Annotated in this window: 50 protein-coding genes (1 of these 50 running past the window's edge); 22 read left to right on the top strand and 28 right to left on the bottom strand. The window is 69.1% G+C overall.

Annotated elements, in window-relative coordinates; translation table 11 throughout:
• The first annotated feature begins 116 nt into the window (after positions 1-116).
• Positions 117-548 (top strand): type II toxin-antitoxin system Rv0910 family toxin, encoded by a 432-nt coding sequence (locus tag MLGJGCBP_RS21290; RefSeq protein WP_160097905.1) that lies wholly within the window; start codon positions 117-119, stop codon positions 546-548.
• On the opposite strand, the gene MLGJGCBP_RS21295 is transcribed toward MLGJGCBP_RS21290, so the two are convergent.
• Positions 549-1463, bottom strand: coding sequence for an ABC transporter substrate-binding protein (locus MLGJGCBP_RS21295; RefSeq protein ID WP_160097906.1), 915 nt, complete (start codon positions 1461-1463; stop codon positions 549-551).
• Positions 1464-1551: 88 nt separating this feature from the next.
• Between MLGJGCBP_RS21295 and MLGJGCBP_RS21300 the strand changes: the two genes are divergently transcribed.
• Positions 1552-3825 (top strand): multifunctional non-homologous end joining DNA repair protein LigD, encoded by a 2274-nt coding sequence (locus MLGJGCBP_RS21300; RefSeq protein WP_442972114.1) that lies wholly within the window; start codon positions 1552-1554, stop codon positions 3823-3825.
• On the opposite strand, the gene MLGJGCBP_RS21305 is transcribed toward MLGJGCBP_RS21300, so the two are convergent.
• Together MLGJGCBP_RS21305 and MLGJGCBP_RS21310 are read right to left on the bottom strand one after the other, a co-directional pair.
• On the bottom strand, positions 3822-4091 hold the full coding sequence (locus MLGJGCBP_RS21305) for a hypothetical protein (protein ID WP_160097908.1): 270 nt from the start codon (positions 4089-4091) through the stop codon (positions 3822-3824). The two genes, MLGJGCBP_RS21300 and MLGJGCBP_RS21305, sit on opposite strands and share 4 nt — an antisense overlap.
• 21 nt (positions 4092-4112) lie before the next feature.
• Positions 4113-4778 carry a hypothetical protein gene (locus MLGJGCBP_RS21310; RefSeq protein WP_236581239.1) on the bottom strand — a complete coding sequence of 222 codons (666 nt, stop codon included), beginning with the start codon at positions 4776-4778 and terminating at the stop codon, positions 4113-4115.
• Positions 4779-4916: 138 nt separating this feature from the next.
• On the opposite strand from MLGJGCBP_RS21310, the gene MLGJGCBP_RS21315 reads away from it, so the two are divergent.
• From MLGJGCBP_RS21315 to MLGJGCBP_RS21325, 3 genes are all read left to right on the top strand, one after another.
• On the top strand, positions 4917-5603 hold the full coding sequence (locus MLGJGCBP_RS21315; protein WP_160097909.1) for a response regulator transcription factor: 687 nt from the start codon (positions 4917-4919) through the stop codon (positions 5601-5603).
• 23 nt (positions 5604-5626) lie between these two features.
• Positions 5627-6595: a HAMP domain-containing sensor histidine kinase gene (locus tag MLGJGCBP_RS21320; RefSeq protein WP_201453150.1), complete on the top strand. Its 969-nt coding sequence runs from the start codon at positions 5627-5629 to the stop codon at positions 6593-6595.
• Between the two features lie 78 nt (positions 6596-6673).
• Positions 6674-8014, top strand: coding sequence for a DUF4153 domain-containing protein (locus MLGJGCBP_RS21325; RefSeq protein WP_160097911.1), 1341 nt, complete (start codon positions 6674-6676; stop codon positions 8012-8014).
• Positions 8015-8121: 107 nt separating this feature from the next.
• Here MLGJGCBP_RS21325 and MLGJGCBP_RS21330 read toward each other — a convergent pair whose 3' ends face one another.
• On the bottom strand, positions 8122-8928 hold the full coding sequence (locus MLGJGCBP_RS21330) for an ABC transporter ATP-binding protein (RefSeq protein WP_160097912.1): 807 nt from the start codon (positions 8926-8928) through the stop codon (positions 8122-8124).
• Positions 8925-9617 carry a FadR/GntR family transcriptional regulator gene (locus MLGJGCBP_RS21335; protein ID WP_160097913.1) on the bottom strand — a complete coding sequence of 231 codons (693 nt, stop codon included), beginning with the start codon at positions 9615-9617 and terminating at the stop codon, positions 8925-8927. Before MLGJGCBP_RS21335 ends, MLGJGCBP_RS21330 begins: the two co-directional genes overlap by 4 nt.
• A 95-nt stretch (positions 9618-9712) precedes the next feature.
• Here MLGJGCBP_RS21335 and MLGJGCBP_RS21340 point away from each other — a divergent pair, with 95 nt between their 5' ends.
• Positions 9713-10174, top strand: coding sequence for a PPOX class F420-dependent oxidoreductase (locus MLGJGCBP_RS21340; RefSeq protein WP_087556862.1), 462 nt, complete (start codon positions 9713-9715; stop codon positions 10172-10174).
• Between the two features lie 12 nt (positions 10175-10186).
• Here the strand turns inward: MLGJGCBP_RS21340 and MLGJGCBP_RS21345 are convergent, their stop codons facing one another.
• From MLGJGCBP_RS21345 to MLGJGCBP_RS21370, 6 genes are read right to left on the bottom strand one after another with little or no spacing between them, the layout of a single operon-like run.
• The gene (locus tag MLGJGCBP_RS21345) at positions 10187-11329 is read right to left on the bottom strand and encodes a CaiB/BaiF CoA transferase family protein (RefSeq protein WP_160097914.1); all 1143 of its coding nucleotides are present in this window, start codon (positions 11327-11329) and stop codon (positions 10187-10189) included.
• The gene (locus tag MLGJGCBP_RS21350; protein ID WP_160097915.1) at positions 11326-13539 is read right to left on the bottom strand and encodes an acyl-CoA dehydrogenase; all 2214 of its coding nucleotides are present in this window, start codon (positions 13537-13539) and stop codon (positions 11326-11328) included. Before MLGJGCBP_RS21350 ends, MLGJGCBP_RS21345 begins: the two co-directional genes overlap by 4 nt.
• A gap of 11 nt (positions 13540-13550) precedes the next feature.
• Positions 13551-14420, bottom strand: coding sequence for an SDR family oxidoreductase (locus tag MLGJGCBP_RS21355; protein WP_160097916.1), 870 nt, complete (start codon positions 14418-14420; stop codon positions 13551-13553).
• A 10-nt stretch (positions 14421-14430) separates the two neighbouring features.
• A complete protein-coding gene (locus MLGJGCBP_RS21360) occupies positions 14431-15306 on the bottom strand; it encodes a MaoC/PaaZ C-terminal domain-containing protein (RefSeq protein ID WP_160097917.1) in 876 nt (291 codons plus the stop codon).
• 7 nt (positions 15307-15313) lie between these two features.
• On the bottom strand, positions 15314-15745 hold the full coding sequence (locus MLGJGCBP_RS21365) for a type II toxin-antitoxin system Rv0910 family toxin (RefSeq protein WP_087556858.1): 432 nt from the start codon (positions 15743-15745) through the stop codon (positions 15314-15316).
• Positions 15746-15792: 47 nt separating this feature from the next.
• Positions 15793-16977, bottom strand: a complete 1185-nt coding sequence (locus MLGJGCBP_RS21370) for a lipid-transfer protein (protein WP_160097918.1) — start codon at positions 16975-16977, stop codon at positions 15793-15795.
• 103 nt (positions 16978-17080) lie between these two features.
• On the opposite strand from MLGJGCBP_RS21370, the gene MLGJGCBP_RS21375 reads away from it, so the two are divergent.
• Together MLGJGCBP_RS21375 and MLGJGCBP_RS21380 are read left to right on the top strand one after the other, a co-directional pair.
• Complete coding sequence (locus MLGJGCBP_RS21375; RefSeq protein WP_087556856.1) at positions 17081-17776, top strand: TetR/AcrR family transcriptional regulator; 696 nt, start codon at positions 17081-17083, stop codon at positions 17774-17776.
• Positions 17777-17853: 77 nt separating this feature from the next.
• The gene (locus MLGJGCBP_RS21380; RefSeq protein WP_160097919.1) at positions 17854-20109 is read left to right on the top strand and encodes a serine/threonine-protein kinase; all 2256 of its coding nucleotides are present in this window, start codon (positions 17854-17856) and stop codon (positions 20107-20109) included.
• Here MLGJGCBP_RS21380 and MLGJGCBP_RS21385 read toward each other — a convergent pair.
• Positions 20099-21355 carry an Nramp family divalent metal transporter gene (locus MLGJGCBP_RS21385; protein ID WP_160097920.1) on the bottom strand — a complete coding sequence of 419 codons (1257 nt, stop codon included), beginning with the start codon at positions 21353-21355 and terminating at the stop codon, positions 20099-20101. The genes MLGJGCBP_RS21380 and MLGJGCBP_RS21385 overlap by 11 nt on opposite strands.
• Positions 21356-21537: 182 nt before the next feature.
• On the opposite strand from MLGJGCBP_RS21385, the gene MLGJGCBP_RS21390 reads away from it, so the two are divergent.
• Positions 21538-22716: an acyl-CoA dehydrogenase family protein gene (locus MLGJGCBP_RS21390; protein ID WP_160097921.1), complete on the top strand. Its 1179-nt coding sequence runs from the start codon at positions 21538-21540 to the stop codon at positions 22714-22716.
• A gap of 38 nt (positions 22717-22754) precedes the next feature.
• Here the strand turns inward: MLGJGCBP_RS21390 and MLGJGCBP_RS21395 are convergent, their stop codons facing one another.
• The 3 genes from MLGJGCBP_RS21395 to pdxR all read right to left on the bottom strand — a co-directional run bounded on the left by MLGJGCBP_RS21395 (position 22755) and on the right by pdxR (position 26266).
• Entirely contained in the window at positions 22755-24056 is a 1302-nt protein-coding gene (locus MLGJGCBP_RS21395; protein WP_160097922.1) for a bifunctional o-acetylhomoserine/o-acetylserine sulfhydrylase, read from the bottom strand.
• 40 nt (positions 24057-24096) lie between these two features.
• Positions 24097-24624, bottom strand: coding sequence for an OsmC family protein (locus MLGJGCBP_RS21400; RefSeq protein ID WP_087556852.1), 528 nt, complete (start codon positions 24622-24624; stop codon positions 24097-24099).
• 232 nt (positions 24625-24856) lie between these two features.
• The gene (pdxR, locus tag MLGJGCBP_RS21405; RefSeq protein WP_160097923.1) at positions 24857-26266 is read right to left on the bottom strand and encodes a MocR-like pyridoxine biosynthesis transcription factor PdxR; all 1410 of its coding nucleotides are present in this window, start codon (positions 26264-26266) and stop codon (positions 24857-24859) included.
• Between the two features lie 64 nt (positions 26267-26330).
• Here pdxR and MLGJGCBP_RS21410 point away from each other — a divergent pair, with 64 nt between their 5' ends.
• Positions 26331-26789 (top strand): carboxymuconolactone decarboxylase family protein, encoded by a 459-nt coding sequence (locus tag MLGJGCBP_RS21410; protein WP_160097945.1) that lies wholly within the window; start codon positions 26331-26333, stop codon positions 26787-26789.
• Between the two features lie 21 nt (positions 26790-26810).
• On the opposite strand, the gene MLGJGCBP_RS21415 is transcribed toward MLGJGCBP_RS21410, so the two are convergent.
• Complete coding sequence (locus MLGJGCBP_RS21415; protein ID WP_160097924.1) at positions 26811-27353, bottom strand: gamma carbonic anhydrase family protein; 543 nt, start codon at positions 27351-27353, stop codon at positions 26811-26813.
• Between the two features lie 397 nt (positions 27354-27750).
• Between MLGJGCBP_RS21415 and MLGJGCBP_RS21420 the strand changes: the two genes are divergently transcribed.
• Complete coding sequence (locus MLGJGCBP_RS21420) at positions 27751-30027, top strand: SulP family inorganic anion transporter (RefSeq protein WP_160097925.1); 2277 nt, start codon at positions 27751-27753, stop codon at positions 30025-30027.
• 1 nt (position 30028) lies between these two features.
• On the opposite strand, the gene MLGJGCBP_RS21425 is transcribed toward MLGJGCBP_RS21420, so the two are convergent.
• Positions 30029-30925, bottom strand: a complete 897-nt coding sequence (locus tag MLGJGCBP_RS21425) for an AurF N-oxygenase family protein (RefSeq protein ID WP_087556847.1) — start codon at positions 30923-30925, stop codon at positions 30029-30031.
• A gap of 99 nt (positions 30926-31024) precedes the next feature.
• Positions 31025-32530 (bottom strand): MFS transporter, encoded by a 1506-nt coding sequence (locus MLGJGCBP_RS21430; protein WP_236581240.1) that lies wholly within the window; start codon positions 32528-32530, stop codon positions 31025-31027.
• A 164-nt stretch (positions 32531-32694) separates the two neighbouring features.
• Between MLGJGCBP_RS21430 and MLGJGCBP_RS21435 the strand changes: the two genes are divergently transcribed.
• A complete protein-coding gene (locus tag MLGJGCBP_RS21435; protein WP_087556845.1) occupies positions 32695-33366 on the top strand; it encodes a TetR/AcrR family transcriptional regulator in 672 nt (223 codons plus the stop codon).
• 203 nt (positions 33367-33569) lie between these two features.
• Here the strand turns inward: MLGJGCBP_RS21435 and MLGJGCBP_RS21440 are convergent, their stop codons facing one another.
• Entirely contained in the window at positions 33570-34625 is a 1056-nt protein-coding gene (locus MLGJGCBP_RS21440; RefSeq protein ID WP_160097927.1) for an adenylate/guanylate cyclase domain-containing protein, read from the bottom strand.
• 101 nt (positions 34626-34726) lie between these two features.
• Here MLGJGCBP_RS21440 and MLGJGCBP_RS21445 point away from each other — a divergent pair, with 101 nt between their 5' ends.
• Both MLGJGCBP_RS21445 and MLGJGCBP_RS21450 read left to right on the top strand, forming a co-directional pair.
• A complete protein-coding gene (locus tag MLGJGCBP_RS21445; protein ID WP_160097928.1) occupies positions 34727-35443 on the top strand; it encodes a DUF6319 family protein in 717 nt (238 codons plus the stop codon).
• A 123-nt stretch (positions 35444-35566) separates the two neighbouring features.
• Complete coding sequence (locus MLGJGCBP_RS21450) at positions 35567-36220, top strand: S1 family peptidase (protein ID WP_087556842.1); 654 nt, start codon at positions 35567-35569, stop codon at positions 36218-36220.
• A gap of 66 nt (positions 36221-36286) precedes the next feature.
• Here the strand turns inward: MLGJGCBP_RS21450 and ilvD are convergent, their stop codons facing one another.
• Both ilvD and MLGJGCBP_RS21460 read right to left on the bottom strand, forming a co-directional pair.
• The gene (gene ilvD / locus MLGJGCBP_RS21455; protein ID WP_160097929.1) at positions 36287-37981 is read right to left on the bottom strand and encodes a dihydroxy-acid dehydratase; all 1695 of its coding nucleotides are present in this window, start codon (positions 37979-37981) and stop codon (positions 36287-36289) included.
• A 37-nt stretch (positions 37982-38018) separates the two neighbouring features.
• Positions 38019-38585, bottom strand: a complete 567-nt coding sequence (locus MLGJGCBP_RS21460) for a TIGR03086 family metal-binding protein (protein WP_160097930.1) — start codon at positions 38583-38585, stop codon at positions 38019-38021.
• Between the two features lie 84 nt (positions 38586-38669).
• On the opposite strand from MLGJGCBP_RS21460, the gene MLGJGCBP_RS21465 reads away from it, so the two are divergent.
• The 4 genes from MLGJGCBP_RS21465 (at position 38670) to MLGJGCBP_RS21480 (ending at position 43565) form a co-directional block, all read left to right on the top strand.
• Complete coding sequence (locus MLGJGCBP_RS21465; protein WP_160097931.1) at positions 38670-39668, top strand: aldo/keto reductase; 999 nt, start codon at positions 38670-38672, stop codon at positions 39666-39668.
• 45 nt (positions 39669-39713) lie between these two features.
• A complete protein-coding gene (locus MLGJGCBP_RS21470) occupies positions 39714-40991 on the top strand; it encodes an MFS transporter (RefSeq protein WP_160097932.1) in 1278 nt (425 codons plus the stop codon).
• Between the two features lie 82 nt (positions 40992-41073).
• Positions 41074-42654 carry an FAD-binding oxidoreductase gene (locus MLGJGCBP_RS21475; protein ID WP_160097946.1) on the top strand — a complete coding sequence of 527 codons (1581 nt, stop codon included), beginning with the start codon at positions 41074-41076 and terminating at the stop codon, positions 42652-42654.
• Positions 42651-43565 (top strand): diacylglycerol kinase, encoded by a 915-nt coding sequence (locus MLGJGCBP_RS21480; RefSeq protein WP_160097933.1) that lies wholly within the window; start codon positions 42651-42653, stop codon positions 43563-43565. Before MLGJGCBP_RS21475 ends, MLGJGCBP_RS21480 begins: the two co-directional genes overlap by 4 nt.
• Positions 43566-43569: 4 nt before the next feature.
• Here MLGJGCBP_RS21480 and MLGJGCBP_RS21485 read toward each other — a convergent pair whose 3' ends face one another.
• Together MLGJGCBP_RS21485 and MLGJGCBP_RS21490 are read right to left on the bottom strand one after the other, a co-directional pair.
• The gene (locus MLGJGCBP_RS21485; RefSeq protein ID WP_160097934.1) at positions 43570-43953 is read right to left on the bottom strand and encodes an RNA-binding S4 domain-containing protein; all 384 of its coding nucleotides are present in this window, start codon (positions 43951-43953) and stop codon (positions 43570-43572) included.
• Between the two features lie 34 nt (positions 43954-43987).
• Positions 43988-45487 (bottom strand): MFS transporter, encoded by a 1500-nt coding sequence (locus MLGJGCBP_RS21490; protein WP_160097935.1) that lies wholly within the window; start codon positions 45485-45487, stop codon positions 43988-43990.
• A 6-nt stretch (positions 45488-45493) separates the two neighbouring features.
• Between MLGJGCBP_RS21490 and MLGJGCBP_RS21495 the strand changes: the two genes are divergently transcribed.
• Positions 45494-45631, top strand: a complete 138-nt coding sequence (locus MLGJGCBP_RS21495) for a hypothetical protein (protein ID WP_160097936.1) — start codon at positions 45494-45496, stop codon at positions 45629-45631.
• A gap of 53 nt (positions 45632-45684) precedes the next feature.
• Positions 45685-46095 carry a hypothetical protein gene (locus MLGJGCBP_RS21500; protein ID WP_160097937.1) on the top strand — a complete coding sequence of 137 codons (411 nt, stop codon included), beginning with the start codon at positions 45685-45687 and terminating at the stop codon, positions 46093-46095.
• A gap of 12 nt (positions 46096-46107) precedes the next feature.
• On the opposite strand, the gene MLGJGCBP_RS21505 is transcribed toward MLGJGCBP_RS21500, so the two are convergent.
• Together MLGJGCBP_RS21505 and MLGJGCBP_RS21510 are read right to left on the bottom strand one after the other, a co-directional pair.
• Positions 46108-47553, bottom strand: a complete 1446-nt coding sequence (locus MLGJGCBP_RS21505) for an MFS transporter (RefSeq protein WP_160097938.1) — start codon at positions 47551-47553, stop codon at positions 46108-46110.
• A gap of 86 nt (positions 47554-47639) precedes the next feature.
• Entirely contained in the window at positions 47640-48773 is a 1134-nt protein-coding gene (locus MLGJGCBP_RS21510; protein ID WP_160097939.1) for a hypothetical protein, read from the bottom strand.
• 91 nt (positions 48774-48864) lie between these two features.
• On the opposite strand from MLGJGCBP_RS21510, the gene ubiG reads away from it, so the two are divergent.
• Positions 48865-49704, top strand: coding sequence for a bifunctional 2-polyprenyl-6-hydroxyphenol methylase/3-demethylubiquinol 3-O-methyltransferase UbiG (gene ubiG / locus MLGJGCBP_RS21515; protein WP_160097947.1), 840 nt, complete (start codon positions 48865-48867; stop codon positions 49702-49704).
• On the opposite strand, the gene MLGJGCBP_RS21520 is transcribed toward ubiG, so the two are convergent.
• From MLGJGCBP_RS21520 to MLGJGCBP_RS21530, 3 genes are all read right to left on the bottom strand, one after another.
• Positions 49695-50543 carry a 3-hydroxybutyryl-CoA dehydrogenase gene (locus tag MLGJGCBP_RS21520; RefSeq protein WP_087556830.1) on the bottom strand — a complete coding sequence of 283 codons (849 nt, stop codon included), beginning with the start codon at positions 50541-50543 and terminating at the stop codon, positions 49695-49697. The two genes, ubiG and MLGJGCBP_RS21520, sit on opposite strands and share 10 nt — an antisense overlap.
• 74 nt (positions 50544-50617) lie before the next feature.
• The gene (locus MLGJGCBP_RS21525) at positions 50618-51778 is read right to left on the bottom strand and encodes an acyl-CoA dehydrogenase (RefSeq protein WP_160097940.1); all 1161 of its coding nucleotides are present in this window, start codon (positions 51776-51778) and stop codon (positions 50618-50620) included.
• 174 nt (positions 51779-51952) lie between these two features.
• On the bottom strand, positions 51953-52651 hold the full coding sequence (locus MLGJGCBP_RS21530; protein WP_160097941.1) for a TetR family transcriptional regulator: 699 nt from the start codon (positions 52649-52651) through the stop codon (positions 51953-51955).
• Between the two features lie 118 nt (positions 52652-52769).
• Between MLGJGCBP_RS21530 and MLGJGCBP_RS21535 the strand changes: the two genes are divergently transcribed.
• Positions 52770-57056, top strand: the 5' portion of a protein-coding gene (locus tag MLGJGCBP_RS21535; RefSeq protein ID WP_160097942.1) for a non-ribosomal peptide synthase/polyketide synthase. Its footprint extends 22401 nt past the window's final position; the window shows 4287 of its 26688 coding nt (coding positions 1-4287); the start codon lies at positions 52770-52772; its stop codon lies beyond the right edge, outside the window.

Below are 57056 nucleotides of genomic sequence, written 5' to 3' on the forward strand. Positions count from 1 at the left end.
GGTCTGACACCCCCAGCGTCCGCTGGGAACCATGAGGAGCGGGAGCCCCCCGCCCCTTTTCCATCACATCAACCGCCCGCGGTTAACAAGTACTCACGGGCCGTTAGGCTGCCCCAATGGCGAAACTCACGGTCAAGACCGACGTTCCCCTCAGCCCCCAGGACACCTGGGACAAGGCCTCGAATCTGCGGGACTTCGACAAATGGTTCGTGGTTCACGACGGCTGGCGGGGCGAACTACCCGAGACTCTCACTGCCGGAACCGAGCTCAGTTCCGTCGTCACGGTGAAGGGCCTCCGGAACCGCGTGAAGTGGACGATCAAGGAGTACGACGCCCCGAACCGCATCGTCCTCGAGGGCGACGGCAAGGGTGGAGTGAAGCTTGGACTGGTGCTCGACGTCAAGGCGAAGGGCGACGCCTCCGAGGTGGTGTTCACCATCGAACTGGGTGGCGCACCCCTGTTCGGGCCCATCGGGTCGGGTGTCGCGAAGGCGCTGAAGGGCGACATCGAGAAGTCCCTGCAGACGTTCGTCGAGCTGTATTCGTAATCAATCGAGGACGTGCGCGCCGCCGGTGTCGGTGATCCACTCGGCGGCAAGGGCGTCCAGCGTTCCGTCGGCGTAGAGGGAATCGACGGCCGCGGAAACGCACGCGGTGAGCGGGCTGTTCTTCTCCAGCACGAGACCGAAGAATTCGGTGACGGCGTTCGGGCGCGGGAACTGCCCGACGAGGACGCTGTCCTTGACCTCGTTGGCGGTGATCTGAAACCCGGTCGGGATGTCCACCACCAGCGCGTCGATGTCGCCCGCGGCCAGGGCGGCCTTGGCGTCGTCGGTGGTGGCGAAACTGACCGGTGCCTGACGGGGTTGCACGGTCTGCGCGATGGCGTCGAAACTCGTGGACCCCACCTGCGCCCCGAGGCGGAACGGCGCGAGGTCGGCCAGCGACTTGGCTCTCGCGGCGGGTGAGTTCTTCAGCGCCAGCACCGACTGCGTGACGGCGTAATACGGCGAACTGAAATCGACCGTCTCACGGCGGGTGTCGACGATCGTGAACTGGTCGATGGCGAAGTCGAAATCCTTCTCGCCCGCCGCCAGCGCGGCGTTGAAGTCGACGGTCTCGAACTGCACCTGGTTCGGGCTGTATCCCAGCTTCTCGACCACTTCCCGCGCCACGGCGCCCTCGTAGCCCTTGCCGTTGGACGGGTCGCCGTCGACGAACCACGGCCGGTACGACGGGCTGTCGGTGGCGATGGTGATCACGCCGTCCTGCGCGGTGACGCCGCTGCCGGGGGCGCAGTCGCCGACGGCCCGGGTGGACGGAAGTTTGGTGAACGCTTCGGGAATCGTCGACGCCTCGGCCTGGGTGTCGACCTGCGACGTGGTGTCGGTGGAGCAGGATCCGGCGAGCAATGTCAGTGCAGCGGATATGGCGGCGGCGGCTGTCTTGGGACCTCGGTGCACCCCGCCATCTTGCCTGGCGGGTAGCGATCCGGCCAGCGAAGCGGCCGCGCGGCGCACAATATGTATGTATTGGCGGAGGGAGGTGCGCGTGGCCACAGCGGGAACTCGGCAACTGACGATCGACGGGCATCGCCTGTCCCTGACCAACCTCGGCAAGGTCCTCTACCCGGAGTCGGGTACCACGAAGGGCGAGGTGATCGACTACTACGCGCGGATCGCGCCGGCGATGCTTCCGCACGTCGTGGACCGTCCCGCCACCCGAAAACGCTGGCCCAACGGGGTGGACAGCGAGCCGTTCTTCGAGAAGAACCTCGCGGCCTCCGCACCAGGGTGGCTGGAGCGCCGCGCACTGGAGCACTCGGATCGGTCCGTGCACTACCCGCTTCTGAACTCGGTCGCGGCCCTCGTGTGGGCGGGACAGCAGGCCGCACTCGAACTGCACGTGCCGCAGTGGCGGTTCGACGGCTCACATCGGGGTCCGGCGACCCGCATCGTCTTCGACCTCGACCCCGGACCCGGTGTGGGTCTCGCCGAATGCGCGGAGGTGGCACGGGCCGTGCGCGACCTGGTCGCGAACCTCGGCTGGACCGCGTACCCGGTTACCAGCGGCAGCAAGGGTATTCACCTGTACGTGCCGCTCGACCGGAAGCTGGACGGTTCGGGGGCGTCGACCGTCGCGAAGCAGGTGGCGACGGGACTGGAGAAACTGCGCCCCGACCTCGTCACCGCGACCATGGCCAAGGCGGTGCGCGCGGGGAAGGTGTTCGTCGACTGGAGTCAGAACAATCCGTCCAAGACCACCATCGCCCCGTACTCGCTGCGCGGGCGCTCCCAGCCGTACGTCGCGGCGCCGCGCAGCTGGGACGAACTCGACGACCCCGACCTACGACAGTTGCGGTTCGAGGAAGTGCTCGAACGGTGGGAGTCGGACGGCGATCTGCTCGCCGGACTCGATCCGCCGCTCGAGGACGACGCCGCCCTCGCCGAGTACCGCCGCAAGCGTGATCCCGGACGGACACCGGAGCCGATGCCGCACACGGTGCAGCCGGGGGACGGCAACAGCTTCGTCATCCAGGAACATCACGCCCGGCGCCTCCACTACGACCTGCGGCTCGAACGGGACGGCGTCCTCGTGTCGTGGGCGGTGCCGAAGAACGTGCCGACGACGACGGGAGAGAATCGCCTGGCCGTGCACACGGAGGATCATCCGCTCGAATACCTCACGTTCTCCGGGAGCATCCCGAAGGGCGAGTACGGGGGCGGCCAGATGACCATCTGGGACACGGGCACGTACGACACCGAGAAGTGGCGGGACGACGAGGTGATCGTCCAGTTGCACGGTGAGCAGGTGGAGGGCCGGTTCGCGCTGATCCGCACGAAGGGCGACCAGTGGCTGATGCACCTGATGAAGGACCAGACCCCGGGCGGGTCGCGGTCGTCGGAACTGCCGCGCGGGTTGTCGCCGATGCTCGCGAGCCCCGGCACCCTCGACGGCCTCGACGCCGACGAGTGGGCGTTCGAAGGGAAGTGGGACGGCATCAGGGTGATCGCGGAGATCAGTGGCGGCGAGCTGAAGATGACGAGCCGCGCGGGCAACGACAAGACCCAGGATTACGCGCAATTGGGTTGGCTGGCAGATTCTCTCGAAGACCACGAGGTGGTGCTCGACGGCGAAGTGGTCGCGTTCGACGAGCGGGGTGTCGCGAACTTCGGCCTGCTGCAGCAGGGCAACGAGCCGCATTTCCTCGCGTTCGACGTGCTGTACCTCGACGGAGTGTCGTTGCTGCGCAAGAAGTACACCGACCGGCGCCGCGTCCTCGAGGCGCTGGCGGCCAAGGTGGACGGCCTGGACGTGCCGCCGCAACTGCACGGGTCCGCGCAGGAGGCCCTGGACGAGAGCCGCGGCAAGGGGTGGGAAGGTGTGGTGGCCAAACGCCGCGAATCCGTGTACCTGCCGGGCAAGCGGGGGTCGAGCTGGATCAAGGTGAAGAACTGGCGCACACAGGAAGCCGTGATCGGCGGGTGGCGCCGCGGTCAGGGCGGGCGGTCCAGCGGAATCGGTTCGGTGCTGCTCGGCGTCCCCGAGGGTGACGGGCTGCGCTACATCGGACGCGTCGGAACCGGGTTCACCGAACGGGATCTGCAGGAACTCGCCTCCACTCTGGGCCCGCTGGAGACCGACACCAGCCCGTTCGTCGAGGATCTGCCCACCGCCGACCGCAAGGGTGCCGTGTGGGTGACCCCCACCCTGGTCGCGGAGGTGCGGTTCATGGATTGGACGGGCTCGCGAAGACTGCGGCACCCCAGCTGGCGTGGGCTCAGGGACGACAAGTCACCCGAAGACGTCGAGGTGGAGTCCTAATACCGCCAGGGGGCCGGGTCGAAGGGGTTCACCGCCGCGGTGTCGAATGATCCGGGCGATTCCTGCGTCGAGGTGTTCAGTGCCGGGGGAGTGAAGACCGGGAGGGGTGTGGACTTCGTGTCCACGTCACGCTGCTGTTCGGTGACACTCACGTCGGCGACCGGAGGCGCAGTTCCGCCGGCCACGGCGATCCCGGCCGCGCCGACGACGGAGAGGACGAACGCCGCGCCGGCGCCGATCGCGATGCGGGTCTTGATGGGGGACATGGTGTGAACAACCTCCGGTGATCAGGGACTGACGACGGTTCCGCCGCCGACGGGGCCGACTCCGCCGGGTGCCTGCGGGACCACGGGCGGGCGTGGCTTCGGGCCGCCGCCGACTGGAAACGGATTGGTTTCGGGATCGAGCACGCCCGGTTCGACCTGGCCCGGTCCGTCGAACGGACCCTTCGGCGGGACAACGGGGTCGACCACGGGCGGATCGGCGACGACGGGAGGATCGGCGACGACGGGCGGCTGGGCGACCGGCTCCTGGTAGATGGGCGGTGCCGGTGGCACGACCTCCGGTCCCGGCGCGGCCGCTTCGGTCTCGGTCGAGTAGCCGGGGTACACGGGGTTTCCGGGTTCGACAGGATTGACGGGTTCGACAGGATTGACCGGTTCGACGGGGTTCCAGGGTTCCACCGGGTTCACGGATTCCAACGAATGGCCGGGGTCGGCGACGACGATCCGGCCCGGAGGCGTCGCGAGCGCCGGCGCCGGTTGCTGCGAGATGCTCCTTTCCTGGCTCGGGGTGGGAGCCCCCTCGGTGTGTACACCGGCAAGAACGATCGCTGCGGCTCCGGCGAGGGAGAACGTGAGGGCGGCGGTTGCGCCGATCGCGATGCGGGTTGCGGTGTGGACGATGGGGTGCCTCCGGTGCGTTTGTCGTTCCCAGCTGGGCTGATAGACCAACCTTGCGCCGCGGCCGAGGCGTTCGACAGGGACCCCAGGGTGTGTATCCACCACCCCGCGGGGATTCGCCGGCAAACCTGCACAGAATCTTCACAGGCTCTGCCCGGGATCCGTACGTGTGCGCAATACAGTCGGGGAATGAGCCAGCGAAGAGTGCTCGTCGTCGACGACGAGGCGACGATCTGCGAGGCGGTCGCGGCACGGTTGCGTGCGGAGGGCTTCGACGTCGTGACGGCGTCGGACGGTCCTGCGGCGGTCGCGGTGTGCGAGGCCTCGTCGCCCGACGTGCTGGTGCTGGACGTGATGCTCCCAGGTTTCGACGGTCTCGAGGTCTGCCGGCGCGTCCAGGCGTCGCGTCCGGTTCCGGTGCTGATGCTCACCGCGCGCGCCGACGAAACGGACATGCTGATCGGTCTCGGCGTGGGCGCCGACGACTATCTGAGCAAACCGTTCAGCATGCGGGTGCTGGTGGCGCGGGTGCACGCGCTGCTGCGACGGTCCGATCGCGCTCACGAGACCGTGCCTGCCGAACCGGGCGGACTGGCGGTCGGCGACCTCGAGGTGGACCTCGTCGAGCGTCGCGTCCGGCGCGGAGCCGACGAAATTCATCTGACACGAACCGAATTCGACCTGCTCGCGTACTTCGCTTCCCGGCCGCGGGCGGCGATTGCCCGGGAATCGCTTCTCGCGGAGGTGTGGGGGTGGGGCGACGGGGCGGGTAGCCGGACCGTCGACAGTCACGTGAAGGCGCTGCGCCGGAAACTCGGCGGCGACCTGATCCGCACCGTGCACGGCGTCGGTTACGCATTGGACGTGCAGCGGTGACCGCGGGCCGGATCCTGGACAGGATGCCCCGACCTCTCGATCCGCTGCGATCGTTCAAGGTGAAGACCGGCCTTCTCGTCGTGGCCGCGCTGTTCTTCGCGTCGCTGATGTTCTGGGTGACCGCCCGCTGGCCGTTCCGGTACGCGCTCGTCCTGGCGTTGCTGGTGTCGCTGGCCGTGACGCAGATCCTCGCGCACGGCATGACGTCCCCGCTGCGGTCGATGACGGCCGCCGCCCGTGCGATGGCGACCGGCGACTATTCGCGCCGGGTGCGGTCGACGTCGCGCGACGAGATCGGGGAACTGGCCCGCGCGTTCAACCAGATGGCGGAGGATCTCGAGGCCGCGGACCGGTATCGCCGCGAACTGATCGGCAACGTCTCGCACGAACTGCGCACCCCGATCTCCGCCCTGCAGGCACTGCTCGAGAATGTCGTCGACGGGGTGGAGGCACCCGACCCGGCCCGGATGCGGGTGGCGCTCGATCAGACCGAGCGACTCGGCCGCCTCGTCGCCGAATTGCTGGACCTGTCGAGGGTGGAAGGCGGTGCGGTGCAACTCGAGCGGGAGATCTTTCCGGTCCGCGAGTTCCTCGACGACGTGGTCCGGCAGTCGGAGGACCCCCGGCGGGTGACCGTCGACGTTCAGCCGCCGCACCTGCGCGCAGACGCCGACACCGCGCGACTGCACCAGGTGGTGGCGAACCTGGTGGACAACGCGTTCCGGCACGGTCCCGCCCGCACCGAGGTGGTGGTCCGTGCCCGGCCGGACGCCGGCGGCGTGGTCCTCGAGGTGGAGGACGACGGCCCCGGGATCGCACCCGGCGAGCGGTCCCGGGTGTTCGAGCGGTTCACCCACGGCGGCTCCACCGACGGCGGGACGGGCCTCGGCCTCGCCATCGCCCGCTGGGCGGTGGATCTCCACGCCGGCCACATCGAGGTTCTCGACACGGCCGAGGGCTGCTGCATCCGGGTGAGTCTGCCCGCCGCCTGACCACAGCTTCACAACCGGGACACGACGTCCCGCGATGACACCTGCCCTCATCCGGCAGCGACAATCAGGGAGGGAACCATGACCATCGCACCCCCACAACCCGCAGCGCCCACCCGACGCGACTTCTGGCCGAGACAGGCCTGGCGCCGCGATCGGACGTCGATGGCGCCGCCCCCGATCGTTCTCGCGGCAGTGGCGGCGGGCGTCGTCGCGGCCCTGACCCTGCAGGTCACGGTGGTCGGTCTCGGCTACGTCCTGACCGGCGCCGCGGTGGCCGCCGCCGTGTTCGCGACCCGCAGAACACTGCCGACAGCCACGCAGGCCGCTGCGATCCTCGGCGCCCTCGGCCTGCTGGCCGTGCTCAGTGTGCGCGGTGCCGGGTGGCTCGCGGCGGTCTGTGTGGCGCTGAGCTGGGTGGTGGGATCGTTCGCCCTCGTCGGCGGACGCACGTGGACGGGCCTGGCCGCCGGGTCGTTCGCGTTGTGGTTCACCCCGCTGCGGGTGGTGCGGTGGACGCGCCGGGGCGCGCGACGGTGGCACGCGACGGGGACGGTGCCGGTGGGCCGGGTGTTCGGGGTCGCCGCCGTGACCGTCGTGCTGCGGCTGGTGTTCGGTTCGCTGTTCGCCGGCGCGGACGCGGGATTCGCCGCACTGCTCGGCCGAGCCGCACCGACTGTCCACGTGTCGAATCCGTTCGGTCGGTTCGTGATCGGCGTCCTGGTGTGCGGCGGAACTTTGGGGGCCGCGTACCTGCTGCGGCGAACACCCCGCGTCGATGCGCTCGCCCCGCGGCCGGGACGCCCGGTTGCCCGGTGGGAGTGGGCGATTCCGCTGGCCCTGCTGGATCTGCTGTTCCTCGGATTCGTCGCGGTGCAGCTGACGGTGCTGTTCGGCGGGAACACGCACGTGCTGACCACGGCGGACCTGACGTACGCCGAGTACGCGCGACAGGGTTTCTGGCAGTTGCTGGCGGTGACCGCGCTGACACTGCTGGTGATCGCGGTCGCGGTGCGGAAGGCGTCGCGGGTAGAGGTCGCGGACCGGGTACTCGTGCGGGTACTGCTCGGACTGCTCTGCGGGTTGTCGCTCGTCGTCGTCGCGTCGGCGATCCACCGGATGTCGTTGTACGAGAGCCAGTACGGGTACACGCGGCTGCGGGTGACGGTGCTGGTCACCGAGCTGTGGCTGGGCCTGGTATTCGTGCTGCTGATCGCGGCGGGCGTGCGGTTGTCGGGGCGGTGGCTGCCGCGCGCCGTCCTGGTCTCCGCGGTGGGCGGGGTGCTGCTGGTCGCCGCGATCGACCCGGACGCGTACGTGGCCAGGAAGAACGTGGAGCGGTTCGGCGACACCGGGCGAATCGACGTGAGCTACCTCGCGAAGGAACTGCTGGCGGCGCATCCCGTCGGCTCGTGCGAGTAGCCGGAACCTCGCGCTGTTTGCAGACCGATTCGCTGGAATCACACGCAATTGCGCGGGAATCCGGCCAATCCGTGTGCGGCTGTGGCGAGTGGCGGTCCGGAGCCGGGCTATCCGACCGGCTCGGGGACCCGCGTCTGCGCGACCCACCGGCCGCGTTGACGGTGGATCTCGATGGGGTGGTCGAAGCATTCGCTGATGGTGGAGGTGGTGAGGACGTCCGCGACGTCGCCCTGTGCGATCACGCGACCGTCGCGGATGAGGACGGCGTGGGTCGTGGTGGTGGGGATTTCCTCGAGGTGGTGGGTGACGAGGATGCTGGCGAGGCTGGGGTAGCTGTCGCGCAGTTCGTCGAGTGCGGTGAGGAGTTGTTCGCGCGCCGCGAGATCGAGTCCGGTGGCGGGCTCGTCGAGCAGGAGGAGTTGCGGTTCCGCCATCAGGGCCCGTGCGATGAGGGCGCGGCCGCGCTCACCCTGGGACAGGTTCGGCCACAGGGCGTCCGCGTGCTTCTGCATGCCGAGGGAGGCGACCAGTTCGTCGGCGCGGGCGATCTGCTCCGCGGACGGCGACCATCGCGGCGGGAAGTCGGGTGTGTTGGTGAGGCCGGTGAGCACGACGTCGCGCACTGTGAGCGGCGCGTCGATCCGGTATCGCGGGTTCACGTGCCCGATGTGGGCGCGCAATTCGCGCATGTCGACGCGGCCCAGCTGATGGCCGAGGACGCGGACGGTGCCACGCGTCGGGTGCGCGACTGCGCCGAGCATGCTCAGCATCGTGCTCTTGCCTGCACCGTTCGCGCCGAGCAGCACCCAGTGCTGTCCGCGTTCGATGCGGAGGCTGATGTCGCTGAGCAGATACCGTCCGCTCCGCACGAGGTCGACGTGTTCGATGCTGACGACCGAATCGGGGGTGGTCACTGATTTCCGCCTTTCCGCAGAATCGACATGGTCGGGTCGAGGTTGGCGGCGGTGGCGGCGACGGCCGCCTCGGCGTCGCCGGATTCCAGTGCGCACACCAGATCGTCGTGGGCGCAGCTGGTGTCGGGCCTGCCGGGTTCGTGATCGACGAGTTCGGCCAGAGCGTCGACGAGGAGCGGCCGGATCGAATCGAACAGGGCGGACAGAATCGAGTTGCCTGCGATCTCCAGGATCGCGGCGTGGAAGTCGAGGTCGGCCGCGACGAAGACGGCGGTCGACGCGGTGGTGCTGTCGTGCCGGGTGGTCAGCTGTTCGCGCAGTCGCCGGAGGTCCTCGGGGCGCGCGCGTTCCGCGGCGAGCCGGGCGGCCTCGATCTCGAGGGCGCGCCGCACCTCGTACACCTCGAGCAGGCGGGCGCGGCGCAGCAGCTTCCCGAGTCCCGCACCGCTCGTGGGGGGTTGTGCGACGAACGTGCCGACGCCGTGCCGCACGTCGAGCAGGCCGTCGCGGGCGAGGAGCCGAACGGCCTCGCGGACGGAGGACCGGCCGACGCCGAGTTCGGTGGCCAGTTCGGCCTCGCTGGGGATGCGGCTGCCGAGTGTCCACTCGCCGTCCCGGATCCGGGCGGTGAGGAGTTCCTCGAGCTGGGGGACCAGCGGTCCGCTGCGGAGGGTGGGACGTCCGGCCATGGGGCGACGCTAGCACAGTCCTCAGACGTCTGAGGACTGGCCCGGGGCCTAAGGTGAGTCCGGGAAGAACCACCGCAGCAGAGGAGAGGTGCACCATGGCCGTCGCCACCGCAGACCGTGTCACGAGGGAAGAGTTGCTCGACTTCGTCCGCCCGCGCCATCGCAGCGTGCTGATCACCCGGAAACGTTCCGGCGGCCTGCAGATCTCCCCGGTCACGTCGGGACTCGACTCGGAGGGCCGGATCGTCGTCGCCACCTACCCGCAGCGCGCCAAGGCCGCGAACGTGCGGCACGACCCCGCCGTGAGCGTGTGCGTGCTGTCCGACGAGTTCAACGGCGCCTACGTGCAGATCGACGGCACGGCCGAGGTGCTGGACCTGCCCGACGCGCTCGAGCCGCTGGTGGAGTACTTCCGCGGCATCTCCGGCGAGCATCCGGACTGGGACGAGTACCGGGACGCCATGCGGAAGCAGAACAAGAGCCTGATCCGGATCACCATCGACGAGTGGGGACCCATCGCGACCGGTGGCTTCCCGCCGGGCACCGATCGCGGATAGGTCCCCCGTCACCTACTCGACGGCGCCCGCCGAGCGCAGTTGCTCGATGGCCGCCGCGTCGTAGCCGGCCCGCGCGAGGATCGCGTCCGTGTCCTGCCCCGGCCTCGGGGCAGGACGGGGAACGGGTGCCGGGGTGCGGCTGAAGCGCGGCGCCGGTGCGGGCTGGCGGATGCCACCCACCTCGACGAACGTCTCCCGCTCCTTGTTGTGGGGATGCTCGTGCGCCTCCCACGGCGAGAGGACGGGCGACACGCACGCGTCCGAATCGGCGAACAATGCCGCCCATTCGTCCCGCGGGCGGGTCGCGAACACGTCCGCGAGCCGCGCCTTCAGTTCCGGCGCCGCATCGAGGTCGTACTGCAACGGCAGATCCTCACCCGACAGCCCGAGCACGTCGAGGAGTTCACCGTAGAAGTGCGGTTCGACGCACCCGACCGCCACGTGCAGGCCGTCGGCGCACTCGTAGGTGTCGTAGAACGCGGCGGCCCCGTCGAGGACGTTCTGCCCGCGACCCTCCTGCCACAGTCCGGCGGCGTTCATCCCGTGGACGAACGCCGTCAGCAGCGCCGCGCCGTCGACCATGGACGCGTCCACCACCTGACCGCGGCCCGACCGCGTGCGCTCGTGCAGCGCGGCCAGGATTCCCATCGTCAGCATCAGACCGCCACCGCCGAAGTCGCCCAACAGGTTCAGCGGTGGTACCGGCCGCTCGCCGGCGCGCCCGATGGGGTCGAGCGCGCCCGCGAGCGCGATGTAGTTGATGTCGTGCCCGGCCCGCGGTGCGAGCGGTCCGTCCTGACCCCAGCCCGTCATCCGCCCGTAGATCAGGGCGGGGTTGCGGGCCAGGCAGTCGTCGGGACCGATGCCCAGACGTTCCGCGACGCCGGGACGGAAACCCTCGACCAGGATGTCGGCGCCCTCGACGAGTCGCAGAACCGCCTCGAGTCCCTCCGGGGTGCGCAGGTTCACCGCGATCGACCGTCGCCCGCGGTCGAGCACACCCGACGGTGCCATCAACCCGGTGCCGCCGTCGCCGGCCCGCTCCACCCGGATCACGTCCGCACCGAGATCGGCGAGGATCATGCACCCGAACGGCGCGGGCGCGAGACTCGCGATCTCGACGACGGTCAGCCCGCTCAGCGGCCCGCCGGTCACGACACCCCCTGCGCGTCGCGGGGCAGTCCGAGCATGCGCTCGCCGATCACGTTCAGCTGCACCTCGGTGGTGCCGCCGTAGATGGTGGTGGCGCGGCCGGCGATCAACTGCTCCATCGCCTTGTCGCTCGGCTCGCCCGGAATGCTCACGGCGCCCGCCGCCCCCAGTTCGGCGACGACGAATTCCGCGATCGACTGTCCGAGCCCCATGCCCAGCAGCTTTCCGACGCTCGACGTGGTGCTCACGTCAGTCCCCGACAGTTGCTTCAGCACGATGCGGGAGCCGATCAGGTCGACGGCCTGGCTCTCGGCGACCAGTTCGCCGACGCGGAACCGGCCCAGTGGGCCGAGGTCCCGGCCGCGGGCGAACTGCAGCAGATCCTTGTCGGTGGCGTAGGCCTCCATCTTCTGGCTCAGCGCCACTCGCTCGCCCGCGAGGGTCGTGCGAGCCACGTTCCAGCCGTCGTTCACGGTCCCGACCACGTTCTCGTCGGGGATGAACACCTCGTCGAGGAAGACCTCGTTGAACAGGGCCGACCCGGTCATCTCGCGTAGCGGCCGGACGGTCACGCCCGGCGTCGACATGTCCAGCACGAAGTACGTGATGCCCTCGTGTTTCGGCTTGGCCGGGTCGGTGCGGGCGATCAGCATGGCCCAGTCGGAGAACTGCGCGACCGTGGTCCAGATCTTCTGCCCGGTCACCGTCCAGCCGCCGTCGACCTTCTCGGCCTTCGTCGTCAGCGACGCGAGGTCGGAACCGGCCCCCGGTTCGCTGAACAGCTGGCACCACACCAGGTCTCCGCGCAGCGTGGGGACGGCGAGATCCCGTTTCTGCGCGTCGGTGCCATGGGCGACGACGGCCTGCACCGCCCAGCCGCCCATCAGCAGCTGCGGCATCGGGATGCCCGCCGTCTTGATCTCCTGGGCGATGACGATCTGCTCGAGCGGGGATGCGCTGCGCCCGTACGGCTTCGGCAGGTGCGGCTGCACCCAGCCGCCGTCGCCGAGCGCGATCAACTGGTCGTCCTCGTCGAGGCCGACCAGCGGGGCGAGCGCCGCCCGCACCTCGGCGCGGATCGACTCGGCCTCGTCCGGCAGTTCCAGTTCGGACGTGCGGGCGGTGCCTGTGAGCGACTGGTCGGCGACGCGTCCCGCCCGCTCCTCGCGGGTGCCGAGGAGCCCCCGGATGGCCAGTGCGCGGCGGTAGTACAGGTGCGCGTCGTGCTCCCAGGTGAATCCGATGCCGCCGTGGACCTGGATGCAGTCCTGCGCGCACTGCACCGCGGCATCCGGGACGACGACGGCCGCGATGTCCGCGGCGAAATCGGCGGTGTCGTCGCCGTTGTCGAGGGCGGACGCGGCGTCCCACAGCACCGCGCGCGCCTTCTCCAGGGCGATGCCCATGTGCGCGCACTTGTGCTTGACGCCCTGGAACTGGCCGATCGGACGTCCGAACTGCACCCGGGTCTTCGCGTACTCGGACGCGGTGGACACGCACCAGGACATCACGCCGATTGCCTCCGCGCCGAGAATGACGGTGGCCACGGACCGGACGCGTCGCTCGGTGAGCCCGTCGAGGATCCGGTCGGCGCCCACCCGGACGTTCTCGACGGTGATCCGTGCCGAACCACGGAGCACGTCGATGCTGTCCTGCACCGTGACGGTGACGTCCGCGGAATCGACGACGGCCCAGCGGACGTCGGCGCCGACGGTGATGGGGAGCAGTACGGTGTCGGCGTGTTCGCCGCCGAGGACGGCGTCCGCGACACCGGTGATGCGGTACCCGCCGTCGTGCGCCGACGCCTCGAGCGGGCGGCCCAGAGCAACTGCGGCGGTGCGTGATCCGTCGAGGAGACCGGGGAGCAGTTCGATGCCGACCTTGGAATCCGCGGCCGCCACGAGGGCGGCAGACAACGCGGTCGGGACGAACGGGCCCGGGGCGGCGGTGCGTCCGAGCGCCTCGAGCGCCACCGCCAGCGTGAGGAGCCCGGCGCCGTGACCGCCCTTGTCCTCGGGGACGTGCAGCCCCAGCAGGTCCTGGCCGACGAGCGCCTCCCAGAACGGCGGGAACTTGTCCTCGCTCTCGGACTCGACCGCGGACCGGACATGATCCGGGGTGATGGTGCGTTCGGCGAAGGAGCGGACCGAGTCGGCGAGGGCCCGGTGTTCCTCGGTCAGTCCGAGCCCGAGCTCGTACGTGTTCTTGGCCATGTCGGAGCCCTTCAGCCGAGCCGGTCGGCGAGGTCGGCGACGGTCCACGGGCCGTCGCTCTCGATGGTCGTGACGTCGTGCCAGCCGGCGAGTTCGGAGATGGCCCCGCCCTGCACGGCGAACACCTTGCCGGTGATCTTGCAGTTCGCGTCGGCGAGACGGGCGACGAGCGGGGAGATGTTGGCGGGGTTGAACGCGTCGAACTCGCCCTCCGGCACCTCCTCGGCGAACAGCGCGCCCATGCCGGGGGTGGCCAGCGTGAGCCGGGTGCGGGCGATCGGGGCGATCGCGTTGACCCGGACGCCGTAGCGTTCGAGTTCGTCCGCGGCGACCAGGGTGAGTGCGGCGATGCCGGCCTTCGCGGCGCCGTAGTTGCCCTGACCGGCGTTGGGCATGAACGTGCCCGACGCCGACGCGGTGTTGATCACGGACGCGTTGACGGTCTCGCCGGCCTTGGTCCGTGCCTTCCAGTACGCGGCCGCGTGGTGCAGGGTGGCCGCGTGACCCTTGAGGTGCACGGCGATGACGGCGTCCCACTGGCTTTCGGACATGCCCGCGATGAACGCGTCCCGCAGGATGCCCGCGTTGTTGACGAGGACGTCGAGCCGGCCGAATTCGCGCACCGCCTGACCCACGAGTGCTTCGGCGCCGTCCCAGGACGCGACGTTGTCGGTGTTCGCGACCGCTCTGCCGCCCGCGGCGACGATCTCGTCGACCACCTGCTGCGCCGGGCCGGCGTCCGCACCGGTGCCGTCGTTGGCGCCGCCGAGATCGTTGACGACCACCGCAGCACCCTCACGTGCGAAGAGCAGTGCGTGCTCCCGGCCGATTCCGCGTCCGGCGCCGGTGACGACGGCTACCCGTCCCTCGAGTGTTCCCATGTGCGTGCTCCTAGGTTTCTGTGTCCGCGATGACGGCGAGGCCGTCCTTGATGACGAGTTCGTCGCCGACGGCGGTCTCGTAGGCGTACGACGTCGCCCCGCCGGTGGGTTCGGCGACCTGCCGGCACTGCGTGACGATGTCCTGGCCGGGCAGGACGGGTTTCGCGAACCGCACCGCGAGACGGCGGAGGCGTTCGACCCTGCCGTCGGCGAGTTCGGTGAGCGCCGCCCACGACGTGAACGCCATCGTGCACAGACCGTGGTTGATGATTCCGGGAAGGCCGGACATCCGGGCGATCTCGTCGTCCAGGTGGATCGGCATCGGATCACCCGAGGCGGGCGAGTACCGGAACGTCTGGTCCTCGTCGATGTGCTGGGTGATCGACGCGGCGGGGGCCTGCCCGCGCAGGGTCTCGTCGAACCGGTGTCCGGGCGCCTGTTCGCCGAGGCCTGTGCCCGCGTCGACCTTCCGGAAGAACGCGGTCATCCACTGCTCGTTGACCAGTTCACCGTCTTCCGTGACGGTTTCGACGTAGACGACGACGGTGGATCCGTTCGCGCGACCCTCGAAACCGATCGGCTTCGCGCGGACCACGAGGTTGTCGCCGGGCCGGATCGGGCGGTGGAAGTGGAAATCCTGCTCGCCGTGCACGAGTTTCATGAGCAGTTCGACCGGGGCGACGGACAGTGCGGCCGGCGCCATCGACGTGAACGCAGGGACCACGGCGAACACCGGCGGTGCGACCTCGCCCGCGAGGTGGCGTTCGATGGGATCGTTGGTGGCCGCGGCGTATTCGGCGATGCGCTCGGCTGTGACCTCGAATCGTTGCGGGTCGGTCCACTCGCCGAGGCCGCTCGTGTCGAATTCGACTGTGGGGGTGGTCATGCGCGGATCAACCCACCATGTCGGCGAAGCCCGCGAGGGACGCCTCCAGATCCGCCTTGGCGTTCTTGGCGACGGCCTTGCCGATGGGGCCGACGATCATCGTGCCGGTGAAACTCGCGTCGATGATCGCCTTGGACCCGGCGCCGTCCGGTTCGACCTTCAGGGTGAATTCGACGGTCACCCCGGCCATGCCGGTGCCGGAGATCTTCACCATCTCGGGCACCTGCACCTCGGTGACGGTCCACTCGATCTTGTTGGCCATGCCCATCACGGAGACGACCTCGGTGAACTTCGATCCGAGTGCCACCTGGGTGGGGATCTCGCTCTTCCAGGACTGGTGGATGGTGAGCCACTCTTCCCAGCGGGACAGGTTGGACAGTGCGTCCCACGCCTTGTCGGGGGAGGCGGGCAGGGACGCTGCGACGGAAACGGAAGCCATGGTGTACTCCTGGTGCTCGAGGTGAAAGAAATTGGGGGAGAGAAGTTTCAGAGTGTGCGGTAGGCGGTGACGACGACGGCGCCGCCGAGGCCGATGTTGTGTTGCAAGGCGACCGTGGCGCCGTCGACCTGCCGCTTGTCGGCGGTGCCCCGGAGTTGCCAGGTGAGTTCGCTGCACTGGGCGAGTCCGGTAGCGCCGAGCGGGTGCCCCTTGGAGATGAGGCCACCGGACGGGTTGACCACCCAGCGCCCGCCGTACGTGGTGTCGTCGTTGTCGACGAGTTTGCCGCCCTCGCCCTCGCCGCACAGGCCGAGCGCCTCGTAGGTCAGCAGTTCGTTGGTGGAGAAGCAGTCGTGGAGTTCGATGACGTCGATGTCGTCCGGGCCGATGCCCGCCTGTTCGTACACCCGGGCCGCGGCCGTGCGGGTCATGTCGGCGCCGACCAGGCTGATCGCGCTACGGTCCTCGAACGTGCTCGGGAGGTCGGTGACCATGGACTGGCCGACGATTTCCACGGCCTGCCCGGCGAGGTCGTGCTCGTCGACGAACTTCTCGCTCACCACGACGACGGCGCCGGAGCCGTCCGAGGTGGGGGAGCACTGCAGTTTGGTGAGCGGCCCGTAGATCGGCTTCGAGCCGAGGATCTCGTCGAGGGTGTACTCGTCCTGGAACTGGGCGTACGGGTTGTTCTGTGAGTGGCGGTGGTTCTTCACGCCGATCCGGGCGAATTGCTCCACCGTGGTCCCGAACCGTTCCATGTGTTCCTTGCCTGCGGCGCCGAACATGTACGGGGCGGGCGGCATCGCGAACTCCTGCAGTTCGGCGAGCGCGAGGAGGTGGCGCATCATCGGCTGTTCCCGGTCGTCGTACGTGGACCCGAGCGAACCGGCCTGCATCTTCTCGAAGCCCAGCGCGAGCGCGCAGTCGACCTGACCGCTGCGGACCGCCTGGGTGGCGAGGAAGAGCGCGGTCGACCCCGTCGAACAGTTGTTGTTGACGTTGACGATGGGGATGCCGGTGAGGCCGAGTTCGTAGACGGCCCGCTGCCCGGACGTCGACTCGCCGTACACGTATCCGACGTAAGCCTGCTCCACGAGGCCGTACTCGACGCCCGCGTCCTCGAGCGCCCGGCCACCCGCCTCCCGCGCCATGTCGGGGTAGTCCCACTCGCGTGCACCCGGTTTCTCGAATTTCGTCATCCCGACGCCGACGACGAACACCCTGTTACCCATTGCGGCTCCCTGAGTCCGGAAAAATGTGTGTGTGACACCCTGTCTCACCAAAGTATGTGAGACATTCTGTCCAGTCAACAGTCGGATGGGTAACGTATGGGCGATGCCGGACAAAGTGGAAACCGCCGCGTCGCCCCAGGGTGACGGCCGCGCCACGCGCTGGGAGGACCACAAGGCGGAACGCCGCAGCCGGATTCTCGAAGCCGCGATGGAGGCCATCAACGAGGACGGCCCCGACGTGGGCGTCCAGCAGATCGCGAACCGCGCCGACGTGCCGCGGTCGGTGGTCTACCGGATCTTCACCGATCGCGGCGACCTCGACGAGCAGTTGCGCGGCCGCATCATCGAACGGCTGATGGCGGACCTCGCTCCCACGTTGACCCCCGAGGGGACCGTCGGCGAGGCGATCGCGCGCGCGGTCGAGACGTACCTGCGGTGGATCGTGGAATACCCGCGGCTCCACCAGTTCCTCGGCACCGGATCGCCGAGCAGGCGCACCACCGGTTCGCGTGTGGTGACGGGCACGAAGACCGCGATCGCGCTCCAGCTGTCGGGTCTGCTCGCCACTGTCCTCGACGCGGTCGCCGGCAACTCCGATCTCGCCGAGTCGCTGGCGTTCGGGTTGGTGGGACTCGTCGACGCCAGCGTCAACAGGTGGCTGAGCAACCCGCAGTCGCCGCTCGGCAGCGACGACCTCGCCGAGTTCCTCGAGGTGTCGATCTGGCAAGTGCTGCACGGCAATCTGACGCGGATCGGCGTCACCATCGACCCGTCGACCCCGGTGTCGGAACTGCAGTAGTCGGATGGGCGTGGCCAGCTACCATGGCTTTCATGCCCTCCCGGCGAGGTTCACCGGCCGCTTCCGAGCAGGCCTGGGTGTCGGACACGGCGGTCGGCGACGCCGTCGCGCGCTTCGCCAGTGCCTGGGAGTCCTCGTCGTCCGCACCCGATCTGGTCGCGTATCTGCCCGTCTCGCCCGCGCTCCGCCGGGTCACGCTCGTCGAACTGATCAAGGTCGACCTGGAGAAGCGCTGGCTGCGCGGCGACCACCCGAAACGGCTGGCGCAGTACTGCGAGGAGCTGCCCGAACTGCGGCGGTGGCCGCTGCCACCGGACCTGCTGTACGAGGAGTTCCACATCCGGCAGCGCAGCGGCGAGCCGGTCGAGGCCGGCGAATACACGCTGAGCTTCCCGGCGCAGGCGGACGAACTCGAAGAACTGCTCGGCACCGGCGAATACCAGAGCACCCTGCTCCACCGCGGGGAACCGGCGTCGACGGTGTCCGCAGGGGATGCCGGCGCGCTCGACGACCTCGAGGTCGGCCGTCGGATCGACGACTTCGACCTCGTGACCCTCCTCGGCCGGGGCGCGTTCGCGCGGGTGTTCCTCGCCCGGCAGCGGTCGCTGCAGCGGATGGTCGCGGTGAAGATCTCCGAGGATCACGGCACCGAACCGCAGACCCTGGCCCAGTTCGACCACGACTACATCGTCCGGGTCTTCGATCAGCGACTCCTCGCGGGCCGCGACCTGCGACTGCTGTACATGCAGTACGTGCCGGGGGGAACACTGCTCGACGTGGTCGCGCGGGTGCGGGAGACGCCGCCGGAGGCGCGCAGCGGCGCGGTGCTGCTGGACGCGATCGACCGGGCGCTGGTCGGCCGGGGCGAGATCCGGCCCAGCGAATCCGGCGTCCGTCAGGAGATCGCGACGCTGACGTGGCCCGAGACGGTGGCCTGGCTCGGTCGCAGGCTCGCGCAGGCGCTCGACTACGCGGGCGCGCACGGCGTCCTGCACCGCGACGTCAAACCCGCCAACGTGCTGCTGACAGCGGAGGGCGTCCCGAAGCTGGCCGACTTCAACATCAGTTTCAGCGGCAACATCGCCGGTGCGAGCCCGGTCGCCTACTTCGGCGGCTCGCTGGCCTACATGTCGCCGGAACAACTCGAGGCGATCCACCCGGACCGGCCCGGCACCCCAGCCGACCTCGACACCCGCAGCGACCTGTACTCGCTCGCCGTCGTCCTGTGGGAGTTGCTGACCGGCGCAAGACCTTTCGACGACAGCGACGCCGAGCTGCACTCCCATCCGCCCGGCGACCGCACCACCCTCGACGCGATGCTCGCGCGGCGCCGGGGACACGCCGAACCGGCGGCCGGCGAACTGCCCGCCGACTGCCCGAATGCGCTGCGGCGCGTGCTGCTCAAATCGCTGGCACCGGAACCGAGGGACCGGTACTCCTCCGGCGCCGAACTCGCCCAGCAACTCGACGTCTGCCTCGACGCGCACGCCCGCGATCTGGTCGACCCGCCGCCGGGGAGCTGGCGCCTGCGGATGCGCCGGTGGACGCACCCGATCATGTTCCTGGCCATCGCCGTTCCCAATTTCCTGGCCATCCTCTACAGCTACCACCACAACAGCACCCTGATCATCAGCAAGCTGCCGCCCGGCGCGCAGGAGAACTTCGTGCGGATCACCCGGATCGACTACACGATCGCGTTCCTGATCGGGACCGTGGGCACCGTGTCGATGGTGATCTACCTGACGGTGGTGGCGGCCGGTCTGCGCCGGGGGCGGGTGTACTCCGGCGCGCAACTCGCCCGCGCCCGCAAGGACACCCTGCTACTCGGCCAGCGGTGCGCCCTGCTGTGCCTCGGGCTGTGGGTGGTCACGGGCATCATCGTGCCGATCACCCTGGAGGTGAGCGGCAGTGAGGTTCCGTGGAACACCGTCGTCCACTTCACAGCGTCCCAGCTGGTCTGCGGGGCGATCGCCGTGGTCTACCCGTTCTTCTTCGTGAACTTCTACGCCGTGCGCTGCCTCTACCCGGTCTTCCTGCGACACGGCGAGATCAGTGCCTCGGACGCCCGGATGCTGCGGCGGCTGGGACGCCGCAGCACGTTCTTCCTCGCCGCGGCCGCGGCCGTGCCGCTGCTCGGGGTCGCGGGGGCCACGTTCATTCCGCCGGAGGACATGCCCCGGGTCATCGTCGCGCTGCGCGTCCTGTGCGTCGGCAGCGTTGTCGCGTTCCTCGGGGCCTACTGGATGTTCCGGATGCTGTCGGAGGACCTGCAGGCGCTGCAGCGCGTCGTGTCCGGGGCGCCGCGGCACGAACGATCCGGTCTCAACCCGTGAACGTCAGCCACAGCAGCGACACGTTGAGCACGACGATCAGCGACGCCGCCACCCAGGCGGCGACCGTGGTGGCCGTCGCGTTGCGGTGGACGCCCATCAGGTCGCGGTCCGACGTCATCCGCACGAGAGGGATGACCGCGAACGGAATGCACAGGCTGAGGACCACCTGACTGAGGACGAGCGCGAACGTGGGGTCGACGCCGGCCGCCAGCACGACCAGTGCGGGGATCAGCGTGACCACCCGGCGCAGCAACAGCGGGATGCGCATCGACAGCAGTCCGTACATGATCTCGGATCCGGCCGCGCAGCCGATCGACGTGGAGGCCAGACCGGACGCCAGCAGGCCCACGGCGAAGACGACCGCGACGCCGGGGCCGAGCGAGTTCTGGATGGCGGCGTGCGCGCCGTCGATCGAATCGGTGCCGGGAATGCCGCGTAGGGCCGAGGCGGCGAGCAGCAGCATGCCGATGTTCACCGCACCCGCCACGATCAGCGCACCGACCACGTCCCACTTCGTGACCCGCAGCAGTCGCGCGAGGCGGGGGCCTTCGAGGTCGTTCCCGTGCCGGTCGCGGGCGAGGGCGCTGTGGAGGTAGATCGCGTGCGGCATCACAGTGGCGCCGAGCATGCTCGCGGCGAGCAGCACCGTCTCGGTGCCCTCGAACCGCGGCACCAGACCGGCGAGTGCGTCCGGTCCCGACACGTCGGTGAATGCGAGTCCGGTGAGGAACCCGACGGTGATGATCGTGAGGAGTCCGATCACGACGAACTCGAACGTCCGCTGACCGCGGCGGCTCTGGATCGACAGGATGCCCGTCGACACGACGCCCGTGATGAGGCCGCCGACGAAGAGGGGAACGCCGAACAGGAGGTTCAGCGCGATCGCGCCGCCGATCACCTCGGCGAGGTCGGTGGCGATCGCCATCGCCTCCGCCTGCAGCCAGAACGCGCGACGGTTGCCGGTCCGCAGGCGTGTGCCCAGCATCTCCGGCAGCGATTTGCCGGTGACCAGGCCGAGCTTGGCGGACAGGTACTGCACCAGCACGGCCATGGCATTGGCGAGCACGAGGACCCAGACGAGCAGGTACCCGTACTTCGCGCCCGCGGTGAGGTTGGCGGCCACGTTGCCGGGGTCGACGTACGCGATGGCCGCCACGAAGGCCGGTCCGAGGAGCGCGACCGTTCGGAGGCTGCCCTTGCGGGGCTTGCGGCGCGGGCGGAGTGGGCTAAGGGCCTCGATGCTCACGGAGCTCCTGATCATGGTCGCCGGATCTACCTGCTGATTAGTATCTCCGCACTATAGATTTAGGTACAACGAACTTTCAAGTGCGGAGTGTGGATCGGCTCGCAATCGGAACGTCGGGGCTATATTGACTAGAACGTGTTCTACTCACGACATGTTCTACTGACTGCGGAAGGGGAGTCCCGATGGGTCAGGTTCTCGACAGAATCGAAGCCGTCGCCGAGGAGATTCGCGGGCAGGCCGTCCGGTCGGAGGCGGACTGCCGGCTCACCGACACCGCCGCCCGTCTCCTGCGCGACTCCGGGGCGATCCGGTTGCTGCAGCCCAAGCTGTACGGCGGCCTCGAAGTGCACCCCCGCGAGTTCGCCGAGACCGTGATGGGGATCGCCGCACTCGACGGCGCGAGTGGGTGGGTCGCCGGGATCGTCGGCGTGCACCCGTGGGAACTGGCGTTCGCCGACCCGCAGGTGCAGGAGGAGATCTGGGGCGAGGACAACGACACGTGGATGGCGTCGCCGTACGCGCCGATGGGTGTCGCGACACCGGTCGACGGCGGATACGTCCTGAACGGGCGGTGGTCGTTCTCGTCGGGCACCGACCACTGTCAGTGGGCGTTCCTCGGGGCGATGGTCGGCGACGGTGAGGGCGGCATCGCGCTGCCGCCGTCGTCGCTGCACGTGATCCTGCCGCGCACCGACTACCAGATCGTCGAGGACACGTGGGACGTCATCGGACTGCGCGGAACGGGCAGCAAGGACCTGATCGTCGAAGGGGCGTTCGTCCCCGGTTACCGGACGCTGAACGCGTCGAAGGTGATGGACGGGCGGGCGCAGAAGGAAGCGGGCAGACCGGAACCGCTGTTCAACATGCCGTACTCCTGCATGTTCCCGCTCGGCATCACCGCCGCCGTCATCGGCATCACCGAGGGCGCGCTGGCCTGCCACATCGCCGTACAGAAGGACCGCGTCGCCATCACGGGCCAGAAGATCAAGGAGGACCCGTACGTCCTCAGCGCGATCGGAGAATCCGCCGCCGAGATCAATGCGTCCCGGGTCGCCCTCATCGAGACCGCCGACCGGTTCTACGACAAGGTCGACGCCGGCAAGGAGGTCACGTTCGAGGAGCGTGCGATCGGACGCCGCACCCAGATCGCCGCGGCGTGGCGAGCGGTGCGTGCCGTGGACGAGATCTTCGCGCGGGCCGGCGGTGGCGCGCTGCACTACAAGACGCCGATGCAACGGTTCTGGCGGGACGCGCACGCCGGCCTCGCTCACGCGGTCCACGTGCCAGGACCCACCAACCACGCGAGCGCGCTCACCCAGCTCGGCGGCGAACCGCAGGGGATGATGCGCGCGATGATCTGAACGCCGGGAGGCCGAATCTCGGCCTCCCGGCACCGGAATCAGACTGCGGCCGCGGCGAATCCGGTCTCGAGGTCGGCGAGGATGTCGTCGATCCCCTCGATGCCGACGGCGAGGCGAACCAGTCCGGGCGTCACACCGGCAGCGAGCTGCTCCTCCGGGGTGAGCTGCGAGTGCGTCGTCGACGCCGGGTGGATCACCAGCGAGCGCACGTCACCGATGTTCGCGACGTGGCTGTGCAGGGTGAGCGCGTTGACGAACTTCTTACCGGCATCGACACCGCCCGCCAGTTCGAACGTCACGATCGCACCCGGACCCTTCGGGGTGAGCTGCCGTGCGCGCTCGTGCCACTGCGAGGACGGCAGACCCGCGTACGACACAGAGGTCACGTCCGCGCGCGCCTCGAGGAACTCGGCGACCTTCTGCGCGTTGGCGACGTGCCGCTCCACGCGCAGGCTGAGCGTCTCGATGCCCTGGGCGATGAGGAACGCGTTGAACGGGGCAACCGCCGAGCCGAGGTCGCGCAGCAACTGCACGCGCGCCTTCAGCGCGTAGGCCGGGGCGCCGAGGTCCGCGAACACGACGCCGTGGTAGCTCGGGTCCGGGGTGGTGAAGTTGCCGTGTCGCCCCTGGGTCCAGTCGAACGTGCCGCCGTCGACGATGACGCCGGCGATCGCCGTGCCGTGGCCGCCGAGGTACTTGGTGGCCGAGTGCACCACGATGTCCGCCCCGTGCTTCAGCGGCTGCAGCAGATACGGTGTGGCCACCGTGTTGTCGACGATCAGCGGGATCCCGTTGTCGTGGCCCACCTTCGAGATTCCCGCGATGTCCAGGATGTGGTTCTTCGGGTTGGCGATCGTCTCACCGTAGAACGCCTTCGTGTTCGGGCGGACGGCGCTGCGCCACTGCTCGAGGTCGTCCGGGTCTTCGACGAACGAGACCTCGATGCCGAGCTTGGGCAGCGTGTAGTGGAAGAGGTTGTACGTGCCGCCGTACAGGTACGGGCTGGAGACGATGTGGTCGCCCGCCTCCGCGAGGTTCAGTACCGCAAAGGTTTCCGCGGCCTGCCCCGACGACAGCAGCAAGGCGGCGACGCCGCCTTCGAGAGCGGCGATGCGCTGCTCGACCGCGTCCTGGGTGGGGTTCATGATTCGGGTGTAGATGTTGCCCGGCTCGGCCAGACCGAACAGCGCGGCAGCGTGATCGGTGCTGTCGAACGTGTACGAGGTGGTCTGGTAGATCGGCAGCGCCCGCGCCTTGGTGGTCGCGTCGGACGTCTGCCCGGCGTGGATCTGCTTGGTCTCGAACGACCAGTTGGCGGTGGGATCGATGCTCTCGGTCACGAGTGGAGTCCTCCGGATTCGGTGCAGTGGATGTGATGAATCAGTTGTCGCCGGTGAGTGTTTCGACCACGGTGTGGACCGGGGTCGGATTGCGGGTGAGGTCGAGGACGGGGCAGTGCGCGTCGACGGCTTCCTGCAGTTCGAGGTAGCGCTCCCGCGGTTCCGGGCCGGTCAGCGTCACGACGACGCGCACCTCGCCGAACCCGGGGCGGACGGCGTCGTCGAAGCCGAAGAATCCGCGCACGTCGAGGTCGCCCTCCGCGCGCGCCGAGATGTCGTCGACACGGACACCGAGCTTCTCGGCCCAGAAGCGGTACGTCACCACCTGGCAGGAGAGCAGTGAAGCGAGGTAGTACTCCACGGGATTGGCGGCGGAGTGCTCGCCGCCGAGCGCGGGCGGCTCGTCCACCTCGACGCTGTACTTGCCGAGCGAGACGGTGCTCGCGACGGCGTCGTGGGCCTGCGCGGAGGCGGTGAAGACGACGTGGGCGTTCGCAGAATCCTGCGACACGGCGTCGCGGGTGGCACTGATGACGGACGTGAGATGTGAAACGGATGCAGTGGTCACGAGTTACGAATCCTTCGAAAACGTGGGTGTGCAGAGACAACCCGGCGTGGGAGAACATCACGCCGGGACGGGTCCGATCAGGAGATCGGACACCCCGAGGTACACACCAGTGCGAAATCGACGTGGCGGCGCCGCGTCAGCAGCTCGCCTGAGTCGATCACTCCGGATTCGGTCACGGATCAGACTGTAACCGTACGACATGCATTCCGACCAGTCCCATAGGAAATTCTGCTCACGGAGTGGGCAGCGCGCGGCACAGGGCGTCGAGCGTGGTGGCGAAACGGGCGGACGACGGCGTGCTGTAGCCGACGACGAGTCCGTCCGGCCGGTCCGCGGGACCGTCCGGGTGACGGAACGTGCGCAGGCCCTCCACCGCGAGACCGAGGGCCGCGGCCCGGCCGAGAGTAGCGGCCTCGGTCCCGGCCGGAAGTTCGAGGACGGCGTGCAGACCGGCCGCGATGCCGGTGACATGCACGTGCGGTGCACGCGCGGCGAGGGTCTCGACGAGGGTGTCGCGCCGACGGCGGTAGAGAGTGCGCATCCTGCGGACGTGCCGGTCGAATGCGCCCCGCTCGATGAAGTCCGCCAGGGTCAGCTGGTCCGTCGCGCTGACCCACCTCTCGTATACGCCCTTGACCGCCAGGACGTCGTCGATCAGGCGTTCCGGCAACACCATCCACCCCACACGAATCGCGGGAGAGAGGGTCTTGCTCACAGTGCCCAGGTACGCCACCTGTTCCGGGGCCAGACCCTGCAGGGCGCCGACGGGCTGGCGGTCGTACCGGAACTCCCCGTCGTAGTCGTCCTCGATCACGATCCCACCGGTCGTGCGCGCCCATTCCACGAAAGCCGTTCTCCTGCTGGGGTGGAGCGGACCCCCGGTGGGGAACTGGTGGGCCGGGGTGAGCAGTGCCGCGGACAGTCGCATACCCGCCGCGTCCGGAGGCTGCGCGCCGTGGGCGTCGAGGCGCAGGGGAACGGTTGTGGCGCCGGCGTCGCCGAGCAGTTCGCGATGAAAGTGCAGCCCGTACCCTTCGACGGCGACCGGTCCCTGCACGGCGCGGGCGAGCAGCCACAGTCCTTGCCCCGAACTCGCACTGACCACGATGCGATCGGGATCGGTGCGGACCCCTCGTGCGCGGGAGAGATATTCGGCGACAGCCCGGCGCAGTTCGGGGCGGCCCCGCGGATCGCCCGGACCGAACGCGTCGTGGGGCGCCGCGGTGAGCGCCCGGCGGGCCGACGCCATCCAGGCGGCACGCGGAAACTCCGCGACGTCGGGCGAACCGGGCAGCAGACTCCACGCGGGCCGGGGTGCGGCGGGCGAGCGGGGCTGCGAGCGGTGCGCGGACTCGCGTGCCCGATCGGCGACCCGGGTCCCCGATCCCTGCCGTGCCGTCAGCCAGCCCTCCGCGACGAGTTCGGAGTACGCCTCGGCGACGGTGTTGCGGGCGACGCCGAGGTCGAGGGCCAGCGCGCGGGACGGCGGGAGGGTGGTGCCCGCGACGAGTCGTCCCGAGCGAATCGACTCGCGCAGCGCGGACACCAGCGTGGCGCGCACCCCGGACGAGCGTCCACCGGCGGGCGCGGTGAGGTCGAGGTGGAGGTCGCGGCCCAGACCTGAATTGGCCCAAGATTCCATGCCCGAATTGAACCATGGAGATGGGCTATTTCGCGTCTACTGTTCTCCCATGACCACAACAGAGCTGGCCACAACAGAGCGCAAGACCCGAGTCGACCTCGCCCGCAAGGCCCCCGCCGTCTACAAGGCGATGATCGCCCTCGACGCCGCCGCCCGGCAGGGCCTCGACCCGGAACTCGTCGAACTGGTGCTCACCCGGTGCTCCCAGATCAACCACTGCGCGTGGTGCATCGACATGCACACCGCCGATGCCCGCAAGATCGGCATCAGCGAACAGAAGCTGTTCCTGCTCGGCGCGTGGGAGGAAATGCACGGCCTGTACACCGACAAGGAGCGCGCCGCGCTCGCCCTCGCCGAGTCGATCACCGTGCTGACCGACGGCTTCGTCCCGGACTCGGTGTACGAGGAGGCGGAGGAGCATTTCGACGAGACCGAACTGGCCCAGCTCATCTCGCTGGTGCTCACGATCAATGCGTGGAATCGCATCGCCGTCAGCACCCGCAAGATCCCGCGAGTGCGCTGACCGTTCGCCGATCCCGCTCGCTCAGACGATATCGAGCGAGGTGACGTCTGCCGATCGATGTTGTTGTGCCAGTTGGCGGTATACGGCCGCATTGGCCGCATTGTGGGCTACCTCGTCGTCGGTCAGTTCCCGTCGGACCTTCGCGGGCACACCCGCGACGAGTGAGCGTGGCGGAACCCGGGTTCCTTCGAGCACCAGCGCGCCGGCCGCGATCAGCGACTGCTCGCCGATCACCGCGCCGTTGAGGACGGTGGCGCCCATGCCAACGAGGGCGCCGTCCTCCACGGTGCAGCCGTGCAGGACGGCATTGTGCCCCACGCTCACGTCCCGGCCGACGACCACGGGGAAACCCGGGTCGACGTGAACGGCCACGCCGTCCTGGATGTTGCTGCCCTCGCCGAGGGTGATGGAATCGCAATCGGCGCGCAGCACCGCGCCGTACCAGACGCTGGTCTCCGCGCCGAGGGTCGCCGCGCCGATCACCGCCGCGGTGGGCGCGACCCAGGCGGTCTTGTCCGCGCGGGGCGAACTTCCGTTGATCGTGACGACGTGTGGTTCTCTCACCGTGTTCTCCTCGTGTCGAGCAGCGGACTCGTGCTGCTTTTCGCAGTGCTCCGTCGTTCATTGTCGTACGGCGCGGACCCCGGTTGCAGCCCCGGCTCGGTCATCGTCCGTCGGGCTGCTCCCGATCGACGGCCTCGACCTGACCGGGCGCCGCACGCTACGCCCCGCCGGGGAGGCCCTCCGGGCAGTGTCGGTCGCCGTCTTCGTGGCGGTGACCGGCACGTCTCACCGTGCGAGGCCGCCGGCTGTGAACTTTACGTACTTTAATCTTCATGTAATGGACTGTTGTCCAATAGTTTTCGATTCAACTGGGCGAAAAGCGCTGCCACAGTGACACATGCCACAGGATCACGTCCGTTTCGGGCGTTTCGTCGGTCTCCGCCCGTAAGGTGTCGACATGTCGTCGATCCTCGAGAATGAGAAAGCACCCCCATCCGGTGCCCCCGCCCCCGGACCGACCCGCGGCGAAAGGTGGCGAGATAACGCGCGATACGACCTACCCGCATCGCTCGTCGTCTTCCTCGTCGCCCTGCCGCTGTCGCTCGGCATCGCCATCGCGTCCGACGCCCCGATCATGGCGGGCCTCATCGCCGCGATCGTCGGCGGGGTGGTCGCGGGTTCCGTCGGTGGCTCACCACTCCAGGTCAGCGGCCCGGCCGCCGGATTGACCGTGGTGGTAGCGGAATTGGTCGCCACCTTCGGCTGGAAGGCCACGTGCGCGATCACCGTCGCCGCCGGATTCCTTCAAATCATATTCGGGCTCAGTAGAATTGCCCGTGCCGCTCTGGCCATCGCGCCGGTCGTCGTCCACGCCATGCTGGCCGGCATCGGAATCACGATCGCGCTCCAGCAGATTCACGTCCTCCTCGGCGGCAGCTCGCACAGCTCGACCGTCGAGAACATCACCCAGCTGCCCGGACAGCTGACATCCGCCCGGTACGGCGACGTCCTCGTGGGGGCGGTCGTCATCGTCGTCCTGCTGTTCTGGAAGAAGATTCCCGGCAAGCTGAAGGTGCTCCCGGGGCCGCTGGTCGCCGTCGTCGCCGCCACCGTCCTCTCCCTGGTCCTCCCGTTCGACCTCGATCGAATCACGTTGGACGGCTCCCTGTTCGACGCCGTGGCGTTGCCCTCGATGCCGGACGGCCCGTGGCTCGCCGTGGCCACCGGCGTGCTGACGGTCGCGCTGATCGCCAGCGTCGAGAGCCTGCTCTCCGCGGTCGCCGTCGACAAGATGCACGGCGGGACCCGGTCGGAGTTCAATCGGGAACTCGTCGGTCAGGGCTCGGCCAACATGATCTCGGGTCTCATCGGTGGCCTGCCGGTCACGGGTGTGATCGTGCGCAGCTCCACCAACGTCGCGGCCGGCGCGAAGACCCGGGCGTCCGCAGTGCTGCACGGCGTGTGGATTCTCGTCTTCGCCGCACTGCTCACTGCGCTGGTCGAGCAGATCCCGATGGCCGCGCTCGCCGGACTGCTCATCGTGATCGGCATCCAGCTCGTCAAAATGGCGCACCTGCGCACGGCCCGCCGCACCGGCGACTTGTGGGTGTACGGCGTGACCGTCGCCGGTGTGGTGTTCCTGAACCTGCTCGAGGGCGTGATCATCGGTCTCGCACTCGCGGTGGTCCTGCTGCTGTGGCGGGTCATCCACCCGAGGATGCGCGCCGAACCCATCGGCTCCGAGGACTCCGGGCGGTGGCGCGTGACCGTCGAGGGGTCGTGCAGCTTCCTGTCCATGCCCGCACTGACCGGACTGCTCGCGAAGGTGCCCCAGGGCGCGCACGTCACCGTGGAACTGGCGGTCGACTTCCTCGACCACGCCATGTTCGAAGCGATCGACGACTGGAAGCGGCACTACGAGAACAACGGCGGAACCGTCGTGATCGACGCGCTCGGTCCCGTCGACATGGACGCCGTGGGTGCGTCGCCGCCGCGGCGCGGCGTCGGGGTGGCGAGCCCCCGCGGGTTCGCCCCGTGGAAGAGCTGGCAGCCGCGGCACCACGACACGGGGGAGAATGCCACACCGGCGGCGCTGCGACCCGTCCTCGCGGGAGTGTCGGAGTACCACCGGCGCAACGCGGCGCAACTACAGCCGCACCTCGACGACCTCCGGGACGGGCAGCGCCCCGACTCGCTGTTCCTCACCTGCTCCGATTCACGCATCGTGCCGAACGTGATCACCAGCAGTGGTCCCGGCGACCTGTTCACGGTGCGCAACGTGGGCAACCTGGTGCCGACCGGGAGGCAGGACGTGTCCGTCGAAGCGGGCCTGGCCTTCGCGCTCGACGAACTCGAGGTCAGCTCGGTGATCGTGTGCGGTCATTCCGGCTGCGGCGCGATGAAGGCCGTCCTGGCAGAGGCGCCGGCAGGCACCGACGGATCCGAGGGCGCCGTGGAGCAGTGGCTGACGTTCGCGCAGCCGAGTCGCAAGGCGTTCCTCAGCGGTCACCCGGTGGCGCGTGCAGCGGCAGAACTGGGATTCGACGAGGTCGACCAGCTGGGCATGGTCAATGTGGCGGTCCAGGTGCAAACCCTCGGGCGCCATCCCCTCGTCGGCGCGGCGGCGGCCGAGGGTCGAGTACGCGTCGCGGGAATGTTCTTCGACATTCCGTCCGCGCGCGTACTCGAGATCACCTCGACCGGTGTGTCCTACCTGGACCACGTCCCGACATGATTCAGAGGAGATGGACCCGCTTGTAGAGGCGCTTCGACGGGCCGCCGACGAGGCCGACGCCATCGAGGAACTGCATCAACTTGGAACCGGACGTCCGGACGGTGTCCTTGTAGTGCTGGTTGCTCTTGGCCTCGGCGGCGGCCCGCTTCGGGTCGAGGCCGGCGTTCTCGTAGACGTCCTTGCGGATCATGCTCTTCATCACGAAGTACACGACCGCGGCGGTGTTGAGGCGCTCGATCTGGAGGCGGGCCCAGCTGGCGCCCTGGATGCGGCGTCCGACCTCTTCGCGGGCGAAGCGGATGTGGCGGGCCTCCTCGAGGACGTGGATCTTGCTCACCGTGCGGGTGACGGGCTGCACGCGCTCGTCCTTCATGAAGTCGCGCTGCATCATGTCGAGGATCTCCTCGGCGGCCATCACGCTGGCATACGCGTTGGCTCCCCGGAAGAAGCCACCCCAGATGCGCCCGAGCTTGTGGATCACCGGGTGGGGGCCGTAGCTCGGCATGTTCAGGCGTTCGCCTGCACGGGCGAACATCACCGAGTGGCGGCACTCGTCCGCGACCTCGGTGAGGGCGAACTGCACGTGGCGCGAGTGCTTGTCGCGGCCGTACACGTCGCGCAGGAGCATCTGCATGAGGAGGATCTCGAACCACAGTCCGACGCTGGAGACGCTGGCGGCCTCGTGCTTGGTGAGTTCGACCTTCTGCTCGTCGGTCATCTCGTCCCAGAGGGCCGTGCCGTACAGCGTGCTCCACTCGGGGGTGAGACCGAACTTGTCGTCGGGGATCGGTGCTTCCCAGTCGACCTCGACCATCGGGTCGTAGGACTTGCGTGCCGACGACGCCAGCAAGCGCTGGGCGGTCTCTTCGCGGTCGGAGACGACGATCGATGCGGTCATCACTACCCCTTGATCTGTGACTAGACGGTCAACTAACTGTGACATTCAGTTACTGATACTGAACGATACAATGACGACGGTCACAAGGGCAACGTCCGCTCAGTCGATCTCGGCCAGTTCCTGCGGCGATTCGGCCTTCGGCACGGACCCCTTCCGTCCCGGCGCCCACACCGCGAGCAGCAGCGATGCGCCGAACAGCACGCAGGCCAGAACGATGGACGCCTCGTCGAAACCCTTCAGGAACGAATCCCGGGCGAACGTCGCAAGTTGCTCACCCTGCGGGCCCGCGACGTCCGCAACTTGCAGTGCCGCCGCCAGCGAACTCGACACCGGCTCCTTCGCGGCCTCCGGAACGGCGTCGACGGCCGGCTGCACATGTCTGCCGTAACCCGCGGCCAGGACGCTGCCTGCGAGTGCGACTCCGATGGCCGAGCCGATCTCGCGCGCCGTGTCGTTGACAGCGGATGCGACACCCTGCTTCTCGTCGGGAGTGTTCTGCACGATGGCCGATGTCGCGGGCGCCGTGCACAGTCCGATACCGAACGCGGCCACGATGAGCGGGGCGCACACCTCCGCGTAACTCGAATGCGCGTCGAGCCGCACCAGCAGGAGAATGCCCAGGCCGAGCAGCGCGGAGCCGGACGCGAGCAGCGGCCGCAGCCCGACGTGCGGGACGAGCATCGGCATGACCGCGGACATCGCCACCACCGGCACGGCGAGGGGGGCGAGCGCGAGCGCCGACTGCAGCGGCGAGTAGTCCAGCACCAGTTGCAAGTACTGGACGAGCAGGAAGAACAGCCCGAGTGAGGCGAGGAACTGCAGGAGGAGCGACATCGACCCCGAGCCGAACGCGCGGTTGGCGAACAGCCGGACGTCGAGCAGGGGGTGCTTTCTGCGGAGTTCCACGAGGGCGAACGCGGCCGCGGCGGCGAGTCCGCCGACGAGCAGTCCGAGCACGACGGGATCCAGCCAGCCGCGTTGCGGCGCCTCGATGGTTCCCAGGACGAACAGGCCGACGGCGGCGGCGATCAGCCCGGTGCCGGGCAGGTCCAGCGGTGGGCGCTCCGTCTCGCGGGACGACGAGATGGTGAAGCCCGTGACGAAGATCAGCGCGGACACCACGGTGAGGCCGATGAAGATGGCGTGCCACGACCACTTCTCGAGCAGGAATCCGGAGACCAGCAGGCCGGCGATCGCACCGGAACCGGCGACACCCGACCAGATGCCCACGGCCCGGCCCCGGTGTGCCGGCGGGAAACCTGCGGTGAGCAGCGACAGCGTGGCGGGCATGACGAGGGCGGCGCCGACGCCGGCCACGGCCCGCGAGCCGATGATCCACTCGGGTGCGTCGTTGACGAGGGGGAGCGCGGTGGAGGCGCCGAAGATCAGCAGTCCGATCATGAGCAGCCCGCGCCGGCCGTACCGGTCGCCGAGCGCGCCCGCCGGAAGCAGCAGGGCGGCCAGGGTGAGGGTGTAGCCGTCGACGATCCACGTCAGCTGGCTCTGCGTCGCACCCGTGTCGCGGGCGAGGTCGGGGAGCGCGGTGTTGAGGGCCGCCATCGCCGCGACGACGAGGGCGACGGCGCAGCACGAGACCGTGAGCATCCATATCTGCCGCAGGCTCCAGCCCGCGTTCTCCGGTCGTCCCTGCTGTGCCCGTGGTGTCTCGTTCCGAGCGTGCACGACACTCCTCCCGATGGAAATGAGACTGTCAGTATCGTTGGTAGACTAATAGTTCACAAGAGGTCGGGCAGTGGCAGGAACGGGCGGTGCAGATGACCGAGCAGGATCCCCGCAGGCAGCGCTCGCGTGCGCGACTTCTCGACGCCGCGACAACTCTTCTCGCGAAGGGCGGCACGGACGCCGTCACCATCGACGCCGTCACCACACTGGCGAAGGTGGCTCGCGCCACGCTCTACCGGCATTTCGACAACGGCACCGAACTGGTGGCCGCGGCGTTCGGGCGGCTGATTCCGCCCGCCCCCACGGTGCTCGCCGAAGGCGACCTCCGGGACCGGCTGGTCGAACTGATGGTCAGTCAGGCGAAACTCATCGAGAGTGCCCCCATGAACGTGACGGCGATGTGCTGGCTGGGCATGGGCCCCGCGCTGGACGACTACTCGAGCGCGGACGCCGCCCAGTCGGACAAACCGGAACTGCGGACGCTCCGGCAGACGATCGTCGCACAGTACCGGGCGGCGTTCGACCAGGTCTTCGGCACACCCGAGGCGGCGGAACGCCTCGGACAATTCGACTACGACCTCGCCCTCGCCCAGCTTCTCGGACCGCTCGTCTTCACCCGGCTCGCCACCCTCACCCCGCTCGGACGCGCCGCGTGTGAGCAGATCGTCGACGACTTCCTCGCGGCACGCGCCGCCCAGGTCGAAGCCGGTGCCCGCCCGCCCGCGCTGCGCGAGATACCCCCTGCTCAGGCATTATGACGTCGACAGCTCAGGCTGTCGTCATTACCGTGGCAGTGCGCGCGGCACCTGACGCCGTGCCTGTCTGATGAATGGTGTGGGAAGGTTTTTCGATGATCACTGATGCACTCAACTGGCTCCTCGGTGCGTGGGGCGGCGTCGCCGCCGGCAGCAGCGGATACTCCATCCCGCCCGGAACCCTTCCCTTCGGAAGCTGACCCTCGTCAGGCGTCCCGATTCCGGCGCAGCACGAATTGCTCGAGCCTGCGTATCCCTCGAACGCGTCGTGGGCGTAGCTGTTTGAGGTAGTAATCGGGAGCGCCGTCGAGTTCGTGGGCGAGTTCCTCGTCGATCAGCACCGTGCCGGGACGCGCCGACCCGGTGAGTCTCGCCGCGGTGTTGACGACGGAACCGTAGAGGTCGCCGAACCGGACGAGAACCGGACCCATCGCGAGACCGACCCGCAGTTCGGGGTCCGACTCGTCCGGCAGGACCCGCTCCTGGAGTTGCAGCGCGATCTCCGCCGCATCGGCCGGCGATTCGACGGCGAACATCACCTCGTCGCCGACCGTTTTCACCACCCACCCCTGATGCCCGCCGATCACCGTCGTCGAGGCCGATTCGAAGCGTTCCAGCAGGTCCGCGAGATCCCGGGCACCGAGTTGACGCGTCAGCGACGTGTACCCGACGATGTCCGCGAACCCGACCACCAGGGTCCGGCTCGCGACCTCCTCACCGGGATTGCCCACGTTGCGGCCCGTGGTCGAGGCGACGTGCCTGCGCCAGACGTACGCCTGCAACGACTCGACCGCCGGAAGGATCTCGGCGGTGAGCCCCCGCACCTGCTCCCGGATCGCCTGCTCGTCGCTGCCCGCCGAATCCGCGAGTTGATCGACGATGTGCGTGCTGATCAGCGACACCTGCCATTCGGCGAGCCGCGACAACGACTGACCCAGCGCGCGGGCCGCCGCCACTTCGCGTTCCGGCGAGATGATTCCCCGATCGACGAGCGACGCGATGGTACGCAACGCGGTGGCGTCCCCCTCGGTGAACATGACGCTGTCGGGGTCGATGTCGACCGCGAACCCCATCGACACCCACAGACGGTCCGCCCGATCGAGGGAGACACCCGCGATATCGGCGATCTCGGCCCGCGTGTACCGGCGGGGCCCGCCGAGCAGCGACTCCTCGAGATCGGCCTGGATGTCGCGGAGCAGGGTCGGTGAGATCTCCGTCGGTGTTGCCGTCGCGTCGTTGTTCTCCGGTGCTTCCGAGGTCACGTCGTTCCTCTCGTTACGTTCGATGCGGAACCGTCGGTGGGGTGTGCAAGAGTTGCGGTGCCCACGAGCGTAACCAGGAGACAGACCAGAAAGGACAGCGCATGCCGCCCCGTAGACGTTCCGGCGCCGCCGCACCGGATCACCTGACCGCGGAGAATCTCGAGACCCTCGCTGCCGCGATCGCGGAAGGCAAGCGGGCCACCGTGTATCTGCGCGACGCGATGCCCAGCCTCGGGCTCGAGGCCGGAGCCTCGGCGAAAGTCATCTCCGTGCAAGGCAATACGGTCCTGATCCGCCCCAAGGGTGTCGACGACGAGCTCCCCTTCGAAGCCGAGGAGCTTCTGATGAGACGAATTCCGGCGCCCAAGTCGGTGCCCGCCGCCGCGCCCGCCGTCGCCGCGCCGGTCGTGCACCAGGAGATCGAACCAGGTCCGCCGCCCGCCCCCAGGGCGCCCGCGGCGAAGGCCGTCGCGGTGCCGCAACCGGCCGCCGCCGCGGTCCCGAAACCCGCCGCGGCACCGGCCAAGCGCACCGCCAAGAAGGTGCCTGCCGGAGTCAGCGTCACCATCCACGCCGGCGCCGACAACGACTGGAGCGTCACCGTCGCGCACGGAGCCAAGCGTCCCGGCAAGGCCGTCCCGGTGTCTCCGGACGCCGTCGAGCGTGCGGTCCGGGAACTCGGCGAGGAGACGGCGATCGAGGCCGTCGAGTCGATCATCGTGGCGGCGCGCAACCTCGCCGCGGCCCGGGTGGACGAGCTGAGCCGGCAACTCGAGGACGCCCGGAAAGCGCTGGAGGCCCTCGGCGCGGGCGAGTAGTACCGGAGCGGGCAACGGCCGCGGTCTCTACATCGGCATTCCCCCACGCAGGTCTTGCGCGGGATGGGATTCTTATGGAGAGACACGCGGCCGTCGGGGCTCATTTCCGGGAAGGTTCGAAAAATGTTGAAACGATTCGCGGCGGTTGTTGCGGCGACAGCGGGAATTCTGGGATTCGTTGCGGCAGGGACCGCGACAGCAGCTCCGGCCGCCGTCATGGGGGGCGGTTCGGGGATCGTGGTGAACGACGAACTCGTCTGTTCGCTTACCACCATCGGACACGACAATGCGGGCCGGCTCGTCGGCCTGACGGCGGGCCACTGCGGTGAGGTCGGCTCGTACGTGGTGCCCGAGGCCAGTCAGGACAGCGGCATCATCGGGAAGTTCGTCATCTCCAACCCCGCTCTCGACTACGCGGTGATCCAGTTCGATCCGGCGAAGGTCGTCCCCGTCAACCGGGTCGGCGGCGTCACGATCACCCAGATCGGCGCACCGGCGGGCTTCCCCCAGGTGGCGTGCAAGGAAGGCCGGACCACGGGAAACACGTGCGGCATCGTCTACGGCGACCTCATGCAGACGGGGGAGACGTGGACCCAGGCCTGTGTGATCGAAGGTGACTCGGGCGCACCGATGGTCGTCGGCACCACCCTTGTCGCCATGGTCAATGCTTACCTCGCGGCACCGTGCATCGGCCCGGAGATCGGCACCAACCTCAACTCGATCGTCAACGACATGAACGCCAACGCCGGTCCCGGCGCGGGGTTCCGGCCCATCTAGGCCCTCCGGGCTCGTGCGCCTTTCTGGTAGCCAGGACAACCAGAAAGGCGCACGGGCGCGGAGCGCCTACCCGCAGACGGCGCCGCCCGAGGCGGAACCGACGAGCTTCGTGTACTTGGCCAGCACTCCGCGGGTGTAGCGCGGGGGCAGCGGTTCCCACCCGTTCTTGCGGTCGGCGAGTTCCTTCTCGTCGACGAGCAGTTCCAGCGTGCCCGTTCCGACGTCCAGGCGGATCTGGTCGCCGTCGCGGACGAACGCGATGGGACCGCCGTCGACGGCCTCCGGTGCCACGTGCCCGACGCAGAGGCCGGTGGTGCCGCCGGAGAATCGGCCGTCTGTGAGCAGCAGGACGTCCTTGCCCAGGCCTGCGCCCTTGATGGCGCCGGTGATCGCGAGCATCTCGCGCATGCCGGGACCGCCCTTGGGGCCCTCGTAGCGGATGACGACGACGTCGCCGCCCGTGATGGTGCCGTCCTCGAGGGCGTCCATCGCGGCCCGCTCCCGCTCGAAGACGCGTGCCGTGCCGGTGAAGACGTCGGAGTCGAACCCGGCGGACTTCACCACCGCGCCGCCCGGGGCGAGGGAACCCTTCAGGATCGTGATGCCGCCGGTCGGGTGGATGGGCGTACTCATCGCGCGGAGCACCTTGCCGTCCGGGTCGGGCGGCGCGATGTCGGCCAGATTCTCGGCCATCGTCCGGCCGGTGACGGTCAGGCAGTCGCCGTGCAGCATGCCGGCGTCGAGGAGGGCCTTCATGATGACGGGGACGCCGCCGATGTGGTCGACGTCCTTCATCACGTGCTTGCCGAACGGTTTGACGTCCGCGAGGTGCGGGACGCGGGCGCCGACGCGGGAGAAGTCCTCGAGTGTGAGTTCCACTTCGGCTTCGCTGGCGATGGCCAGCAGATGCAGGACGGCGTTGGTGGAACCGCCGAACGCCATGACCACGGCGATGGCGTTCTCGAACGCCTCCTTGGTGAGGATGTCCCTGGCGGTGATGCCGCGGCGGAGCAGTTCGACGACGGCTTCGCCGCTGCGCCTCGCGAATCCGTCGCGACGACGGTCGGTGGCGGGAGGGGACGCGCTGCCGGGCAGCGACATGCCCAGCGCCTCGGCGGCACTGGCCATCGTGTTCGCCGTGTACATGCCGCCGCACGCACCCTCGCCGGGGCAGATGGCGCGTTCGATGGCGTCGACGTCCTCGAGGCTCATCAGTCCGCGCGAACACGCGCCGACCGCCTCGAATGCGTCGATGATGGTGACGTCGAGTTCGGTGCCGTCGGACAGTTTGGCGATGCCCGGCAGGATCGACCCCGCGTAGAGGAACACGCTCGACAGGTCGAGGCGGGCCGCGGCCATCAGCATGCCGGGCAGCGACTTGTCGCAACCGGCGAGCAGCACCGACCCGTCGAGGCGTTCGGCCTGCATCACCGTTTCCACACTGTCGGCGATCACCTCACGGGACACGAGGGAGAAGTGCATGCCCTCGTGTCCCATCGAGATGCCGTCGGAGACGGAGATGGTGCCGAACTCGAGGGGGTACCCGCCCGCGGCGTGGACGCCGTCCTTGACGGCCTTCGCGAGCCGGTCGAGCGACAGGTTGCAGGGGGTGATCTCATTCCACGACGACGCCACGCCGATCTGGGATTTTCCCCAGTCGTCGTCGCCCATTCCCACCGCACGGAGCATGCCGCGTGCTGCGGTCTTCTCCAGTCCGTCGGTGACGTCGCGGCTGCGGGGTTTCGGATCCGGGGTATTCATGGATCCCAGCGTAGGCGGGACCCTCGGGCGCGGTTGGTTAAATGCGTTGCCGGGGATCACGACCGGTCAGGGCGATCAGGCGATCCTGCAGCGGCGCGTCGCCGGGGACGTCGACGGGGTCGGCGAACAGCCCGCTCTCGGACAGCATCTCGCGTTGGCCGTCGAGGTCCGACCAGACGCCGGCGACGAGGTGCTGGTCGAGCGTGTCGTCGGATCCGGTGGCCTTGGCGAGGTCCCAGGCGTGGATGGTGACGTCGGCGATCTGCTGCCGCAGGTACGGCTCGAGCGGCACCGTGCCGTAGGACAGGTGCACGTGCGTCTGCGGGTCGGTCGACGACCATGCGCGGATGGCCGCATCCGAGTACCGCTGCCATTCGGCCCGCATGTCGCCGTGCAGGGGCTCGATGTCCGGGGTCGCCTCGCCCACCGTCTTCCCGGCGAGCAGCGGGGGAACCCACTGCTGCTCCTCGATGACGTGCCGCACCAGTTGGGTGACGTCCCATTCGCGGTCCGGTGTCGGCGCCGACCAGTCGGTGATCGCGGCGACCCGCGCACCGAACTCGCGGTGGGCGATGCGGGCGAGTTCGAACCAGTCGAAGGCCATGCCTTCAGGGTAGAGGCAGCCGGGTCACGATCAGCGCGATTCCAAACGATGCACCTGTCGGGGTGCTCGGGAAGGATGGGGCGCATGACCAACATCCCCACCGTGCAGTTGTCCGAAGGCCTCACCGTCAGTGCGCAGGGCTACGGCGCCATGTCCGTCGCCCCCGTCTACGGTCCCGTCGATCCCGCGGAGGCGCTCGCGACCCTCCACCACGCCATCGACATCGGCGTGACGTTCATCGACACGGCCAACGTGTACGGCGACGGCGCGAGCGAGATCGCGGTGGGCACGGTGCTGAAGGACCGCCGCGACGAGGTGCAGCTGGCCACCAAGTTCGGTCTCGTCGGCAACCTCGCGAACGGCAGGCGCAGTATCAACGGCAAGCCCGAGTACGTGGGGCAGGCCCTCGACGAATCGCTGAGCAGGCTCGGTGTCGACACCGTCGACCTCTACTACCTGCACCGCGTCGACCCCGAGGTGCCGATCGAGGACACCGTCGGCGCGATCGCGGAACAGGTGAAGGCCGGGAAAGTCCGCCACATCGGACTGTCGGAGGCGACCAGTGACGAACTCCGTCGCGCGTCGCAGGTGCATCCCATCGCCGCGATCCAGAGCGAGTGGAGCATCTGGAGCCGGGACGTCGAGAAGCACGTGGTTCCCGCGGCGGCGGAACTGGGCATCGGCTTCGTGCCGTACTCGCCCGTGGGCCGGGGCTTCCTCACCGGAACGTACGACCCTGCCGTGCTGGGCGACAAGGATCTGCGTCGCCGGTTCCCGCGTTTCGGGGACGACGCGCTGCCGTCGAACCTGAAGGTGCTCGACGTCGTCCGCGAGGTGGCCGCCGAACTCGACGCGACGCCCGCGCAGGTGTCGCTGGCGTGGCTGGACGCGAAGGGCCGCGAGTTCGGGTTGCCGTCCGTGTCGATTCCCGGCACGCGGTTCGCGGCCCGTGTGACGGAGAACGCAGGCGCGGTCGCGCTCACGCTGACCGAGGGGCAGATCGACCGCCTGGACCTGCTCGCGGACCTCACCGTCGGCGAGCGCACGGCCGACCCGACGTGGGTGTCGCTGGGCCGCGAGTGACTTCACTCAGCGGGTAATACCTGCTGACCGGTAGTTTGATCTGCAATGAGCAGAGTGTGGTTGGTGTGGGGCGTCGGGGTTGTCGCATATATCGTCGCCGTCCTCCATCGAACCTCGTTCGGTGTGTCGGGGCTCGCGGCGTCGGAACGATTTTCGATCAGTCCGAGTGTGCTGTCGAGTTTCGTCGTGCTCCAGATCGTGGTGTACGCGGGGATGCAGATCCCGGCCGGCGTGCTCCTCGACCGGTACGGGTCGCGGGTCATGATCGCCGCCGGCGCGCTCATCATGGCGTCGGCGCAGATGGTGCTCGCGCTCACCGAATCGCTGCCGCTGGCCGTCGCCGCGCGCGTGTTCGTCGGCATCGGCGACGCGATGACGTTCATCTCCGTGCTGCGCCTGGTGCCGCAATGGTTCGCGCCGCGGCGGGTCCCGCTCGTGTCCCAGCTGACGGGCATCTTCGGTCAGATCGGTCAGATCCTGTCGGCGCTGCCGTTGATGCTGCTGCTGAACGGGCCGGGCTGGAGTTTCGCGTACGGCAGTGCGGCGTCGCTCGGGTTGCTGTCCTTCGTGCTGGCCGTGTCCGTCATCCGCAACGCCCCGCCCGGTCTCGAGGTGGTGGCCGCACCCGCCGGACTGCGGGAGGTGGGAACGCAAATCCGCGCGGTGTGGCGGCGGCACGGCACCCGGCTGGGCTTCTTCACCCACATGGGCACGCAGTTCTCGATGACGACGTTCGCGCTGCTGTGGGGTGTGCCGTATCTGCGGTCGGCGCAGGGGTTGTCGGCGGCCGAGGCCGGTTCGCTGCTCACGTTGTCGGTGATCTCGGCGATCGTGGCCGGGCCGGTCATCGGCATCCTCAGCGGCCGGTTCCCGATGCGCCGCTCGTATCTGGTGCTGGCGATCATGATCAGCAACGCGGCGATGTGGACCGTCGTGCTGGCGCTGCCGGGTCCGGCGCCGATCTGGTTGCTGGCGCTTCTGGTGATGGTGATCTCGGTGGGTGGCCCCGGTTCGATGATCGGCTTCGACTACGCCCGCATGTTCAACCCCAGCACCAGCATGGGAACCGCGCAGGGAATGGTCAACATCGGTGGCTTCCTGGCGTCGTTGCTGGTCATCCAGGCGATGGGGCTCATCCTCGACGCGATGGGCGGGTACTCGTTCGACAGTTTCCGGGTGGCCTGGCTCGTGCAGTATCCGGTCTGGATCGTGGCGATCACCGGGGTTCTGGTGACGCGGGGGAAGACGCGGAAGCAGATGGGACTGGTGCTGCGGCCGATCCGGCAGGTGTGGCGGGAGCGGGGCGATCGCCCGAAGGGCTAGTTACACTCTTACATGATGTGTAACACTATAACGCATGAGCAATGAGCGTTCGGAAGATCACGCCGTCCTGACGGCACCCCCGATGCAGTGGGACGCCTGGGGCGCGCCCGAGAAGCACAAGGTCCTCTCGGACGGCATCAAGGGACTGCTGCAGCAGGCGCTCGGCGTCACCATCCGGGAACCCTCCGACCGGGCGGCAGACGACGTCGTCCTCGCTCCGAGCGCACTGTCCGACCAGCACGTCGCCGCGCTCGCGGGCATCGTCGGAGAACGGTTCGCCAGTACCGCACACACCGACCGGTTGCTGCGTTCGGGCGGCAAGAGCACGCTCGACCTGCTGCGCCGCCGCAGCACCGAACCCCAGAACGCGCCCGACGCCGTCGTCACCCCCGGCACCGACGCCGAGGTCGCCGACGTGCTCCGCTACTGCGCCGCCAACGGCATCGCCGTGGTCCCGTTCGGCGGCGGCACCAGCGTCGTCGGCGGGCTCGACCCCGTGCGCGACCGATTCGACGCCGTCGTCTCGCTGGACCTGCGCCGGTTCGACTCGCTGATCGACCTCGACACCGACTCCGGCATCGCGACGCTGGGAGCGGGCGTGACGGGCCCGCTCGCCGAGGAACTGCTCGGCGCACACGGCTTCTCCCTCGGGCACTTCCCGCAGAGTTTCATGTTCGCGACCATCGGCGGTTTCGCAGCAACCCGGTCGTCGGGGCAGGCGTCCGCGGGGTACGGCCGGTTCGAGGACATGGTCCAGGGACTGCGGGTGGTGACCCCCACCGGGACCCTCGACACGGGGCGTGCCCCGGCCTCCGCGGCGGGCCCGGACCTCGGCGAACTGTTCGTCGGGTCGGAGGGCACGCTCGGCGTCATCACCCGGGTGCGGGTGCGGGTGCACGCGGTCCCGGCCACCACCGTCCGGGAGGGGTGGCGTTTCCCCGACTTCGAGACGGGCGCTGGCGCACTGCGCGCGCTGCGGCAGGAGGGTGCGGTCCCGACCGTGCTGCGACTGTCCGACGAGGCGGAGACGGCGGTGAACCTGGCGACCACCGACAAGATCGGCGAGGAGACCGTGACCGGCGGCTGCCTGGCGATCACCACGTTCGAGGGCACCGCCGAGCACACCGCGGAGCGGACGGCGGAGGCCCGCGCGGTGTTGGAGGCGCACGGCGGCACGTCGCTGGGTGAGGAACCCGGAAACGGCTGGGAGCACGGCCGTTTCGACGCACCGTACCTGCGCGACTCGCTGCTCGACGCGGGAGCGCTGTGCGAGACACTGGAAACCGCGACCACCTGGGGCAATCTCGCCGCCCTCCGCACGGCGGTGACCACGGCGCTCACGGAATCGCTGTCGGCGCAGGGCACTCCGCCGCTCGTCCTCTGCCACATCTCGCACACGTACCCGACGGGCGCTTCGCTGTACTTCACCGTCGTGTCCGCGCAGGCAGACGACCCGATCGAGCAGTGGCGGAAGGCCAAGACCGCCGCCGGGGACGCGATCGTCGCCGCCGGCGGAACCATCACGCACCACCACGCGGTCGGCGTCGACCACCGGCCGTGGATGCGGGACGAGATCGGCGATCTGGGCGTCGCGATTCTGCGGGCGGTCAAGGACACCGTCGATCCTGCGGGAATCCTCAACCCCGGCAAGATGATTCCGTGAGCACGCAGCAGGTGATCGAGAAGGTCACCGTCCTCGTCAACCCGCTCGCCGGGCACGGTCACGCGCCGGTCGCCGGACGCAAGGGCGTCGCGCGCCTGCGGGAACGGGGCGTCGCCGTCACCGAAATCATCGGTACGGACGCCGATCACGCGCGCACGCTGGCCCGGCGGGCGATCGACGACGGCACCGACGCGCTCGTCGTCGTCGGGGGAGACGGCGCCATCAGCATCGGGTTGCAGGCGGCGGCGCAGTCCGGGACACCGGTCGGCCTGATCCCGGCTGGCACCGGCAACGACCATGCGCGCGAATTCGGCATCCCGGTCGGCGATCCCGTCGCGGCCGCCGACGTCATCGCGGACGGCGAGGTGCAGGAATCCGACCTCGCCCGGATCACCCTCGACGACGGCGCGGTGGTGTGGGCGGGCACGATCGTCGCGAGCGGCTTCGACTCACTCGTCACCGACCGCGCCAACCGGATGTCCTGGCCGAAGGGCCCGATGCGGTACAACCTGGCGATGCTCGCCGAACTGACGCAACTCCGGCCGCTGCACTACCGCATCGAACTCGACGACCAGACCGTCGAGGTCGACGCGACGCTGGTCGCCGTCGGCAACGGCCGCTCCTACGGCGGCGGGATGCAGATCTGCCCCCACGCGGACAAGACCGACGGACTGCTCGACGTCACCGTCGTCGACTACGGCCGCCGGTCGAGGCTGGTCCGGCTGTTCCCCCGCGTCTACAAGGGCACCCACGTGGAACTCCCCGACGTGCAGACCTACCGTTCACGGACGGTGCGACTGCAGTGCGACAGCATCACGGCGTATGCGGACGGCGACCGGGTCGGCCCGCTGCCGGTCACCATCGAGGCGGTGCCTGCCGCGCTGCGCATCCTGAGCCACACCCCGGCCTGAGCGGTCACAGCCCGCGCAACCGGTCCATGTCGCGGCGTTCGCGTTTGGTGGGCCTGCCCGCGCCGCGGTCGCGCTGCGGGATCGACGCGAGGACCTCGCGCGGCGGGGGTGGTGGTGTGTTGTCGGTGTAGCACTCGACGGCCACCACGGCGCCCACCCGTTTGGTGATCGGCCGGATCACCTCGACGATCCGTTCGACACCCGCCGCGCGGATGCGGATCTCGTCGCCTGCTTTGACCGGCTGCGCGGGTTTCGCGGTGCTGCCGTTGACCCGCACATGCCCCGACCGGCACGCGGCCGCCGCCGCGGAACGCGTCTTGAACAGCCGGACCGCCCACGTCCAGCTGTCGACGCGGACGCTCGACGGGTCGGTACCGGGAATCGCCACCCGACCAGGATACGAAAGCGTGCCGGCGGGCGCGTCACCCCTCTGTGGGCCTCGGCCGCGCGAGGGCCGGTTGCACCGCGGGACCGGTGACGTCGCAATGCGGCTTGCACGCGACCGACTCCGGTACGGGACCGGGCGGGACGGGACCGCGCGGGGCGGGAGCCGGCGCGGCGGGCGCCCGGATCAGGACTGCGGCGATGGCCGCCCCGACGAGGAGCAGTGCGATGCAGATGAACATCGCGATGCGGAAGCCGTCCGAGAAACTGTTCGGGTCGAGCATGCTTTCGGCGTCGATCCCGGCGATCCCGGGGAGCGCGGCCACCGCCAGCAGCTGGCTGGTGCGCGCGACTGCGTTGTTCACCCCGGACGCGATACCCGACTGTTCCACCGGGACCGACCCGAGCACGGCCGCGGTCAGCGGCGCGACCATCGCGGACAGTCCGAGACCGAACACTACGACGGCGGGAAGCACCACCGTCCAATAGCTCGCGTCCGGCCCGATCCGCGTCATCAACAGCAACCCGACCGCTGCGAGGGCGGGCCCGACGGTCATCGGCAGTCGCGGGCCGTGGGTCTGGGCGTAGCTGCCGGCGCGGGACGAGAACGCCAGCATCGCCAGCGTGATCGGGATGGTGGCCAGCCCGGCCTCGAGCGGCGAGTACCCGGCCACCAACTGCAACTGCAGAACCAGCAGGAAGAAGACGCCGCCCAGCGCGGCATACACGGCGAGTGTCACCAGGTTCGCCGCCACGAACATCCGCGACGAGAACAGGCTCGGCGGCACCAGCGCGTTCGGTGAACGCACTTCGACGACGACGAACGCGATCAGCACGACGGCGCCCACCACCCCGGCGATCAGGTTCATCTCGATCAGACCGTAGGTGAGTGCACCCAGGCCGATCACCGCGCACGCCGAACCTAGTACGTCGAGGTGATCGGGCGGGTGCGGGTCCCGGCTCTCCGGGACGTGCCGCATCGACGCCCACACGACGAGCGCGGCGAGCGGAAGATTGAGCAGGAACACCGACCGCCAGCCGGCGACCTCCACCAGCCAGCCGCCCAGCAGGGGTCCGATGGCCCCCGCCACCCCGCCGAGCCCCGACCACAGTCCGATCGCGGCGCCCCGGTCGTCCTCGTGGATCGACGCCGAGATCAGCGCGAGACTGCCGGGGGTCAGCATCGCGGCCCCGACGCCCTGCAGAATCCGTGCGATCACGAGCAGGGGGATGTCGGGTGCGATCCCGCACAGCAGGGACGCCGCCGCGAACCACACCGTCCCCCAGACGAAGACGCGGCGCCTGCCCCAGCGGTCCCCGAGCGCCCCGCCCAGCAGGATCAGCGACGCCAGGGCCAGGGTGTAGCCGCTGAGAATCCACTGCAGTCCGGCGACACCCGATCCGAGGTCCTCGCCGATGTGCGGCAGGGCGATGTTCACCACCGTGCCGTCCAGCAGCGCGAGGCTCGAGCCGAGCACGGTGGCGACGACGACCCACCGCCCCCGGCGGGTGCTCAGGCGCAGAACGGTCTCGGTCACCTCCCCATGGTGCGCCGCGATCCCCAAGGTGCGGCGCTCGTTGCGAATTCCGGCACCGTCTTCGGCATACTCGACGTCGTGCGTGCGACGCCGCGGGACTACCGCAACGATCCGATCAGCAACTTCTTCACACTCGCCCTGTGACGGCCGCGCGCGTGCGACACTGTCCGGCACGAACCTCGACAGACGGAGTACTCATGGACATCAAGCGCAAGGTCGCAGTCGGGGCCGTCGCGGTGGCCGGCCTGTCTCTCGTCGGCGCGGGGACGTCCGCGGCGGATCCGATCCCGGCACCCATGCCCGTCCCGGTCCCGCTGCCCGTGATGCCTGCCGGCACCTATGTGGGAACGACCAACCTTCCCGGTGCCGACCTGATCTGGAAGGGAAAGACGTTCGGGCACGGGTGGGTCATGGACAACTTCGGGGTGTTCTTCCCCTACGTCTTCGGCATGACCACCCCGGAACCGGGCGGCTCCCTCGTCACCGACTACAGCCCGTCCGGTCTGAATTTCCTCACCGACCGGATCACCCCGAAGCCGGACGGGACCTACGAGGGCACCGTCTACGTCAACGGCAACCCCGTGGCCGGGTACGCCCTCCACAAGTAGGGCGGTCGACGGCTACACCTTCGACGACGCGAGCGGTTCGGTGGGAATATCGTTCGGCGCGGAGGGTGCACGGCGGGTGGGGATCGCCAGGGTGATGGCTGCGGCGACGAGCGCGACACCGCACCCGATCAGCAGACCGGTCCGGAATCCACCCTCGGTGGGCAGGGTGTGGCCCGCGACCTGCACGCTCATCTGTGCCAGGACCACGCCGACGACGGCCGCGGACACCGACGTGCCCACCGAACGCATCAGCGAGTTGACGCTGTTCGCGGAGGCCGTCGCAGACTGCGGCACGGCGCTCATCACGAGGGCGGGCATCGCGCCGTAGGCGAGGCCGACGCCCGCGCCGCAGATGCAGGTCACCACCACCAGACCCCACGTCGACCCCATCAGGAACATCGACGATCCGTAGCCGAGGGCGATGACGAGGCTGCCGACGAGCAGCGTGACCTTGGGTCCCCGGGTGGACGACAGCTTGGCCCCGAACGGGGACACCGCCATCATCATCAGACCCGACGGGGCCATCCACAGACCCATTGCCAGCATCGACTGTCCCAGGCCGTATCCCGTCGACGCGGGCAGCTGGAGCAGCTGCGGAACGATCAGCGACTGCGCGTACATCGCGAAGCCGACGACGACGGACGCGGCGTTGGTCAGCAGCACCTGACGTCCCGCGATGACCCGCAGGTCGACGAGGGGTTCGGGGGTGCGCAGTTCCCACCAGCCCCATGCCGTCAACGCGATGACGGTGGTCGCGAACAGGCCGAGGGTGGTGCCGCTCGTCCAGCCCCAGTCGGCGCCCTTGGACACGGCCAGCAGCAGGCACACCAGTCCGACGCCGAGCCCGACCGCCCCGACGGGATCGAAGCGGCCCCGGGTGCCGTGGACCGGGGTGGCGGGCACGAAGTACCAGAGCAGCACGGCGATCACCGCGCTGAGCCCGGCGGCGCCCCAGAACAGCACCCGCCATGAGGCGTTCTCGGCGACCGTCGCGGCGAGCGGCAGGCCGAGAGCGCCGCCGATCCCCATCGACGAGCTCATCAGGGCGATGGAGGAGTGCAGGCGCTCGGGCGGCAGCAGGTCCCGCAGAGCACTGATCCCCAGCGGAATCAGGCCCACACCGACGCCCTGCAGCCCGCGGCCGATCACCATCGGGGCCAGGGTCGTCGCGAGTGCGCAGACCACCGAGCCCAGGACGAGCGGCACCGTGCAGATCAGCATCATCCGGCGCTTGCCGTAGAGGTCGCCGAGACGTCCGGTGACCGGGGTCGCCACCGCGCCGGCGAGCAGCGTCGCGGTGATCACCCAGGACGCGTTGGAGGCGGTCGTGTCGAGGAGCCGGGGCAGGTCACCGATCAGCGGCACCACGAGGGTCTGCATGAGTGCGGCGACGATGCCGGTGAATGCCAGCACGGCGACGAGGCCGCCCGGGCGGACAACGGGCGTCGGACTGTCCACACGAATCTCCTTGAGGTAGCGGAACACAATTTGTGCACCATACACAACCTATGCATGGTGCACAACGTATGTATCCTGCATATTGGTCAGATGCGGCGTCTTCCGAGGTAGGCGGCGGTGAGGCCGCACGCGACCACGGCGGCCACGGACACTCCCGTCGATGTCCACGCCCACGTGACCGGTCCGCTCGACGGCAGGCTCGACGCGAACGTGTACGTGGCCGCCAGCGGAAGGAGCAGCCACGTCGCGCCGAGGTGCAGGTCGTCCCACGGCGGGTGCTCGAACACTGTCGACGCGGCCACCACCGCGAGCGCCGCGATACCCAGCACCGGCCGCGGGAAATGGCGTCCGAGCACGGTGCCCGCGAGCGCCAGCGCCGCGGGCACCAGCAGCCACGGCCACGAATCCGGGAACGCGGACCTGCCGATGCCGCCCGTGGCGACGAGCGCCATCGCGGCGAGCAGCACGATCCCGGTGCGGTCCTCCAGCCACAGCGCGGCGGCGATCACCACCGCGACGAGGACGATCCCGAACACCCACCGGCCCCGCATTTCGCCGCCGGAGCCGACGTCCCACGCCCGGTGAACGAACCACCAGCACAGCACCAGTCCGACCAGCGGCACCACGATCCCCGCGACGACGGCGCGCCTGCTCACCGCGGGATCCGCCCGCTCGCCGAAGTCGCCGGACCGCAACGCCACGGCCAGAACCACGGCCGTGAGCGCGAGGACGGCCAGCGCCGCCGCATCGACGGTGGGTCCGGGAAGGTAGTCCGCGTAGCGCCGGGGAAGGGACGTCCGGAGACGCTCGATCGGTCCGCCGAGGAGGACCCCGGCGAGGACACCCGTCGCAAGTGCGGTCTGCAACCACGCTCGGTCGGCGGTGGCGCACAGTCCGACGAGACCGCCGAGGAGAAGTCCCGCAGCGACGCCGCCGAGGTACATGTCGACGTCCCAGGGCCCGGTCGAACGAGCGACACCCAGCAGTGCGAAGCCGGCGAACGACAACGCCGACAGTTCCCGGCGGGCACGAACCAGCACCGTCACCAGGACCGCGACTACCGCGGCGAGGGTGGCACCGGCGGCGGGATCGAGGTACGACACGTCCAGGACATCACGGCCCACGACGAACACGTACCCACCGGACCCGGTGGACGTCAACGCAATTCCCACGACGAACCCGCCCGGCAGCAGGCACATGTGCGAGATCCGGAAAGTCATCCTCCGAGCATCGCGTACGGGTGTCGGCCTTGAAGTGACCGACGCGCAGGAGAAGGCTGGGAGTCGTCGCCGTGCGCTCGGCAGAGAAGGGGTGGTCGGCTTGGTCATCGACAACGACGTCTACAACCGGGTGGGGGAGTCGTGGTGGGAGGAGGACAACCCGCTCAATCTGCTGCACGGAAGCCTGACGCCGGGACGATTCGCCTACTTCCGCAAGGTGCTCGGCGAGACGATCGGTCGTGACTATCGCGGCCTGCGTGCCCTCGACGTCGGTTCCGGTGGCGGGTTCCTCGCGGAGGAGTTCACCCGCATCGGTTTCCGCGTGACGGGCATCGATCCGTCAGCGGTGTCGATCGACACCGCGCGCCGTCACGCCACCGGCGCGGAACTGGACATCGAGTACCGCATCGGGTCGGGCGAGCGACTCCCCGTGCCGGACTCCACATTCGACGTCGTCTACTGCTGCGACGTCCTCGAGCACGTGTCGGATCTCGACCAGGTGATCGCCGAGACCTCCCGCGTGCTGAAACCCGGGGGCCTGTACCTGTTCGACACCATCAACCGCACGTTCGTCAGCAAGCTCGTCGCCATCAAGATCATGCAGGAATGGCGGATGACCCGGATGTTCGACACCCCGATCCACGACTGGTCGATGTGTATCCGTCCCGCGGAACTGACGGCGAGCATGGAACGCCGCAACCTGCGGCTCGGCGAGATCGTCGGGCTCGGGCCGCGGTCGAAGAATCCCCTCCGGCTCCTCGACCTCGCGCGGGCGGGCGGAACCCGGCTCAGCTACGGCGAGTTGAGCCGCCGCCTCGACTTCGGGCAGATCCGGAGCACGGCCATCTCCTACATGGGATACGCCGTCGCGAACGGCGAAAGCCCGCCGCGACAACGCGACGGGCTCCCGGACGGGCACGATCAGCTGTAGTCGTAGAAGCCCTTGCCGCTCTTCTTGCCGAGGTGCCCGGCATCCACCTTGCGCTTGAGCAGCGTCGGGGGAGCGTAGTGCGGCTCGGCGAACTCCGCGTACAGCGACTCCGCCGCGGCGAGCGTGATGTCGAGACCGACGGTGTCGATCAGCGTCAGCGGACCCATCGGGTACCCGCAGCCGCCCTTCATGGCCTCGTCGATGTCCTCGGCAGTGGCGTAACCCGACTCGAGCATCCGGACCGCCGACGTGAGGTATGGGATGAGCAGTGCGTTCACGATGAATCCCGCGCGGTCACCGGCCCGCACCGTCTTCTTGCGCAGCGTGTTCTTCGCGTAGTCGGTGACCGCGGTGACGGTCTCCTCCGACGTGACGAGGCTGACCACGATCTCCACCAGCGGCATCACCGGCACCGGGTTGAAGAAGTGGACACCCACGACCTGCCCGGGACGCTGCGTGGCGTTGGCCATCTTGATCAGCGGAATGGACGACGTGTTGGACGCGAGGATGCCGGACGGCTTCACGACCTTGTCGAGCTTCTGGAAGATGTCGACCTTGAGGGACTCGATCTCCGGCGCCGCCTCGATGACGAGGTCGCGGTCGGCGAAGTCGTCGATGTCGAGGGTCACCCGCACGCGGGCGAGCGCGGCGTCCGCGGCCTCCTGGTCGAGCTTGCCTGCCTTGACCCCGCGGGCGAGGGACTTCTCGATCCGGGCCTGAGCGGCCTCGGCGTACTCCGGCTTCGTCTCGAGGATGAGAACCGAGCTGCCGGCCTTGATGCATACCTCGGCGATGCCGGCACCCATGGTGCCGCCGCCGATCACGCCTACTAGTTCCACAAATTCTCCTCACGTAGCCGTGCGCCTTTTTGGTAGCGGCAGCTACCAAAAAGGCGCACGGGCGGCGTAGCCGCCTACTTCAACAGTGCACGCGACATCACGACGCGCTGGATCTGGTTCGTACCTTCGTAGATCTGTGTGATCTTCGCATCACGCATCATCCGCTCGACAGGGAAGTCCGTGGTGTAGCCGGCGCCGCCGAACAGCTGGACGGCGTCGGTGGTGACCTCCATGGCGACGTCGGAGGCGAAGCACTTGGCTGCCGCGGAGATGAATCCGAGGTTCTTCTCGCCGCGCTCGGCGCGTGCCGCGGAGGTGTAGACCATGAGGCGCGCGGCCTCGACCTTCATCGCCATGTCGGCGAGCATGAACTGCACGGCCTGGAAGTCGCTGATCGACTTGCCGAACTGCTTGCGGTCCTTGGTGTAGTCGAGGGCGGCGTCGAGGGCGCCCTGCGCGAGGCCGACTGCCTGCGCACCGATGGTGGGGCGGGTGTGGTCGAGGGTCTGCAGCGCCGTCTTGAAACCGGTGCCGGGCTCGCCGATGATGCGGTCGCCGGGGATCTTGCAGTTCTCGAAGTACAGCTCGGCGGTGGGCGAACCCTTGATGCCGAGCTTCTTCTCCTTCGGCCCGACGACGAATCCTTCGTCGTCCTTGTGGACCATGAACGCGGAGATGCCGTTGGCGCCCTTGTCGGCGTCGGTGACGGCCATGACGGTGTACCAGGTGGACTTGCCGCCGTTGGTGATCCAGCACTTCGACCCGTTGAGGATCCAGTCGTCGCCGTCGGCCTTGGCGCGGGTGCGCATGCTCGCGGCGTCCGAACCGGCTTCACGCTCGGACAGCGCGTACGACGCCATCGCCTCGCCGGCCGCGAGCTGCGGCAGGACCTGCTGCTTGAGTTCCTCGGAGCCGTTGAGGATCAGGCCCATGGTGCCGAGCTTGTTGACGGCGGGGATCAGGGAGGAGGAGCCGCAGACGCGGGCGACCTCTTCGATGACGATGCAGGTGGCGACGGAGTCGGCGCCCTGGCCGTCGTACTGCTCGGGGACGTGGATGGCGTTGAAGCCGGAGGTCACGAGGGCCTGCAGGGCCTCTTCGGGGAAGCGCGAATCTTCGTCGACTTCCTTCGCGTAGGGTGCGATCTCCTTCTCGGAGAGCGCGCGGATCGCGGACCGCAGTTCGTCGTGCTCTTCAGCGAGCTTGAACAGATCGAAGTCCGGATTTCCGGCCATGGGGGCGCTCCTTGTTGAGTCTCGACGGCACCGAGTCTGAGCGGCACTCCGTGCCAGGTTCATTTCCGTTCAGGTGGGCCGCAACGTTCTTGGTCGGCAAACTACTGCCACTACCGTGCAGTCAACCACGGCACTGAGTGCCAGTCAAGGGTGGGAGTCGTCACCCTCGGCCGCTCAACTCCGGCGCCGCGACAACTGGCTCCGAATGCGCCCGGTGATCTCCTCCACGGGAGTCCCCGGCGGGTACGAGACCACCAGCACGGCGTCCTCTTCCTGCGTGGATGCCCCCGGGGCGACGCCGAACGTCCGGCGCACGTCGAGGAGGGCCCGTTCCAGTTCCTCCGCGGTGGCGTCCGGGTCGCCCTTGATCATGTTCCGGAGCAGGAAGTTGTGGCACGCGGTGACAGCGGCCGTGAATCCGATCACCTTCAGGACCGGTTCGGTGGGCACGACACCGCGCAGATAGTCGACGAACAATCGTTCGTAGCGGACCCCGGTGACGATCTCCCGGTCGCGGAGCGCGGGAGATCGCTGCACCACCTGGTACCGGCGCAGCGACAGTTCCCGGTTCTCCCGGAACCTGTCGAAGACCAGGCGCGCCGTCCTGCAGACCGCCGCCCACGGATCGTCGGTTTCCTCGGACAGATAGGCCTCTGCCTGCTGCAACAGTGATTCGTGATCGGCGAAGATCACGTCCTCCTTGGAGCCGAACTGGCGGAAGAACGTCCGCCGGGACACCCCGGCGGCCGACGCGATCTGCTCGACGGTCGTCGCCTCGTACCCGTTCTCGGAGAACAGCCGGATGGCCTGCGCCACCACGTGGACGCGGAAGTCCGCAGGATCGATGCCGGGAGTGTCGACGCGCTCGGTCATGAGGCCCAGTATCCATCGGCGGCATTCGACCTGCAGTGCCCTGGACCCGGAACACCGCCCGGGCGGATACTCGAAACAGTGCGTCCGTCCTGGTAGGGCGGGGCGAGGTCGAGTTCTAGTGTGCCCTGGACAAGGTGAAGGACCCGTTCCGGGGGCGGGGGATCCGCGCCGCCCCGCGGACCTGCGCGTCCCGGGGCAGCGATCGGACGGTACCGCCCCGGGCGGCGGCGAACCGATTCCGTTGTCGGCGGCGCAGCGGGCCACGTGGTTCGCGCAGCAACTGGAACCGCGGGTCCCGATCTTCATCGCCCAGTACGTCGAGTTCCACGGTGCGCTGGACATGGACCTGCTACGGCAGGAGACGGTGGAGGCGGCCCGCGAATTCGAATCGCCGTTCCTCAAGGTCTACGACGTCGACGGCCGCCCGCTGCAGTACGTGGACCATCGGACGGACACGTCGATCGCATATGTCGACTTCCGCACCGAAGAGGATCCGGTGGCGGCGGCGCACGAATGGATGGAGCGTGACTACGTCACGCCGATCGACCTGAGCGTCGACCGGCTGGTGGAGACGTCGATCCTGCAGACCGGGGACGCGCACTTCCTGTGGTACAGCAGGATTCACCACGTCGCCCTCGACGGCTACGGAGCCATGACGATGCTGCGCCGCATCGCGCACCGGTATTCCGCGAAAGTCGCGGGCCGCGAACCGGATCCGAACCGGGCGGTCAGCCTGCGGCAGCTGTACGACATCGACAGCCGGTACCGTGCCTCGGACCGGTTCCTGACCGACCGGGAGTACTGGGCGGAGCGGGTCGCCGGGGTCGAGGGCACCACACTGGCGCGGACGGCGGGACACGTGTCCGCCGCCAGCACGGTGGAGAGCGCCGTCCTCTCCGACGACGTCGTGGCCGTTCTCGATTCCCGCGACAGTCCGTCGGCGGCCACCATCATCGCGGCCGCGGCGTGCTACCTGGCGCGACGCACCGGCAGAACCGATGTGCTGGTGACCATCCCGGTGTCGGCGCGCACGACGGCGGTGCTGCGCAATTCCGGCGGCATGCTCGTCAACGTCGCCCCGATGCCCGTCCGCGTCCGCGCCGAGGACACCGTCGCGGACCTGATCGAGCAGGTCCAGCGTGAACTCGTCGCGGCACTGCGGCACCAGCGGTGCAGTATCGACGACATCCGCCGCGACGCCGGCGACACCGCGTCGACGGCGCTGTACGGGCCGATGGTGAACGTCATGCTGTTCCGCCAGGAGGTGGCGCTGGGTTCGCTGGTCGGCGACTTCCACATCGTCACCTCGGGTCCGGTGGAGGACCTGCTGATCAACGTGTACCAGAGCGGCACGCCCACCAGGATCTTCGTCGACTTCCGCGCGAATCCCAGCCGCTACGAGCGCGGCGAACTGCGGGACCACCATCGGCAGTGCGTCGAACTGCTCGCGGAACTGGCCACCGCCGACCCGGCGTCGCGGGTGGGCGACATCCACGAGGAAAGCGCCCGCATCGGGGAACGGTTGCTGGGCGAGGCCCGGGAAGTCGAGTACTGGCGCCGGCGACTGGACGGGTTGCCCGACCTCCTGCCATTGCCCACCGACCGGCGCCGGCCCGCCAGACTGTCGCCGGAGAGCGACCGGGTCACCGTGGTGGTGCCTGCGGAGTTGCACCGCCGGGTGGTCGCGCTGGCCGAAGACGCAGACACCGCAGGCCGCTCGGTGTTCCTCACCGCCCTGTCGATCCTGCTCGGCCGGGTCACCGGAAGCAGTGACATCGCCGTCGGAACAGCAGTGGACGTGGGCGACCACACGGACACCGTGGTGGTGCGTTCGCGGTACGCGGGCGAGGTGTCGTGCCGCGACTACCTGGCCCACGTCCGGGACGTCGCCGCGGAGACGGTGTCGCACACCGGGGTTCCGTTCGACCGTCTGGTGCAGGAGCTCGGCGTGTCGGTGTCGGAGGCGTACGCGCCGATCGTCCAGGTGCTGCTCGACACCCGGCCCCCGGGCTCCCCGGATGCGGAGTTCCCCGGCCTCGACCTGTGCGTGTCCGTGACGGAGGCGGTCAGCAATTCGGGGGAACCTGCCGGTGCGACCGTCGAATTCGGTTTCGCCGCAGACCTGTTCGACGCGCGCACCATCCGGGTGGCCGCCGAACGGTACCTGCGCATCCTCGGTGCGATGACGGCCGGCCCGGACGTTCCGGTCGGTGACATCGAGATCCTGTCCGTCGCCGAACGTTCCGCGTTGACACCCGTCCGGGGCCTGCCCGCCCGGTCCGAGCGCACCCTGCCCGACCTGTTCGCCGACGCCGCGGCACTGGAACCGGCGGCGACGGCCCTCACCCGGCAGGGCGAGGAATTGTCCTACCGTGAGCTGGACCGGTGGTCGACGCAGGTCGCGCGGATCCTGATCGACCGGGGTGTGGGACCGGAATCGTTCGTCGCGCTGGCGCTGCCGCGGTCGTTCCGGTCGGTGGCCTCCGTCTGGGCGGTCGCGAAGACGGGGGCGGCGTTCGTTCCGGTGGACCCGAACTACCCGGCCGACCGGGTCGACTACATGCTGGCCGATTCGGGTGTGGTGCTCGGACTGACCGAGCAGTCGGTGCGCGGCCGCCTGCACGATTCGATTCCGTGGTGCGTGCTGGACGATCCGGACTTCCGAGCCGAGTGCGCCGCCCGCCCGGACAATCCGCTGACCGACTCCGACCGCACTCGGCCGCTGCACCTCGACAACGCCGCGTACCTGATCTACACGTCCGGTTCGACGGGGCAGCCGAAGGGCGTCACCGTCACCCACCGCGGGCTGGACAACTTCGCCGCCGATCAGCAGGAGCGGTTCGGCGCCACCAGAGCGTCTCGGACACTGCACTTCTCGACCCCCAGCTTCGACGCGTCCGTGTTCGAGTACCTGCAGGCCTTCGGGGTGGGCGCCACCATGGTGGTGGTGCCGCCGACCGCATACGGCGGCGCCGAACTGGCCGACCTGCTGCGATCGGAACGCGTCACGCACGGTTTCGTCACCACCGCGGCGCTGGGAACGATCCCGCCCGATTCGCTGGGCGACTTCCTCGACGTGGCCGTCGGCGGCGAGGCCTGCCCGCCCGACCTCGTGGCCCGGTGGTCGCCCGACCGCAGGCTGTACAACGCGTACGGCCCCACCGAGACCACGATCATGGCGAACATCAGCGCGCCGATGACCGCGGGTGACCCCATCACGCTGGGCGGGCCGATCCGGGGCGCGGAGGAAATGGTGCTCGACGCCCGGCTCCATCCGGTTCCCGTCGGGGTGCCGGGTGAGCTGTACATCGCCGGGTGCGGTGTGGCCCGCGGCTATCACCGGCGTCCCGGTCTCACGGCGGCGCGGTTCGTCGCCGACCCGTACGGCCGGGGCCGGATGTACCGCACCGGCGACGTGGTGCGGTGGCGGCCCGACCACACGCTCGAGTACCTGCGGCGCAGCGACTTCCAGGTGAAGGTGCGCGGATTCCGCATCGAGCTCGGCGAGATCGACGCGGTGCTGCAGACACACCCGGACGTGCGACTGGCCGTCACCATCGGCAGGCCGGGCCCGTCCGGGGACACGGTTCTGGTCTCGTACGTCGTCCCCGCCGCGGGCAGGCCGATCGAGACTTCGGAACTGCTACGGCAGGTGCGGAACCGGTTGCCGGCGTACATGGTTCCCTCGGTGGTCGTGGTGCTGGACGAGATCCCGCTGAACCCGGTCGGGAAGCTCGACCGCGCGGCGCTGCCGGAACCGCGGTTCCTGTCCGCGGCGGCCGAGTTCAAGGCTCCTGCCGACCCGGTCGAGGAGGCGATCGCCGAGGTGTTCACCGAGGTCCTCGGCGTCGAGCGGATCAGTGTCGACGACAGCTTCTTCGACCTCGGCGGCAACTCTCTGGTCGCGACGCGGGTGATCGCCCGGGTCAACGCGGCCCTCGGTTCGGACGTGGGGGTGCGGGCGCTGTTCGAGGCGCCCACCGTCGAACTGCTGGCAGCGCACGTCCGCCGGGCGGGCACGGAACTCGTGGACCGGCCACCCCTGACCGTCGGGGAGCGGCCCGAGCGCGTCCCGCTGTCGCTGGCGCAGCAGCGGATGTGGTTCATCAACCAGTTCGACACGTCGTCGGTGGCATACAACATCCCGATGGCCGTGCGGCTCATCGGACCCCTGGACGCAGACACGCTGCGGGCCGCGGTGGGGGACGTGATCGAGCGGCACGAGTCGCTGCGCACCAAGTATCCCGCGTCGGAGGACGGGCCGTACCAGGTGGTCGTCGACACCGCGGACGTCGTTCCCGACCTCACCCCGCAGGTCGACGGCGACGAGTCGCTGCACGACCGGATCGCGACCCTCCTCGATGGCGGGTTCGATGTGAGCGCGAAGGTCCCGCTGCGCGCGGCC

It is taken from the genome of Rhodococcus sp. T7 (assembly GCF_009872365.1).
Lineage (GTDB): Bacteria > Actinomycetota > Actinomycetes > Mycobacteriales > Mycobacteriaceae > Rhodococcus_F.

Coding starts and splice junctions, on each gene's coding strand:
- MLGJGCBP_RS21290 (WP_160097905.1), top strand. CDS start 117: ATGGCGAAACTCACGGTCAAGACCGACGTTCCCCTCAGCCCCCAGGAC.
- MLGJGCBP_RS21305 (WP_160097908.1), bottom strand. CDS start 4,091: ATGTCCCCCATCAAGACCCGCATCGCGATCGGCGCCGGCGCGGCGTTC.
- MLGJGCBP_RS21315 (WP_160097909.1), top strand. CDS start 4,917: ATGAGCCAGCGAAGAGTGCTCGTCGTCGACGACGAGGCGACGATCTGC.
- MLGJGCBP_RS21320 (WP_201453150.1), top strand. CDS start 5,627: ATGCCCCGACCTCTCGATCCGCTGCGATCGTTCAAGGTGAAGACCGGC.
- MLGJGCBP_RS21325 (WP_160097911.1), top strand. CDS start 6,674: ATGACCATCGCACCCCCACAACCCGCAGCGCCCACCCGACGCGACTTC.
- MLGJGCBP_RS21335 (WP_160097913.1), bottom strand. CDS start 9,617: ATGGCCGGACGTCCCACCCTCCGCAGCGGACCGCTGGTCCCCCAGCTC.
- MLGJGCBP_RS21340 (WP_087556862.1), top strand. CDS start 9,713: ATGGCCGTCGCCACCGCAGACCGTGTCACGAGGGAAGAGTTGCTCGAC.
- MLGJGCBP_RS21350 (WP_160097915.1), bottom strand. CDS start 13,539: ATGGCCAAGAACACGTACGAGCTCGGGCTCGGACTGACCGAGGAACAC.
- MLGJGCBP_RS21355 (WP_160097916.1), bottom strand. CDS start 14,420: ATGGGAACACTCGAGGGACGGGTAGCCGTCGTCACCGGCGCCGGACGC.
- MLGJGCBP_RS21360 (WP_160097917.1), bottom strand. CDS start 15,306: ATGACCACCCCCACAGTCGAATTCGACACGAGCGGCCTCGGCGAGTGG.
- MLGJGCBP_RS21365 (WP_087556858.1), bottom strand. CDS start 15,745: ATGGCTTCCGTTTCCGTCGCAGCGTCCCTGCCCGCCTCCCCCGACAAG.
- MLGJGCBP_RS21370 (WP_160097918.1), bottom strand. CDS start 16,977: ATGGGTAACAGGGTGTTCGTCGTCGGCGTCGGGATGACGAAATTCGAG.
- MLGJGCBP_RS21375 (WP_087556856.1), top strand. CDS start 17,081: ATGCCGGACAAAGTGGAAACCGCCGCGTCGCCCCAGGGTGACGGCCGC.
- MLGJGCBP_RS21390 (WP_160097921.1), top strand. CDS start 21,538: ATGGGTCAGGTTCTCGACAGAATCGAAGCCGTCGCCGAGGAGATTCGC.
- pdxR (WP_160097923.1), bottom strand. CDS start 26,266: ATGGAATCTTGGGCCAATTCAGGTCTGGGCCGCGACCTCCACCTCGAC.
- MLGJGCBP_RS21420 (WP_160097925.1), top strand. CDS start 27,751: ATGTCGTCGATCCTCGAGAATGAGAAAGCACCCCCATCCGGTGCCCCC.
- MLGJGCBP_RS21425 (WP_087556847.1), bottom strand. CDS start 30,925: ATGACCGCATCGATCGTCGTCTCCGACCGCGAAGAGACCGCCCAGCGC.
- MLGJGCBP_RS21430 (WP_236581240.1), bottom strand. CDS start 32,530: ATGCTCACGGTCTCGTGCTGCGCCGTCGCCCTCGTCGTCGCGGCGATG.
- MLGJGCBP_RS21445 (WP_160097928.1), top strand. CDS start 34,727: ATGCCGCCCCGTAGACGTTCCGGCGCCGCCGCACCGGATCACCTGACC.
- MLGJGCBP_RS21450 (WP_087556842.1), top strand. CDS start 35,567: ATGTTGAAACGATTCGCGGCGGTTGTTGCGGCGACAGCGGGAATTCTG.
- ilvD (WP_160097929.1), bottom strand. CDS start 37,981: ATGAATACCCCGGATCCGAAACCCCGCAGCCGCGACGTCACCGACGGA.
- MLGJGCBP_RS21460 (WP_160097930.1), bottom strand. CDS start 38,585: ATGGCCTTCGACTGGTTCGAACTCGCCCGCATCGCCCACCGCGAGTTC.
- MLGJGCBP_RS21465 (WP_160097931.1), top strand. CDS start 38,670: ATGACCAACATCCCCACCGTGCAGTTGTCCGAAGGCCTCACCGTCAGT.
- MLGJGCBP_RS21470 (WP_160097932.1), top strand. CDS start 39,714: ATGAGCAGAGTGTGGTTGGTGTGGGGCGTCGGGGTTGTCGCATATATC.
- MLGJGCBP_RS21475 (WP_160097946.1), top strand. CDS start 41,074: ATGCAGTGGGACGCCTGGGGCGCGCCCGAGAAGCACAAGGTCCTCTCG.
- MLGJGCBP_RS21495 (WP_160097936.1), top strand. CDS start 45,494: ATGGTGCGCCGCGATCCCCAAGGTGCGGCGCTCGTTGCGAATTCCGGC.
- MLGJGCBP_RS21500 (WP_160097937.1), top strand. CDS start 45,685: ATGGACATCAAGCGCAAGGTCGCAGTCGGGGCCGTCGCGGTGGCCGGC.
- MLGJGCBP_RS21510 (WP_160097939.1), bottom strand. CDS start 48,773: ATGACTTTCCGGATCTCGCACATGTGCCTGCTGCCGGGCGGGTTCGTC.
- MLGJGCBP_RS21525 (WP_160097940.1), bottom strand. CDS start 51,778: ATGGCCGGAAATCCGGACTTCGATCTGTTCAAGCTCGCTGAAGAGCAC.
- MLGJGCBP_RS21530 (WP_160097941.1), bottom strand. CDS start 52,651: ATGACCGAGCGCGTCGACACTCCCGGCATCGATCCTGCGGACTTCCGC.